Here is a 55,717-nt window from a genome sequence, read left to right as displayed (position 1 = left end):
CCGTCGCAGAGGCAGGCCGGAAACCCACCGTCCGCCGCCGTCGTCGCCCCGAGGAGGTAAGCGTGCTTTTCCTGGTGGTCGCGCTGCTCCTGCTGGGCATCGTCGTGGGGTCGGCAGCCTATCTCCCCTGGCCCGTCACGCTGGTGCTCGGATCGCTCATCGCCGTCTGGCTCGTCGTCTTCGCGGGACGTGAGCGGCGGCGCCGCAACCGGACGAGGAGGGCATGACGATGCGCCTGACCGCACCACCCTCGCGCCGGACGGGCCGGCAGGACACCGAAGGCATGGCCGTGGCCTCCTTCGTCCTCGGACTCGTCGGGCTGCTCGTCCTCAACCTCGTCCTCGGCCCCATCGCGATCGTGCTGGCGATCATCGCCCTGCGCCGCGACACACCACGCCGGTTCCGCGCGCTCCTCGGACTCGGACTGGGCGTCGCGGACCTGGTGGTGCTCGCCGTTCTGATGTCCGCTCACGGTACGACGTCCTGGTCGGTCTGGGGCGGCTGACCCGACTCACCGGCACCATCCCGCATCCGACCCGCACCATCCCGCATCCGACGTCCGCGGGCCCCGCCCGGCGCGGGACCGGTGGCGGTCCCGGCAGGCACAGCGAACGAAGCGCGAGTCTCCCTCCCGGTCATGACACACCGTCAGGAGGGCGGTCCGGCCGAGCACGCTCGATTTCCATGAACGTGCAAAGGCCCATCCGCACACCTTGACCGACACATGGTCCAGACCAATCATGGCCTAGACCAATAGCCCCGGCCGGGCTTGCACAGCGCGACACCCGTTCTCTCGCCTGTCGTTCGCTAACCGGGAGTACCCGATGAGACGTCCGAGATCCGTACGCGCCCTGCTCACCGGCGTGGCCACACTGGCCGCGTCCGCCGGGCTCGCCCTGGGGTTCGGGGGCGCCGCGCACGCGGCGACCCCGCTGCCCGCCCACGTGTTCGCCCCCTACTTCGAGGCGTACAACGGCGACAGCCCCGCCGCGCTCGCCCAGAACTCCGGCGCCAAGTACCTGACCATGGCCTTCCTCCAGACCGAGAAGAAGGGCTCCTGCACCCCGTACTGGAACGGCGACACCGGCACCCCCGTCGCCGGCTCGGTCTTCGGCTCCGACTTCACCACCATCCGCTCACGCGGCGGCGACGTCATCCTCTCCCTCGGCGGATACGCCGCCGACAACGGCGGCACCGAGATCGCCGACAGCTGCACGAACGTGGACTCCATCGCCGCCGCCTACGAGAAGATCATCACCACCTACGACGTCTCGCGGCTCGACATGGACGTGGAGGACAACTCCCTCACCGACACGGCCGGCGTGAACCGCCGCAACCAGGCCATCAAGAAGGTCCAGGACTGGGCCGCCGCCAACGGCCGCTCGGTCCAGTTCTCCTACACCCTGCCGACCACGACGACGGGGCTCGCCGACAGCGGACTCGCCGTGCTCCGCAGCGCCCAGAGCGCGGGCGCCAAGGTGGACGTCGTCAACCTGATGACGTTCGACTACTACGACGGCGCCACCCACCACATGGCCACCGACACCCAGACGGCGGCGAGCGGGCTGCACGGCCAGCTCGCCGACCTGTACCCGAACCTGTCGGACACCCAGCTGTGGAACATGATCGGCGTCACCGAGATGCCGGGCGTGGACGACTACGGCCCGGCGGAGACCTTCACCACCGCCGACGCCACCACCGTGTACGACTGGGCGGTCGCCAAGGGCATCAGCACCCTGTCCTTCTGGGCGCTCCAGCGCGACAACGGCGGCTGCCCCGGCGGTACCGCCTCCGACACCTGCTCCGGCATCGCCCAGGACACCTGGTACTTCACGCACACGTTCGCGCCCTTCACCGGCGGCACGACGACACCGCCGGCCAACGACTTCTCGGTCTCCCTCTCCCCCGCCACCGCCTCGGTGGACCCCGGCGGCTCGGCGACGGCGACCGTGCGGACGTCGGTGACATCGGGCAGCGCCCAGAGCGTCGACCTGGCGGTGAGTGGCGCGCCCAGCGGGGTGACCGCCACCCTGAGCCCCACCTCGGTCACCACGGGCGGCACCGCCACACTGACGGTGAAGGCCGGCGCCTCCACGACGCCCGGCACCTACCCCCTGACCGTCACCGGCACGGCGGGCACGACCAGGCACAGCGCCACGTTCACCCTGACCGTGAACGGATCGGGCGGCGCCGCCACCCTCGCCAACGGTGACTTCGAGACCGGCTCCCTGGCACCGTGGACCTGCGACAACGGTGCGACGGTGGTGTCCACGCCGGCGCACGGTGGCAGCCACGCGCTGAAGACCGCACCGTCCGCGGCGCAGACCGGGCAGTGCGCCCAGACCCTCACGCTCAAGCCCCACACGTCGTACGCCCTCAGCGGCTGGGTGCAGGGGCAGTACGCGTACCTCGGAGTCAGCGGCGGCGCGACGGCGAGTACCTGGGCCTCCCCGTCGTCATGGTCGAAGCTGACGGTGCCGTTCACCACCGGTGACTCGGGCACGGTCACCGTGTACGTCCACGGCTGGTACGGCCAGGGTGCCGTCTCCGCGGACGATCTGTCCGTCTCCTGATCCGGTTCCATCTCCTGATCCGGTTGCTCCCGCCGGCCCCGCCCGGGTTCACCGGGCGGGCCGGTCGCGCGGCACGGTGGCGTCGCCTTTCGTAGGCTGAGAGTGCCCGATGGCTGAGAGTGCCCGATCCTCCCTCCGGGGAGGTCTGCCGCAGGCAGGAGATGATCGTGATCGGACTCGCCGCGGTGTTCGCCGTCGCGGGAGCGGCGAGCAACGCCGTCGGCACCGCGTTCCAGCGCAAGGCGGCCTCGACGAGCAGCCGCACCGGGCTCCGGCTGCTCGCGGAGCTGGTGCACCGGCCGTTCTGGATGATCGGCATGGCCGGCGTCATCTGCGCCGCCCTGTTCCAGAGCCTTGCCCTGGTCAACGGTCCGCTCGCACTCGTCCAGCCGCTGTTCATCCTGGAACTTCCCTTCGCGCTGCTCGTCGCCGCCCCCCTGATGCACCGGCGGCTGCCGCGCTCGGGCTGGTGGGGCGTCGGCGCCTGCGTGGCGGGCCTCGCCGTCCTGTTGATCGCGGCCGCCCCGCACGGCGCGACCGATCAGGCGCCCCTCGTCCGGTGGATCCCGGCCGTCTGCCTGTGTGTCGGCGCGATGGCCGCAGCGGTACTGCTGGCCGGCCGGGGACGCGCTCCGGCGCGCCGCGCCGCGTTGCTGGCAGCCGCCTCCGCGACCGGCAACGCCCTGACCGCCGCGCTGCTGAAGTCGGCCAGCGGCACGTTCGCCGATCACGGCTTCACGGCGTTCCTGCGGTCCTGGCAGACGTACGGCTTCGCGCTCGCCGGCGCCGCCGCCGTGCTCCTGCTGGAGAGCGCGCTGCAAGCCGGTCCTCTTGCCGCCGCACAGCCCGCGCTGACCATCGGTGACGCGGTGGTGAGCCTGATCCTGGGCATCACCCTCTTCGACGAGCGGATCCGCACCGGCTGGTGGCTCGTGCCCGAGGCGTGCGGTGCCCTGCTGATCGTCCTGGGCGTGGCGGCCCTCAGCCGGGCCGTCGGGCGGATCATCGTGCTGCCGGTCCCGGCCGAGGAGCAGCGCCAGCCGACGTGAGGCCGCTCAGGGAGCGGCGACCAGGGGCGGTGCGCCCCAGTCGGACGTGAGCGCGTCGCGCAGGGCGCGGGCCGGGGCCGGCCCGATGCGCTCCACCAGAACCGACTCGATCACCTTGATGGTGGCCTGCGCCCGCTCGTGGACGCGCTGCCCCTCGGCGGTCGTACGGATCAGCCGCCGACGTGCGGAGTCGGGGTCCGGCTCCTGTTCCAGCAACCCCATGCCGATCAGCCCGTGCACCGCCTGATGAGCGGTCTGCCGGGTGACGCCGATCCGCCGGGCGAGTTCGGAGACGGTGGTGCCCTCGGGGTCGAGCATGGCGAAGACGGACGCCTGCGCCGTCGTCACCGGCTGCTCGCCCACCGCCTCCATGCTGGCGAACAGGGCGTCCTCGAACCAGCGGCGGGCCTCGGACAGAAGCTGGGGCAGGTTGGCGGCGCGATGACTCATGGCTCCTCGGAAGATCGGCTACCCGGCGGATTATCCTCCGCCGCGGTGGCGCGTGACCGGCACCGGGCCCGAAGGCCGCTCGGGCAGCCAGAGGTCGGTCTCCCACGGCCGGCTGCCCTCTGGCACGGCGTGGACGGCGCCCCGCAGCAGCCGCACAGCGGGTGCGGGGCGCCCGGGACGGGCAGCGGGTGCGGTCGTCGTCGGGGCCCTCACGACGGTCGACTTCCCGTGTGCCACTGGTGGTGCGGGAGGAAGCGGACGTCGTGCCGCTCGGACACGGTGCCGAACTTGTCCGGTTCGGGGACGAAGGGCCGGGACGGCAGGCCCAGTTCGTCGGCCGGCGTGCCGAGGGACTCGAAGAACCGCTCGAAGGTGCCGCCCGGTCCGGCGGCGACGCCGACGACCTGCGAGTGGTGGCGTTCCATCCGGTAGGCGTGGGGGCAGTTCTTCGGTACGAAGCCGAAGTCACCGGGCGTGAGCAGCTTCTCGTACTGCTCGCCCCCGAGGTCTTCCACGAAGAGCCGTACGGCGCCCTGGGTGACGTAGAAGACCTCGTAGGTGTCGGCGTGGGAGTGGGCGGGGATCACCTCCCCCTTCGGGCCCTCGCAGGTGAAGAAGTTGAAGGTGTTCTCAGTCTGCTCACCGCCCGCGTAGATCGTCACGAGGTCACCGAACAGGTGCGCCCGGTCGCCCAGACCCTTCTCGATGAAGTAGGGCTTGCCCGGCTCCGGCGGGATGAAGGAGCGGGCCCGGTAGCGGGTGGCGTACTCGATGGTCATGCAGAGCCTCCGGTTCCGTGCGCTGACAATGTCAGGCTACCTGACATAAGGCAGGTGGCCAACGAACCGGAGGAGTCACTTCGGGACCTGCACGGTCAGGGCGGGCGCGCGGCGGAACCGGCCGACGGGGCTCTGCGCCGCGGCGTCGGCACACCGATCGGCCGAACACCTCCCGAACGGCATCGGCACGCCCATCGGCCGGCATTTCCCGAACGCCGTCGGCACATCCATCGGCCGGCACGCCCCGAACGCCTGTCAGCGCCTCACTGATCGGCCCGCACCGGATGCCGGCTCATGATCGAGACCCTGTTGAACGCGTTGATGGTGACGGCCACCCAGACCACCGCGGATGTCTGGTCGTCGGTGAGCACCTCCCGTGCCGCCGCGTAGGCGGCGTCCTGGGCGGCGGTGTCGGCCGCGGCCGTCGTCGCCTCGGCCAGGGCGAGGGCGGCCCGCTCGGCGGGAGTGAACAGCTCGGTGTCACGCCAGGCGGCGAGCACGCCGAGGCGCTGCGGGGTCTCGCCGGCCCGCAGCGCGGCCCGGGTGTGCACGTGCAGACAGTAGGCGCAGCCGTTCAGCTGCGAGACGCGGAGGTTGACCAGCTCCACCAGGACGCGGTCCAGGCCGGCCTCGGCGGCGACCGCGCGGACCGCCTCGGCCGTCTGCACCAGCGCGTGGTAGACCTTCGGACTCTGTTTGTCGATGAAGATCCGCCGGGCGGCGCCGGCCGGGACGGTACTGGTCAACCTGAACTCCTCGGACCCGATTTTGTTGAAGTTGAAACTATCACGGGGCCCGGGGACCCTGGCACCCGACGGCCGCCCGGTGACGGGCCCTCGGAAGGGCACCGGTGGAGTCCGGCTGCCGACGGGCCGTCACGCGGCGGGCCGGGGGCAACCGATGTCGCCGGACGGCAGGCGGCCGGTCGCGAGGTAGGCGTTGACCGTACTGTCCACGCACGCGCTGCCGAAGACGCCGTAGACGCCGTGCTGGTCCGCTCCCCGCAGGGTCACCAGGCGCGAGCTGGGCCAGTCGCGGTGCACCGTCCGGGCGCTGCGGTAGGTGGTGCGCGGGTCGCCGGTGGCATTGACGAGCAGGGCCGGCAGGTCGCCGCGGATCGTGGTCGGGCGTTCGCGCGGCGGATCCCAGAACGCGCACGGGTTGATGTCGTTCGTGACGGGGGCGAACAGCTGGTCGGGGCTTTCGGCGCGCCGCAGATCACGCCAGTACGTCTCCGGGTCGCGGGGTGCGGGCACGTCGCCGCACAGGATGGCCGTCTGCGCGCTGCCGTACACGGATTCGTGCCCGGTCAGCATGAACTCAAGTGTTGAGGCCAGCCACGGGGACGGGGTGACGGGCCGCCCTTCGGCGGCGCGCCGCAGCTCCCGTACGGCCTGGGCGAAGTCGCCGTACGCCGTGGGGTTGTCCTGCGAGAGGCCGTTGAAGACGACGACGGGCAGGGCGTGTTCGTCCACCCGGTGGCCGCCGACGCGCAGCGGCGTGCGGGCGGCCGCCGACCGGATGCCGTTCACCGTCGCCAGCACGGCGCCGCGGGTGTGCCCGAGCCCGTAAGCCGCGTCGTGCGCGGCGGTCCAGTCGGCCCAGCCGCGAAGGGCGTGCCGGTTGGCCTCCTCGGTACCCCGCAGCAGCCGGGGACCGTAGACCTCCGGAGCCTCCACGCCGTCCAGGACGACCCGGTCGGTGCGCCCGGGGAACATCGTCGCGTACACCTGGCCGAGATAACTGCCGTAGGAGTAGCCCAGGTAGGAGACCCTGCGCTCGCCCAGCGCCGCGCGGATGACGTCCATGTCGCGCGCGGTGTTCCGGGTGGTCGCGTACGGCAGCAGGTCACCGGCGTGGGTACGGCAGCGGCGGGCGAGGTCCGCGGCGAAGGCGGTCATGCGGTCGAAGCCTGCACGGCCGGTGCCGGCTCCGCGGATCATGCTGCCGGTGGGCCAGTGGCAGTCCAGAGGAGTGCTCCGGCCGACGAAGCGGGGGTCCACGCCCACCACGTCATAGCGTGCGGCGACGTCCTTCATGGCGCTTCGCACCCAGGGCGGGTCACCGATCGTCTGTCCGCCGGGACCGCCACTGTTGAGCAGCAGCGCGCCGACGCGGTGTGCGGTGTCGGTGCCGCGGATCCGGGAGATCGCGACGGTGATCGTACGGCCCTCGGGGCGGGCGTAGTCCAACGGGACGGTGACGTCGGCGCATTGGGCGCCGGCCTGTTCGAGGTCCTTGCCGGTGGTGTCGTCGGGGCCGAGCAGGCAGCTCTTCCAGTGGAGGTCCTGGTCGTGGAAGCGGGCGAGCGGGTCGGGGGCCGGGCGGGGCGCGGCGGCCACGGTCAGTGCGCCCGCCAGGGACAGGGCGACGGCCGCCGCGGCTCGCGCGGTGAACCGGCGCGGACGGCCGCGATGCGGGCGGCGTCGACCGTCGGGGGAGGTGGAGGCGGTCATGGGGATGTCCTTTCGGCGGACGTGCCCTCGCAGAGGGCCTGGTCGACGACGTCGAGGAAGTCCAGTTCGGCCTGGAGCGTGGCGGGCACCTCGTTCAGGGCGACGGCGACGCGGCGGCCGTCGGGACCGACGGCGACCAGCGCCCGGTGGCCGCCGGGCACGGTCCCGGCGTGGCCCCACCAGGTGCCGCCGCACGACAGCGGCGAGGAGATCAGGCCGAGCCCGTAGCGGGCGCCGGGCCAGAGCCGGTCGGGGTCGGCGGCCACCGTGTGCCGCATCTCGGCGAGTTGCGGTGCGGGCAGCAGCCGGCCGGTGAACAGCGCGGCGGCGAACCGGTTCAGGTCGGCCGGGGTGGAGATCAGGGCGCCGCCGACACCGCCGAAGGTCGTGTTCCAGTCGGTACCGTCCACCCGGCGGCCGTCGGCCGCGGTGAAGTAGCTGTGCGAGTGCGGGCCTCGGACGCGGGTGTCGTCACCCGGCCAGTACGTGTCGTGCAGGCCCAGCGGCGCGATGACGCGGCGGGTGATCTCCGCCTCCGGGCTGTGGCCGGTGACCTGGCGGACGATCAGCCCGGCGACGAGGTAGTTGGTGGTCGCGTAGTGCCAGGTGGCCTCCGGGCGCGGCAGCCGCAGGGCGTCGGCGATGAGCCGGCGCGGCTCGAAGTGGCGGTACCGCATCCGTTCGGGGTGCTCCCACTCGGGTGCCTCGAGGTAGTCGGGCAGCCCGCTGGTGTGCTGCAGGAGCTGCCGTACGGTGATGCGGCGGCCGTCATGACCGCCCGTGCGGATCAGGTCCGGCAGGTAGCGCTCGACGGGCGCGTCCAGGGACAGCCGCCGCTCGGCGGCGAGTTGCAGGACGACCGTCGCGGTGAAGGTCTTCGTGACGCTGCCGACGCGCAGCCGGTCGGTGGCGTTCATGGACCGGCCGGTGCGCAGATCGGCCACGCCTTCGGCCACTGTCCAGCGGTCGCAAGGGGCGTCCGGGGCGGGGTCGTCGACCATGACCGCGGCGCCGGCGATGCGGTCGTGCGTCAGGAGGTGGTGCACGGACCGGCTCACCCCCGGGTGCGGGCCGCACGCGCGGGGCGCGCCCCTGGGCGGCTGCGCGACGGCGGCCGGGGCGGCGCTGAGCAGGCAGACCATGACCAAGGCCGTGAGGCAGGTACGTCGGCGAAAGAGGCCGGTACGTCGGCGAAATACCGGGCGACGTAAAGCGATTGTCATGTGACAGCACGCTAGGCATCGCCGGGAACGTGCTCACTCCGGCAGGCAGGCGATTCGGTACGGGGGCCAGCACCAGCGCACGGGGGAGGCGAGCCCCCCGTCACCCTTTTCGTGGCATCACAAGGGGGCCGGCCCCACGGCCTTCGGGACCGGTATGACGTCCTCAGGCGTTCGGGTCCGCGCCGGTCGTGGCAATGAACCCCGCCCACGGGGGTGACGCCGGTGAGCCAGGCCGCGAACGTCGCGGAGGTGCGGTCGGGCAGCACGTCCACGACCCGGCCGGCCTCCACGTCGACCAGCACGGTGCCGTAGGTGCAGCCCCTGCGGAAGGCGAACTCGTCCACCCCCAGCACCCGCGGGGCACGGTCCGCCACCATCGGCGCCGTCAGCAGCCTGAACAGCACATCCTCGACCGTCTTGCTCGCCACGGCAGCGAACACCCTGCTGAAACGATCCCGCTTTCCGGCCCCTGACCTGGGCATTCACGGAACTGCGGCCAGAGCCTAGAAGTCACCCTTGATGCGCTGCTTGAGATCGACCAGCACATCGGCGACCTGTTCCCGGTCGAACCGGGGCAGCCCGAGGGCCTGGGTGTACGCCTCGTTGATCTGCGATCCCACCGACAGCACGACCAGGCTGCTGCAGCCCGATGCCTCCTCGGGACCGATGACGGTCTCCAGCGATGTCGCCAGCTCGCGGACGAGTCCGCGCATGAAGACATCCCGGTCCAGGCCCACGTCCACTTCTTCGGTGCGGCTCACGGCGTCCCCTCTCCCTGACGCTGAGCACCGCACGTCCGCAGGGGCGTGTCGCGCTGAGGTCGTGGGCAGTCGGCCGGACGGGGAGACCGGCGCCCCCGCTCCGACCTAGCCGTTCCGTGGGTGCGGCGTCATGACCGCCGCCGGGCTCCCCAGGGGCGGCGGCCGGGAGCACCAGGTGCCGGGGACCCGGGCCCCTCGAGCCGTGCGCGGATCGGGGTTTGCCTCGCGATCCGGCATGTGATCACGCCCTCAGACAGGAGTACCAAGGGTGAACCGCAGGCGTTGCGCCGTCTCCGGCTCCAGGGACTGACACCCTGCTGAAGACGGTCCGGCCCGTCAGCCGAGAGGGCCGTGAAGTGGCGGAGGGTCCGCTCGTCGCTGCTGGGGAGGGGCAGACGTGACGGTTGAGGAAGCCATCGACGGTTCCGCCGCGTTTCTTGAGCCGGACCGGAGCCGTCCGCCGGGCGTGGGGCGCCGGAGGGTGCCCCGGCACGTCGCCTGTGTCATGGACGGCAACGGCCGCTGGGCGGCACGGCGGTCGTTGCCCCGCACATCGGGTCACCGCGCGGCGGAGACGACGGTGATCGACGTGATCGAGGCGGCGCGGGCGGCCGGTGTGGAGTGGCTGAGCCTGTACGCGTTCTCCACGGAGAACTGGCAACGGCCGGGCGCCGAGGTGGACTTCCTGATGCGGCTGGTCCGCCGTGTGGTGCGCAAGCATGCCGCGCTGCTGCACATGCGCGGGATCCGCTGCCGGTTCCTCGGAGTGGCGGATCCGCGGATCCCCCCGGCGCTGACCCAGGACTTCGCCGACCTGATGACGCTGACGGGGGAGAACCGGGGCATGACGCTGACCGTGGCGTTCGATCACGGTGGGCGTGGCGACATCGTGGCGGCGGCACGGTCGCTGATCCGCAGCGGAGTGCCGGCCGAGGCCGTGGACGAGCGGAGTTTCGCCGCTCATCTGCCCTTCCCCGACACACCCGATGTGGACCTCGTCATCCGGACCTCCGGGGAACAGCGCATCTCCAACTTCATGCTCTGGCAGGTCGCCTACGCGGAGTGGATCTTCCCGGCCGTCCTCTGGCCCGACTTCCGCGCGGCGCACTTCCTGAAGTGCCTGCACGACTACCAGCAGCGCGATCGTCGCTTCGGCGGCGTGACGCCGAACGCGAAGGGAGAACGGCGACCGTGACCTACACAGGCGGCAACGGGCCCGCGGACACCGGCGCCGGTGCCGATCACCGCGACCGGGGATCCGGGCCGAGCGCCTTTGACGAGGCGTCCCTCTTCGGCCCGGACAGCCGGTTCCACGAGTTCTTCAGCGATCCGCGCTGGGCGCTGGCCATGGTCCGGGCGACCGTACTGGAGGCCGCCCACCCGCAGGTCGGCGCGGCCCTGATCGACAACTCGACGTTCGTGGCCCACCCTTGGCGCCGGCTGCGCAACACGCTCGTGAGCCTGCAGCGCATGTTCGGCCCGGACGAGGATGTGCGGCGCCGGGAGGCGGCACGGCTCAACCGGCTGCACGCGCGGCTGAAGGGCGCCGACGCGCACGAGCGGCCGTACGACGCCATGGATCCCGAGGTGCGGGCCTGGGTGGTCGCGACCCTCTTCGAGAGCAGCGTCACGATGTGCCGTCTCAGCGGGCAGCCGCTGGAACAGGACGTGATGGAGCAGCTGTACGCCGAATTCCGGGCCTATCTGGCCGCCCTGGACGGCGACGCCCGCCACCTGCCGCGCACGCTCCCGGAGTTCTGGTCGTACTACGACCGTGTGGTCGAGGAGCGGCTGGAGAACACGGAGGCGATGCGCGTCATCCTCTACCGGCTCTTCGACCATCTCCCCGCGCCGCCGCTGCTGAACGGTCTGCCCACCATGTGGGCGGCCGGCCGCGCGGTAGCCGGTCCCGTCATCGGTGTGATCACCGTGGCGTCCCTGCCGGAGCCCTTCCGTCGGCGGGCGGGCCTGCCCGAGATGCCCGGCGCCCAGACCCTGATGCAGAGCGCCTATCTGGCCGTGGGCCTCGCCCGGTTCCTGCCGGACGGCTGGATCCAGCCCGAGGGCATCGCCAAGCTGCTCGCCCTCTCCCCCGGCAGCGACGATCCCCGGGTCCGGACGATCGGCGCGCTGGGCGACCGGATGAAGCGGGCCGGGGCCCTGGTCCGGCTGCTCTCGCCCCTTCCGCCGGAGCCGGATCCGGGCGGGGGGACCGATACGCGCAGCGCCGAGGAGTTCTTCGCGGCGGTGCTGGACCAGACCGGGGACGGCTATGTGGACTGGCCCGATCTCGCCGCCATGGCCCGGGAGATCGCCGGTCGTCTGGACCTGGACGAGCCGGAGGAGACGCGGCTCTACGACGCCTTCGCCGACTGGTGGCGGGAACTCCAGGCGGCCCTCGACACCGACGGCGACGGCCGCGTCAGCGCCCGGGAGTACGCCGAGGCCGTGCCGTCGCTCGCCGGACCGGCCCTGATCAGGGTCGCCGAGGTCCTTTTCGACGCCACCGACACGGACGGCGACCAGCGAGTCGACGGGAACGAGTACCGGGCACTGTTCCGCCGGGGTTTCCGACGGGACATGGCCGGCACCGACGGCACGTACTCGCGCCCCGCGTTCGTGCGGGACTTCCTGTCCTTCATGACGGGCCGCGAGCGCTCGTCCCCGTACGACCCGCTGTTCGCCGACACGTGACGTGCGGCCCGGACGGGGCGACGCGGACGGGGCGGCCAGGACGGGCGGCGTGCCGTCAGCCGAGGCCGAGGACGCTCAGGGTGTGTTCGGCCATGCGCCGCTCACCCAGGGCGTTGGGGTGGACCGGGACGACGTTCTGCCCGAACAGGAGGGGCTCGATCCACCGGGTGCCGACGGCCTGACACGCGTCGTGTCCTGCGGAGACCGCCGAGAAGTCCACGTACGTCGCCCCCGTCTCCTCGGCGGCTCGCCGCACCACGGCGTTGAGGTGGGTCTGGAGGGAGCGCAGGTACGGCACGTCGCCGGTGGCGAGGGGCAGTCTGACGAAGCAGGACGGGTCGGCCGTGGCGGGCGTGATCCACGGGTAGCCGAGCACCGCGACCCGGGCGTGCGGGGCCTTGGTGCGGACGCTGCGGAGCGCGGCTTTCAGCGCCGGATAGGTGTCGGCGTCGATCTGGTCGTCGAAGGACGTCCCGTACCTGTCCTTGCAGGGGCTGCCCTTGCCCGCGCTGAGGACGCCCGCGGTACCGCAGGCGGTCACGGCGTTGATGAAGGTGCCGTTGTCATTGCCGCCGATGGTCACGGTCACCAGGTCGGTGTCGGTGGTGACCGCGTCGGTCTGGGGAGCGACGCCGGGGTACTGGGCCTCGGTGAAGTCCTTGGTCTGGGCGGCACCGCAGGTGACGTCCGTCAGCCGCGCCGCCGTCCGGGAGGCGATGACGTGGGGGTAGTTCGCCGTGGAACGCAGGCAGAGCGGGCTGCTGAGGTCGACGGGGAGGACACCCGAGGCGGCACTGTAACTGTCGCCGAGAGCCGCGTAGTTCAGGGGTGCGGTGGCCTGGGCGGGGGCCGCGGTGAGACCGAGGACCAGCGCGCCGAGGGCAGCGGACGTGGCGGTGAGAACACGACGCAGGGCCGGAATGGGCATGGCTCTCCCTTGTCAGGACGGGACACGGAACGAACGGGCATGGCGGTGCCACGGGCGCGCGGGATCGCGAGAGCGAGGCGGCTCGATCGAGCAAGGACGCGCGAGGGCGGTCCGACGTGCGTAGGCGGTACGAGGTGCGGGTGCAGGCCGAGGTGCAGGGCAGGCCAAGGTGCGGGGCAGGCCGAGGTGCGGGGCAGGCCGAGGTGCGGGGCAGGCCGAGGTGCGAGAACGGTGCGCGAAGGGCGTGCGAGTCGGCGAGGCGTGGCGGACAGCGCACGCACGACGCCGGCGAGAGACCGGCCGCGGGATTACCGCTGGGTTCTACCGATTAGTAATGTGAGGCCGCCGAAACGTGGAGTCAACATTACGGACCGAACCTCTTGAAACACGGACCGCCGCGACCCAAAAAGATTTACGTGTTCGAGATGCGCATCCGGCCGCGGCGGGGGCACTCGTAGGTGAGGAGCACCACTACCAGCTGGAGGCACGACATGATCGCCCTCGGCGTCATCTTGCTCATTATCGGCTTCCTCACAGGAATCTCGATCCTGTGGACCATCGGCATCATCCTGCTGGTGGTGGGAGCCATCCTGTGGATCATGGGATCCATGGGGCACGCGGTCGCCGGTCGTCGCCACTATTGGTGAGGCCACCAGCCGCGACAAGTGATCCCTTCCGGCCCACCCGCCTCGCGGGTGGGCCGGAAGGGGGTGCGGGCCGGCGCGGGCGCAAGGTCGACCGGTGGTAGGTGCCGCCGCCGATGGTGACCACGTTCGACGGATCCTTCAGGCTCAGGTAGGCCACCCCGGGCCGGCCGCCGTAGTGGTAGCAGGCGAAGGTCACCGCGTCACCGTCGACGCCGAGCGCCGTGCCGACGATCCCGCTCCGAGCCGGACTCGTCGGAGTTCGAGACGACCCACCAGCCGCCGCCGGCGCCGAGGTGGGAGCCGTAGGTGTCGACACGGCAGAGCAGCACGTCGGAGTCGATACCGAGGGCCTTCTCCCCGTGCGGGACGATGCCGTGCGCGGTGCATACCGTCCGCCAGGGCGGGTGTCGCCGCGCCCTCCCCCGCCGCGGTCGTCGCGACCGGTGCCGGTACGGCGGCGCGGGGTGCCGGTACGGCGGCGGGTACCGGCACGGCGGCGGCGGGTGCCGCCGGGACGACGAGTGCGGCGGCCCCCAGGAGCGCCGCCGCACCGGATAAAGCGCTTCGCCGGGCTCTCGGTCCTGCCGACGGCTGCTCGCCGCGCGTTCTGGAATGACGCACTGCCTCCCCAACCCCCCACAGCTGCAAAGCCGTTACCGGAGACGGTCCGTCGCCGGGCAGGCCCATGGGAAGCGGTGGTGCGCCGGTGCAGCAACAGGCCGGACCGGACGACCGGCGATTTCCGGCCCCCCGTTCGCCGGACGACTGTCGCGGAGGCGCCCCGGAATTGTCCGTGATCTGTAACAGACGCATCCCGTGATCGATGCCGGCCGTCCTGCCAGGTGCACGGAACCCATCAACACAGCAGGGGGCGGGACGGACATGGCGCGGCATGGCGGGCGGGGATGGTACGGCCGGGTGGTCGCTGCGGCGGTCGGAGTGACGGCGGTGGCCGCCGCGACTTCGGTATGGACGGCGCAGGCCGGCCAGAGCGGCGGCGGGGCCGCCGCACCGGGTGTCTCCGCCCGGCCCACCGCGCCGAAGGCGGCGCCCGTGTCCGAGGAGATCGCCCATGCCTCCGACCGGGGCGCGCACGCGGTCAACATCACCATCGACGACGGCCCGGACCCGTCCTGGACGCCGCAGGTGCTCCAGGTGCTGCGCGACAACGGCGTGAAGGCGACCTTCTGCATGGTCGGCACCCAGGCGGAGGCCCACCCCGACCTGGTCAAGCAGGTGGTGGCCGCGGGTCACCGGCTGTGCGATCACACGGTGTCGCACGACACCACCATGGACACCAAGTCCCAGGACTACCAGTCGCAGCAGATCGTCGACGCCGAACGGCAGATAACCAAGGCGTCGGGCGGTGTGCGGCCGATGTACTACCGGGCCCCGGGCGGCGCCTTCACCCCGTACAGCCGGAAGCTGGCGGCCTCGCACGGGATGCGGCCCCTGGGCTGGAACGTCGACTCCAAGGACTTCGAGCGGCCGGGCAGCGCCGCGATCGTCTCGACCGTCGAGAGCGAGCTGACCAACGGCCCCACGATCCTCTTCCACGACGCGGGCGGCGACCGCTCCCAGACGGTGGAGGCGCTGCGCACCGTGCTGCCCTGGCTGAAGCAGCAGGGGTACGCCTTCGGTTTCCCGGTGCGCTGACGCACCGTCCGGGGGTCTTTGTGCCGCTTGGGCGTTGCACGGTGTGCGTCCGCCGGTCACAGAGTGGTTGAGACCTCTTGTGGGCGTGTTCATGCTGCCTCTAGCCTCCGAGGCGTTGTGCACAGCGAAACCATCATTGCGCATGTTGCAACGCCTCAGCGGAGGAACACTCCATGAACCTGTCCGTCCGTCTTGTCGGGCTCACCGCGCTCGCCGCCACCCTGGCCACCGCGTGCGCGCCCCAGACCTCCGGCAGCTCCGCCTCCGACAAGGACGAGAAGACCGGCACCCTGCGCGTCTGGCTTTTCCAGGAGGTCGACAACCAGCCCAAACAGCGCGTCGTCGACGCCGTACTCGCCGGCTTCGAACGGGCGCACAAGGGCACCGACGTCACCGTCGAGTACATTCCCGTGGAGACCCGCGCCCAGCGCATCAAGGCCGCCTTCAACGACCCCGCGTCCGCACCCGACGTCATCGAGTACGGCAACACCGACACCGCCGGCTACGTACGGGACGGCGGACTCGCGGACGTCACACGCGACTTCACCATGTGGAACGAGGCCAAGGACACCGATCCGACCGCCCGGCAGTCGGTCACCGTGGACGGCAAGGTCTACGGGGCGCCGTACTTCGTCGGCATCCGGGCGCTGTACTACCGGACCGACGTACTGCGCGAACTCGGGCTGCGCGTACCGAAGTCGCAGGCCGAGCTGATCTCCACCGCGAAGAGGATCCGGGCCGCCGAGCCCGACCTGTACGGCCTCGTCGTCGGCGGCGCCTACACCTACGGCGCGATGCCGTTCATCTGGGCCAACGGTGGCGAACTGGCCGCCGGCGAGAGCGGTTCGTACGCCTCCGCCATCGACAGCCCCGCCGCCCGGAAGGGCATCAAGGCGTACACCTCCCTCTTCGGTGACGACAACTGTCCCGCGGCCAAGTGCGCGGGCATGAACGGCAACGACACGGTGACCGCCTTCGTCTCCGGCAAGGCGGCCATGGCGATCGGCGGCAACTTCAGCCACGCCGCCGTGGAGGCCGGGAAGGTCAAGGGGAAGTACGCCGTCGTTCCGCTGCCGGGCGTGCAGCCCGGCTCGATCGCGCCGGCCTTCGCGGGCGGCAACAACATCGGCGTCCTGAAGAGCACCTCGCACCGCACGCTCGCCGTGGACCTGATGAAGCGGCTCGCCTCGAAGAAGACGCAGGGCGCGCTCTTCGACGCGATGGGCTTCCTGCCGACCTTCACGGACGTACGCGAACAGGCCGCCGCCAAGGAGCCGTTCGCCAAACCGTTCGTCGAGACCCTCACCGCGGGCACCAAGTTCGTGCCGGCCTCTCCCGCCTGGGCGCAGATCGACTCCTCGCTGGTGCTGCCGACCATGTTCCAGGAGATAGCCAGCGGCAAGAAGGACGTGGCAGCCGCCTCCGAGGACGCGGCGAAGAGGATGAACGACGCGTTCGGATCCGGGGGGTGACACGGGAGGTGGCTCGGCAAGCCGCTCCGACTTCACCACGGCCCGGCCGAGGACCACGCGCGCGCGGCAGCTGGACACCCTGGCTCTACCTCGCGCCGACCCTCGTCGTCCTCGGCGGGCTGCTGGTCTACCCCGTCTACCAACTCGGACTGATCTCGTTCCTGGAGTACACCCAGGCCCAGGTCAGCGGAGGCGAACCGACCAGCTTCCGGGGCCTGGACAACTACACCGAGCTGTTCGCCGACGACCGGTTCTGGCAGGTGCTGCTGGCCACGGTCGGCTTCGCGGCGGCCTGTGTGGTCTGCACGCTGGCGGTGGGCTGTGCCCTCGCCGTCCTGCTCACCCGCGTCCGCGCCGTCCCACGGCTGGCTCTGACGCTGGCCGCGCTGGGAGCGTGGGCGACACCGGCGATCACCGGTTCGACGGTCTGGCTGTTCCTCTTCGACCCGGACTTCGGTCCGGTCGACCGCCTCCTCGGGCTCGGCGACTTCTCGTGGACGTACGGCCGTTACAGCGCCTTCCTGTTGGTCCTGCTCGAAGTGGTCTGGTGCTCCTTCCCGTTCGTGATGGTCACCGTCTACGCCGGCATCCGTGCCGTGCCGAGCGAGGTCCTGGAGGCCGCCGCCCTGGACGGCGCTTCGCAGTGGCGGATCTGGCGCTCGGTGCTGACGCCCATGCTCCGGCCCATCCTGGTCATCGTCACCGTCCAGTCGGTGATCTGGGACTTCAAGGTCTTCACCCAGATCTACGTGATGACGGGCGGCGGCGGCATCGCGGGCCAGAACCTGGTCCTGAACGTCTACGCCTACCAGAAGGCCTTCGCGTCCTCGCAGTACGGCCTCGGCTCGGCGATCGGCGTCGTGATGCTGCTGATCCTGCTGGCCGTCACGCTCGGGTATCTACGGCTGCTGCGCCGCCACGGGGAGGAACTGTGAGCTTTCCACGCGGTCCGGTTCGGCGCCCCTGGCGGCTGGCCGCGGAGGGGACAGCGCTGCTGGTCGCCCTGGTCGTCGCCTTCCCCCTCTACTGGATGGCGCTCAGCGCCTTCAAACCGGCCGGGGAGATCGAGTCCACCGACCCGAGGCCCTGGACCTCGTCCCCTTCGCTGGAGTCCTTCCGGCGCGTGTTCGAACAGCAGGCGTTCGGCCGGTACTTCGGCAACAGTCTCGTCGTCGCGGTGAGCGTCGTGATCGCCTCCGGGCTGATCGCCTTCCTGGCCGCGACGGCCGTGACGCGCTTCCGGTTCCGCTTCCGGACCACTTTGCTGATCATGTTCCTGGTGGCCCAGATGGTGCCGGCGGAGGCGCTCACCATCCCGATGTTCTTCCTCATGCGCGACTTCGGTCTGCTGAACACCCTGGGTTCGCTGATCCTGCCGCACATCGCCTTCTCGCTGCCGTTCGCGATCTGGATGCTGCGCGGGTTCGTGAAGGCCGTACCGGAGTCCCTGGAGGAGGCCGCGTACCTCGACGGGGCGAGCCGCGCGCGGTTCCTGTGGCAGATCCTTCTCCCGCTCGTCATGCCGGGCCTGTGGCCACGAGCGTGTTCTCCTTCATCTCCGCCTGGAACGACTTCCTGTTCGCCAAGTCGTTCATCATCAGCGACATCTCGCAGTCGACCCTGCCGATGGCCCTGCTGGTCTTCTACAAACCCGACGAGCCCGACTGGGGAGGGGTCATGGCCGCGTCGACGGTGATGACGGTCCCGGTCCTGCTGTTCTTCGTCCTCGTGCAACGCCGCCTGGTCTCCGGGCTGGGCGGAGCGGTGAAGGACTGACGGACGGAGCATCGCCGTGAGGGAAAACCGCTGGTCGGTGCCTCGGGCGCGATGCTGAAATGGGACGGTGCGAGACGATGAGACGACGCTCGTGGACCGGGGGCGGTACCCGGACGCGGTGACTCCGTGGGAAGAGGAGCCCTGGCGTGCCGCGGCCCTCGACTGGGTGGCCGACACGGTCGCCGGACAGGGCCTGCGCGTGGACGGCGCCCTGGAGGTGCGGTTGCGGCCGTGGTCCGTGCTGGTGCGGGTGCCCGTCGCGGGCCGGTCGGCCGTGTGGTTCAAGGCGAACCCGCCGGCCAGCGCGTTCGAGGGCCCGCTGACCGCGGCCCTGGCCCGCTGGGTGCCGGAGCATGTGCTGCGTCCGCTGGCCGTCGACGCCGCGCGTGGCTGGGCGCTCTTCCCGGACGGGGGCGACCTGTTCCGGACCGTACTCGGCAGGGAACAGGTGCAGCCGCGGGAGTGGGAGACCCTGCTGCGCCAGTACGCGAGCATGCAGTACGAGCTGGTGCCGCGCGCCGACGAGATCGAGCGGCTGGGGGTGCCCGCCGCCCGCACGCTCGGCCTGCCCGCGGTGTTCGACGAGTTGCTCGCCGGGAACACCGTGCTCGGCCCGGACGAGCGTGCCCGGCTGGACGGTCTGCGGCCCCGCCTCGCGGACTGGTGCGCGGAACTCGCCTCCCTCGGGATCCCGGACACCCTCGACCACGCGGACCTGCACGACGGCCAGCTGTTCCGGCCGGCGGCGGGCCGGTTCACCTTCTTCGACTGGGGCGACGCCGCCGTGTCCCACCCGTTCTGCAGCTTGCGCGTCACGGCCGAACGAGCATGCGAGCGCTACGGGCCGCAGGTGCTGCCCCGCCTGCTCGACGCCTATCTGGAGCCCTGGACGGGCAACGGCCGCACGGCGGCGGAGCTGCGGCGCGCGGCAGCGCTCGCCTGGCGGCTGAGCGTCCTGAGCCGGGCCGCCGCCTGGGGCCGGATGTTCCCCGGCGCGTCCGGCGCCGGAACGGGAGCCGCGCAAACCGCCGGACCGGGGGCAGCGCGAGCCACCGAGCCGGGAGCGGCACGAACCACCGAGCCGGGGCCGCCACCAACCGCCGGGCCGGGGGCCGCCCAGGCCGCCGAGCCGGGGGCGGCGCGGGCCACCGGGCCGGGGGCCGCCCAGGCCGCCGAGCCGGGAGCGGCGCAGACCGCCCGGTGGCTGCTGGCGCTCCTGACCGGGCCGCCGTTCCGGGCCGGCTGAGCGGTCCCCGCTCGCACGCGCCGGTCAGGGCAGCGGGGTGCCTCCGGTCGCGTTGAGGATCTCCGCGGTGATGAAGCTCGCCTCCGGAGAGGCGAGGTAGACGTAGGCGGGGGCCAGCTCGGCGGGCTGGGCCGGGCGGCCGAGCGGGCTCTGCTTACCGAACTCCGCCGTATCGGGCATGGTCGACGGGATGAGCGGGGTCCACACCGGACCGGGGGCGACCGCGTTGACCCGGATGCCGCGCTCGGCGACCATCTGGGCCAGCCCCTGGGTGAAGGTGACGATCGCCCCCTTCGTCATCGCGTAGTCGAGCAGGTGCGGGCTGGGCTTGTACGCCTGCACCGACGTGGAGTTGATCACGCAGCCCCCGGCCGGGATGTGCGGCAGCGCGAACTTGGTCAGCCAGAACATCCCGTACAGGTTCGTCCGCATCACCCGGTCGAACTGCTCGGTGGTGATCGCCTCGATGCCGTCCGGCTGGGACATCTGGTACGCGGCGTTGTTCACGAGGACGTCGATCCGGCCGAACTCGGCGACCGCGCGCTGGATCAGCGACCGGCAGTTGTCCTCGTCGCGGATGTCGCAGGGCACGGCGACCGCCTTGCGTCCCGCGTCCTCCACCAGCCGGGACGTCTCGCGGGCGTCGTTCTCCTCCTCGGCGAGGTGGGTGAAGAGCACGTCGGCGCCCTCGCGGGCGAAGGCGAGCGCCACCGCGCGTCCGATGCCGGAGTCCCCTCCCGTGATCACTGTCCTGCGGCCGTCGAGACGGCCGGTGCCGCGGTAGGACTCCTCCCCGTGGTCGGGCGGCGGGTCCATCGGTCCGGTCCAGCCCGGATGCGGCTGGTCCTGGGAGGGGAAGTCGGGGCGTGCGTGCTGGGTGACCGGGTTCGGCCGGTCACCGTGCCGGTCCGTCACTGTGGCCTCCTGTGGGTCGGCGAACGGGGCAGGCGACCGGGTTCCCTCCTTGCCGCGGGCGAAAAGCGTGCCGCGCCGGTCAGGCCGTCGGGGTGTTCGGCCCCATGGCGCGCATCCGGTCCCGGCGGGCGAGGTTGTAGATCCGCAGGAGATGCTTCGCCACGGCACAGGGCGCGGCGTCGGCGTGGCACTGGCGGCACGTCCGCATGTGCTGCTCGTAGGTGAGGCGCGCGTTTTCCAACGCGTCGTTGACAGAAGACATGGACTTCTCCGGGCAGGGCGCGTCCGGGGACGGCGCCAAGTTGACTGACTGGTACACCCAGAGAAGGTGATCATGTTACTGGCGGTACTGGGAAACCCGTACGGTCGCCGGTCCGCCGCACCCCCTTTCACCCGGCAGAGCCGAAGCCGATGTGCCGCCTCTTCGTTGTCCCGGGTGATCCGTACCACAACGGCCGGCGACCACGCGAAGGACCCACACCATGGCCTCAACTCCCCTGTGCATCGGTGTAGTCGCTCCGCTGACGGGACGGCTGGCCCCGCTCGGGGGCGCCGCTCACTCATGTACTGCGCGCGCCGGCGCCTCACCTCACGCACGTCCGCAACGGCGGCCTGCGGTACGAGGCGGCCGTCACCGTGCGCGACAGCCGCTCCGAGCCGGAGGCCGCCGCCGGGCGGTGCGCGGCCTGCGGGACGAGGAGGGCGCCCACATCGGGCCGACCGCGGTCAGCGACGCCGGCCGGCCGGAGGTGCCGCTGTCCGGGGAGCTGTCCCCGGCGCGGTGAGCACGGTCACCCGCTCCGGTCCTCGCGCAGTGCCCGCGCGTGGTCCAGGAAGGCGGTCAGCCCCACCTCGAAGGCGCGGTCGGCCCGGCCCTCGCCCACCGCGGCGAGCGCTTCGGCCAGGCGCGGGGTCGGAGTGCCGTCCGTCAGCTCCCACATGGCCTCGGGGGCGGCCAGGTCGAGGGCCGAGCCCAGCACCAGGTTCTCCAGGGCCATGACCAGCGGCATGATCCCGGCCGGGTCGAAGCCCGCGTCGAGGAGTACGCCGACCGCGCGCTCGTACTGCGCCAGGACCCGGGGCGCGCGGACCGGCGAGGTCATGAGCAGCGGGATCACGCGGGGATGGGCGGCGAACGCGGCCCGGTAGGACCGCGCCCACGCCCCGACCGCCGCGTCCCACGGAGTGAGGTCCCCGGCGATGAACTCGTCGACGCCCCGGTGGTGTTGACGGTGACCGGCGGCAGGTCACACACCGGGGGCCGGTGCGGCCGGGACGGTAGGGTGGTCGTACGGCATCGCGTGTCGGTCACCGGCCGGGTGAGGCATGGAGGTGCCCGTGAGATTGCCCTCGGAGGCATTTCACTCATGTCAGTCGAGTTGAACCACACCATCGTCCACGCCCGGGACAACCGGGAGTCCGCCGCGTTCCTGGCGCACATCCTGGGTCTGCGGGTCGGGCCCGAGTGGGGCCCGTTCGTCCCCGTCGCCACGAGCAACGGGGTGACCCTGGACTTCGCCACGATCCCGGCGGAGTCGATCGTCATGCAGCACTACGCCTTCCTCGTCTCCGAGGAGGAGTTCGACGCGGCGTTCGCCCGCATCCGGCAGGCCGGGGTCACCTACTACGCCGATCCGCACCGGAAGCAGCCGGGCGAGATCAACCACCACCACGGCGGCCGCGGCCTGTACTTCATGGATCCGGCCGGGCACGGCATGGAGATCATCACCCGCCCCTACGGCAGCCACGAGCAGCCGACGGAGTCCTGAGGACAAGGGGCGGGCCGGGACGAGGGTCCCGGCCCGCCCCGGTCGGCCGGGCCCGGCCGCCGCGGGGCACACTGTGGGGGTGAGCGACTTCCGCCTGGTCGACCAGGACCCCGCCCCGGAGTGGTACGGACGCCTGCGGGCGCAGGGCGAGGACCTCTCCCCCGCCGACTGGCTCGGCCGACCCGGGTCGGGACAGGGTGCCTTCGGCACGGTGGCGGGCATCGCGGCGCCGGGCTTCGCCGCCTACGCACGGATCCTGCACCCGGCCGAGCTCGACCGGGGGCCGGTGCGCTGGTCGACGGTGGCCGCCGCCCATGGGACGCGGGTGGGCCCGACCTCACGCTGGCACGAGGTCATCGGGACGGACCAGGACTACGTCAACCGCTCCGACCACGGTCTGGCCGGCGTGTGGGACGAGCATCCCGCCGAGGGCCCGACCCCGCCGGAGGTCGCCCGGACACTGCTGCCCGTGCTGGCCCGGCACACCAGGACTCCGGAGCAGTGCTGGTTCGGGCTGTGGCACGGCTACGGACGCTGGAACTGGAACCGGTTCCCGACGTTCGAGACGCCGGGCCGGGACGAGGTCCTGTTGTCCGGCCGACTGGCCGACGTCGTCTCCCCGGTGACCCTGGACGAGTTCGCCGAACTTCCCGACCTGTGGTGGCCGCGGGACCGCGCCTGGTGTCTGGGCGGGGACGTGGATCTGGTCAGCACCTACGTCGGCGGGTCACCGGAGCTGATCGCCGACCTGCTGGCCGCGACGGACCTGGAGGCACATCCGGTGAACCCGAACGACCTCGTCGGCTGACCCGCACCACCGCACGCGAGTCGAACAGACCGCCGATCGCGGGGGGACAGGGAGCGCCGCTACCCCGCCGCGAGCATCGTGACGGGCACACCCGTCCGGTTCGACGTGTCGCCCTCCACCGTGCCCTCGCCGATCCGCCGACCGCCCCCGTCGGCGGCCACGAGGACCGACTCGAAGATCCGGAATCCGGTCCGGCTGCGGTGCGGGAAGGCGGTAGACGTTCCGCCCGGCGTTCCAGGCGGGGTGCGTCGTCGCAGGTCAAGCGGCGTTCCAGCGTTCCAGCGTCCCAGAACCGCCGGTCGGGCTGGCGGCTGGGACGACCGGCGCCGCAGGGTTGGTCCGTCCGAGCAGGCCACCGCCACCGCGGTGACGCGGCGCTCGGACGTCCGTCCGTGGAACCGGCGCCGTGCGCCTCCGGACGATCCCTTTCAGGCACCACTCCACAGAAGGCAGTCCTTCCATGCGCCTCTCCAACCGCCTCACCACCCGTGCCGCGGTCCCGTCCGTCTTCGTCGCCGCGCTGGCGCTGGTCGGCGTGCAGGCGGCCGCCCAGTCGGCCGCCGCCGCCCCCGCGAAGACCTCGACGATCGCCGCCTGTTCCACCGCCCACACGCAGCTGACGGTCAGCCCGGTGACCCGGCCCATCAACCACCTGCTGCTGAAGGCGACCAACACCGGCACCCAGCCGTGCAACGCCTACGGCGCCCCCTACCTCAGGGCCGGCGCCGACGCCCAGGCGGCCGTGACGTGGAACGACGACACTGTCCCGCAGGCGGTGATCACGCTCGCTCCGGGCGAGTCCGCCTACGCGGGCATCGCCACCTCCACGCCCGACGGCGTCGAGGGCTACACGGCGAAGACACTCGGCGTGCTCTTCTCCAACCGGCCGATGAACGGCTCGGTCGGCGCCGAGAAGACGCTGAAACTGCCCGGCGGCGGGGTCTACTTCAACAGCGCCGCCAGCGTCACCTACTGGCAGGACAACATCGACGACGCGCTCTTCGGCTGAGCCCCGGCGCGACCGGGAGCGGGCCGCGGACCTGACGGACCGTAAGCCGCCTGCGACGGGCGGGCGCCACCGGGGAGACCTGGTGGCGCCCGCCCCGCTCCCGACCCGCCCCGCTCCCGACCCGCTCCGCTCTCGACCCGCTCCCCGCGAGTGGGACGCCCGGGCCGGCCCTTCGCCTCCCGGTGCGGCTACTCGCCGGGGGCTACGGTACGAGCCATGATGCGCGCCGCCTCTTCGATCAGCTTCTCCTCCACCGGAGCATCCTGCGCCGGCTTGGTGGACAGGACGGCCAGCACGACCGGCGTCCCCCGGGTCGTCCAGGCCACGCCGATGTCGTTCGCCGTCGCGTACGAGCCCGTGCCGGTCTTGTCGGCAAGGACCCAGCCCCGCGGCAGACCGGCCCGGAACCGTGCCGCGCTGGTCGTGTTGCCCTTCAGCCAGGTGACGAACCGCTCCCGGTCGGCGGGGGCCAGGGCCCGGCCGAGGGCGACGCGCTCCAGGCTCGCGGCGACGGCCTCCGGGGTCGTGGTGTCGCGCCGGTCGCCGGGGATCGCGGTGTTCAGCTCCGGCTCCCACCGGTCCAGCCGGCTCACCTGGTCGCCGAGCGACCGGTAGAAACGGGTGAGGCCGGGCGGGCCGCCGATCTCACGGAGCAGCAGGTTGCCGGCCGCGTTGTCGCTGTACTGGATCGCGGCCGCGCACAGGTCGGCCACGGTCATGCCGCCGGCCTGGTTCTCCGCCGTGCGCGGCGAGTTGGGCAGGAGGTCCAGCGGCGGATAGTGGATCACCCGGTTCAGCGGCGCGCAGCCGGCGTGGTCGCGCAGGACCGCCGCCGCGGCGAACGCCTTGAACGTCGAGCACATCGCGAACCGCTCCCCCGCCCGGTGGGTCAGGGTCCGCCCGGTGCGGACGTTGCGGGCGTAGACGCCGAGCCGGGCGCCGTAGCGCTGCTCCAGCCCGGCCAGCTCGGCCTGTCCGGCGCGCGATCCGGCGCCCGGGGCCGCGGACGCGGCGGGCGCGGAGAGGACCGTCGCCGTCACGGCGGTGCCGGTGAACGCGAGACCGGCCTTGAGCAGGCCGCGGCGGGGCAGCGGGGCGGGGCGGTCGGGGCTGGTCATGGGCGAGGTCCTCCCGGATCGTCCGTGGTCTACGTCGATCTTCGACGAGCACAGCGAAACAGCCGGAGCCCCTTCATGTCCAAGAGGGAACTTTGAAGAACCCATGCCTCATTGATATGAGTGCGGGGTGGATCTGCTGGCACACCTAGAGGCGTATGTGGCGACGGCCGACGAGGCGGGCTTCTCCCGGGCGGCCGACCGGCTCGGCATCGCCCAGCCACTGCTCAGCCGCCGTATCAAGACGCTGGAAGAGCACTGGGGTGGCGCGCTGTTCGACCGTTCCCGGCGCCGGATCGCGACCACCGAGCTGGGGGTGCTGCTGCTCCCGTACGCACGGGACGTGCTCGACCGTGCCCAGCGGCTGCGGCAGGTCGCCCGCTCGGCCGGGCGGTCACGGGTGCGTGCCGTCGGAGTGCCCGCGGACTGCGCTCCGGCCGGCCTCGCCCGGGCCCTCCGCGCCGGCACCGAGCACGGGATCACGCTCGGCATGCGGGAACTGCCGCCTTCGGAACGGGAGTCCGGACTGACCGAAGGATCGCTCGAGTACGCTCTGGTGCGGACCGCGCCGGAACAGGCCGCGTATCTGGCGCCGTTGGGGCTGGCGTCCGCCCCGGAGCCGGACGCGACGGGGAGCGGGCTCACCCGGCGTGCGGTCCACCTCGAAGAGCTCCGGCCGCGTCGCGGTCGCGCCGTCGAACGTACCGGCCCGCCTCCCCTGCTGCTCCTGACCGAGGATCAAGTGCGTTACTTCGAAGACAGGCTGGCGCGTGCCGCCGCGCGCTCCGGGCTGCCCGAGGGGCGCGTCCGGCCGGCCGGACCGGCGGCCACCGCGCTCGCCGAGACGCTGGCGGGCCGGGCACTGTTGCTGTGCACCGAACCGTTCGCCCGGCAGCACGGGGCGCACTGGAGGCCCCTCGCCGACCGTGCGTTGCACCGGGGGTACGACGTGAGCGCCGCCCTCGGCCGCAACGGCACGGAAGACGTGCCGGAGTGGCTGGCCGGGCCGCTCGCGTCGGCCGTGGGCGCCGTGCCCCGCCGGCGCCGCGGGCCGGAACCCGGGGCCGCGGGCGAGGACGTTCCCGCGCGGCTGGCGGCGCGCGGATGAGCGCGGCGGCGGCGCACCACCCGGTGTGCACCGGCGACCACGGTGTCCTCATGGACGTCGCCGAGGCCGTCGCCGCGGACTGGGCGGCACTCGGCGTCCGTGGCTCCTTCCTGGCCCGCAATCTCGACACCGGAGAGCAACTGGGCTTCGACGTCGACGAGTCGACGCCGCTCGCGTCGGTGGCGAAGGTTCCGCTCGCCCTGGTCGTGCTGGACCGGATCGCGAGCGGGGAGCTCGATGCGGCGCACCCGGTGACGGTGGACCCGGGGACGAGCAGCGTCGGCCCCACCGGTCTCGCCGCCTTCCGGCATCCGGCCACCGTGGCCGTCGGCGATCTGCTGCTGCTGATGCTGTCGGTGAGCGACAACGCCGCCGCCGACGCGCTGTTCGGCCTGGTGCCGGTGGCGGAGGTCGACGCGCGGCTGCGGGCGTGGGGGTGCGACGGGGTCCGGGTGCGGCACCGGATGAATCACCTCTACGAGTGCGCGGCCGGTGCCGCCGGCAACGACTTCTCCCTCGCGCTGGCACTGGCCCTCCGGGACGAGGGGGCGGGCCGGCACACCATCGAGACCCTGGATCCGGCGCACGCCAACGCAGGATCGGCCGCGGCGCTCGTGGACCTGCTGCAACGCGTGTGGTGCGACGAGATCGCCGTCCCCCCGGCGACGGCGGAGCTGCGCCGGCTGATGGGACACCAGGTCTTCACCCAGCGGCTGGCGAGCGAGCTGCGCGCGGACACGCTGCGGTGGAGTGGGAAGACCGGTACGTTCTTGCACCTGCGGCACGAGATCGGCGTGGTCGAGGCGGACTCCGGGGATCGCGTGGCGATGGCCGCGCTGACCCGTGCGAACCGCCGCGCCGGGCTGGCACCGGACATCGACCTCGCGATCGGGGTCGCGGGGCGGGAGGCGTTCGAGGCGTTGCGCTGCCGCTGAGCGGCGCCGCCCGGATCCGCGCCGTCGGATCGGCACCGCTCGGATGGCGCCGTCGGATCAGCGCCTCCCGGGGGGAGGCCGCCGGGTGGATGCGGGCCCATGTGCGGTGTCGCGCCCACGTGACGGAGCCACGTGACGAACACAGCCCGGCGAGGAGCCGCACGCCCAACACAGCCCCGCCACGGAGCCGCACGTCGCACGCAGCCCGGCCACGGAGCCACATGTCGAACGGAGCAGCCCCGCCACGGAGCCGCACGCCGGAACACAGCCCCCGTCCCCTTCGGGTGCCGTGCCGGGCGGCGTGGCAGGGCGGCTCAAGGGAGCAGCCGCTGTTCCTTCGCCACCGCGACCGCGCCCGCCCGGGTGTCGACGCCGAGCTTGTCGTAGATGCGGCGCAGATGCGTCTTCACCGTGGCCTCGCTGATGAAGAGGGCCCGGGCGATGGCGTGGTTGGCCAGGCCGCGGGAGAGGTGCGCGAGGATGTCCCGTTCGCGGGGGGTGAGGGCGGGGCGCGGGTTCCGCAGGCGGGACATGACCCGGCCGGCGACCGGCGGTGAGAGTGCCGGCCGGCCCTGGGCGGCTGCCTGGATGGCGGTGAAGAGGTCCTCGGCGCCCTCGGCCTTCAGCAGATAGCCCGTGGCGCCCGCCTCGATGGCTCGGGTGACGTCGGCATCGGTGTCGTACGTGGTCAGGACCAGGACGTGCGGGGCGGGCGACGTGGCGCGCAGCCGGCGGGTGGTCTCGACGCCGTCGATGCCCTCGCCCAGTTGCAGATCCATCAGGACGACGTCCGGGGCGGTCTTGCGGGCCAGGGCGAGTGCCTCCTCGCCGGTGCCGGCCTCGCCGACGACCTCGATGTCCGGCGCGCTGTGCAGGAGCGCCAGCAGGCCGGCTCGTACGACGGCGTGGTCGTCGCAGACGAGGATCCGCACCGGTGTCCGCGGGGTCGTCTCGCGGAGGTGGGTCATCGCGGCTCCAAAGGGATGGCGGCCGACAGGGCCGTGCCCTCGCCCGGCGCCGACTCGATGGTGAGGGTGCCACCCAGCTGACGCAGCCGGGCGCGGATGGCGGGCAGACCGTGACCGCGCGGCTCGGCCGCGTCGGCCGCGGGATCGGAGCCCGCGGCACCGGCGGTGCCGGGGCCGGCCGGGGTGCGTGGGTCGAAGCCGTGGCCGTCGTCCGTGACGTCCAGGACGATCTGGTCGTCCAGGCAGGTCAGGGTGAGGGTGGCGGTCGTGGCCGCCGCGTGTTCGCGGACGTTGGCGAGGGCGCCCTGGGCGATGCGCAGCAGGGCCGATTCGACGGGAGCGGGCAACGGTCGGGGCGGGCTGCCCTCGGCGTGGACCCGGACGGTGAGCGCGGGTGTCGTCTCCCGTTCGGCGACGGTGTGCAGGGCCTGGAGCAGGCCCCCTCCCTCGGCCAGGTCGGCCGGGGTCAGGTCGTGGACGAAGCGGCGGGCCTCGGCGAGGCTGCGCTCGGCGATCGCCGCCGCGGTACGGACGTGGTGCCGGGCGGTCTCCGGCGCGGTGTCCCACAGGCGGTCGGCCGCCTGGAGAAGCATGCGCTGGCTGGACAGGCCCTGGGCGAGGGTGTCGTGGATCTCCCGGGCCAGACGCTCCCGTTCGGCGAGGGTGCCCTCGCGGCGCTCGGTGGCGGCGAGCTCGCGCCGGGTGTGGACCAGATCGTCGATCAGGGCGTCCTGGCGGGCGGCCTGGCGCTGCATGACGACGAACACGGTGGTGGCCACGGCGGCCACGGCCGGCGGTGCCAGCAGCACGTTCGGGTCCGGCCAGCCCGCCAGGCCGAGCTGAGTGGCCACCGTGAGCGCCGTCAGCAGCGCCACCAGCGGGATCGCGGCGCGGGGCGGGAGCGTGCGTAGGCCGGTGTAGAAGAGGGGGACCGCGCACCAGGCGAAGCTCGGGGCCAGCACGACGAGCAGCGCCCAGGCCGCCACGACCAGCCCGAGCCAGATCAGCCGGCGCGGTGCGGGGCGGGTGCCGACGGCGGGGCCGAGGACGTAGAGCACGGCCAGCAGCACGGACAGGGCGATCACCCAGGGCGTGTGCGGTCCGTCGGCGTGCCGGGCCAGATAGCGGGCGACGGACGCGGACAGCAGCACGAAGAACGCCGTGTGCATGACGACAGTGAGGGCGCGGGCGTCGTCGCGTTCGGGTACGGCCACCTCCGGCACCTCCCTCGACTCCGCGCTGAACTGGGCAAACACCCTCCATTGTGCCCAGGTGCGGTACCCGCTGGGTCATCCGATCGGATGACCCCCCTGGCAACCGGTCCGGCGACGGGACGCGGCCTCACCAGGGCCCACGATCGGTACCGGGAGCGATTCCGCCCCCAGCCCCGGCTCTACCGGAAGGTCCCCAGCATGCCCAGCCGCAAGAAGTCCGCCAGCCGTATCCGCGTCCTCATGGGCGGCGCCGCCCTGGCCGTCGTCGGTGCCGGTGTCGTCGGCACGGTCGCCGCCCGCGCCGCCGACTCCACGGACGCCACGCCCGCCGCCGCTCCCGTGGCGGCCCGGAACGGCGCGCTGACCCAGAGCACCCACCTCACCCTGGACGCCGCCACGAAGGCGGCGCGCGCGGCGGTGGAGGCGGCCGAGAAGGAGGGCCGGCAGGTGTCGGTGGCCGTCGTCGACCGCAACGGAAACACCCTGGTCATCCTGCGCGGGGACGGAGCGGGACCGCAGTCGTACGAGTCCGCCGAGCGCAAGGCGTTCACCGCGGTCTCCTGGAACGCCCCCACCTCGGAGCTGGCCAAGCGGCTGGCGCAGGCACCGAATCTGAAGGACATTCCGGGCACCCTCTTCCTGGCCGGCGGCACGCCGGTGACCGCCAAGGGTGCCCCGGTCGCGGGGATCGGCGTCGCGGGCGCACCGTCGGGCGACCTGGACGAGCGGTACGCGCAGGCGGGCGCGGCGGTGCTCGGCCGCTGACGCGACGGCCGCGCCCGGAGAACACGACGTCCGGGTCTGCCCCCGCAGGGCGGACCCGGACGCGGTGCTGCGCAGGTCAGACGAGGTCGAACCGGTCCGCGTCCATGACCTTGGCCCACGCGGCGACGAAGTCCTTCACGAACTTCTCCTTCGCGTCGTCGCCGGCGTACACCTCGGCGAGGGCGCGCAGCTCGGAGTTGGAGCCGAAGACGAGGTCGGCACGGCTGCCGGCCCACTTCACCTCGCCCGTGCTCGCGTCGCGGCCCTCGAACGTGGTCTGGTCCTCGGAGGTGGACTTCCACGTCGTGCCCAGGTCGAGCAGGTTGACGAAGAAGTCGTTGGTGAGGACGCCGGGCGTCTTGGTGAGGACGCCGAGCTGCGACTGCTGGTAGGTGGCGCCGAGGACGCGCAGGCCGCCGACGAGGACGGTCGTCTCGGGGGCGCTCAGGCCCAGCAGGTTCGCCCTGTCGAGCAGCAGGAACTCGGCCGGCAGACGGTTGGCCTTGCCGAGGTAGTTGCGGAAGCCGTCCGCGGTCGGCTCCAGCGCCTCGAAGGACTCGGTGTCGGTGTGCTCCTCGGTCGCGTCGACGCGGCCCGGGTGGAAGGGCACCCGGACCTCGAAGCCGGCTTCCTTGGCGGCCTTCTCCACGGCGGCGACACCGCCGAGCACGATGAGGTCGGCCAGGGATACCTGCTTGGCACCGGCGGAGGCGTTGAAGTCCTGCTGGACGCCCTCGAGGACACGCAGCACCTGGGCCAGCGCGTCGGGCTCGTTGACCTCCCAGCCGCGCTGCGGGGCCAGGCGGATGCGGGCACCGTTGGCACCGCCGCGCTTGTCACTGCCGCGGAAGGTGGACGCGGACGCCCACGCGGTGGTGACCAGCTGGGACACGGTGAGGCCCGAGTCGAGCAGCTTGGTCTTCAGGGTCGCGATGTCCCCGTCGTCGATCAGCTCGCCCTCGCGCTCCGGCAGCGGGTCCTGCCACAGCAGCGTCTCCTGCGGGACCTCCGGGCCGAGGTAGAGCGACTTCGGGCCCATGTCGCGGTGGGTGAGCTTGTACCAGGCGCGGGCGAAGGCGTCCGCGAACTCGTCCGGGTTCTCGTAGAACCGGCGGGAGATCGGCTCGTAGATCGGGTCGAAGCGCAGCGACAGGTCGGTGGTGAGCATCGTCGGGCGGTGCTTCTTCGACGGGTCGTGCGCGTCGGGGACGATCTCGGGGGCGTCCTTGGCCACCCACTGGTGTGCGCCGGCCGGGCTCCGGGTGAGTTCGTACTCGTACTCGAAGAGGTTCTTGAAGAACCCGTTGCTCCACTGGGTCGGCGTGGTGGTCCAGGTGACCTCCAGGCCGGACGTGATGGCGTCCGCGCCCTTGCCGGTGTTGTAGGTGCTCCGCCAGCCCAGGCCCTGCTCCTCCATGGAGGCGGCCTCGGGGTCGGCGCCGACGTGGTCCGCCGGGCCGGCGCCGTGCGTCTTGCCGAAGGTGTGGCCGCCGGCGATCAGGGCGACGGTCTCCTCGTCGTTCATCGCCATGCGGCGGAACGTCTCGCGGATGTCGCGGGCCGCGGCGACCGGGTCCGGGTTGCCGTTCGGGCCCTCCGGGTTGACGTAGATCAGGCCCATCTGGACGGCGCCGAGCGGGTTCTCCAGCTCGCGGTCGCCGGTGTAGCGCCGGTCGTCGAGCCAGGTGGTCTCGGGGCCCCAGTAGACGTCCTCCTCGGGCTCCCAGACGTCCTCACGGCCGCCGCCGAAGCCGAAGGTCTTGAAGCCCATCTGCTCCAGGGCGACGTTGCCGGTGAGGATCATCAGGTCGGCCCAGGAGATGCTCTGGCCGTATTTCTTCTTGACCGGCCACAGCAGGCGGCGGGCCTTGTCGAGGTTGCCGTTGTCCGGCCAGCTGTTGAGCGGGGCGAAGCGCTGCTGCCCGGCGCCGGCGCCGCCGCGGCCGTCGCTGATGCGGTAGGTGCCCGCGCTGTGCCACGCCATACGGATCATCAGCGGGCCGTAGTTGCCGAAGTCGGCGGGCCACCAGTCCTGCGACGTGGTCAGCACCTCGGCGATGTCCCGTTTCACGGCGGCGAGGTCGAGGGCCTTGAAGGACTCCGCGTAGTCGAACTCCTCGTCGAGCGGGTTCGCCACGGCGGGGTTCTTGGCAAGGATCTTCAGGTTGAGCCGCTCCGGCCACCACTGGCGGTTGCCACCACCCTGGGTCGGGTGCAGGGCCCGGTCATGCGCGACGGGGCAGCCGCCGCTACCCCCCTCCGACTTCGCGTCTGTGACGATCGCGTCGTGGTTCTCAGTCATGGCAATCCTTCCGAACTGTGCGGAACTCGGTGCTCAGGAACTGCGGCCGGTGGAACAGTCGGGGCAGGTGCCCCAGTAGACGACCTCGGCCTCGTCGATGGCGAAGCCGTGGTTGTCGGCGGCGGTCAGACAGGGCGCGTCGCCGACGGCACAGTCGACGTCGGCGACGGCACCGCACGACCGGCACACGATGTGGTGATGGTTGTCGCCCACACGCCCCTCGTACCGGGCCGGGTGGCCGGCCGGCTCGATACGGCGCACCAGACCCGCGGCCGTCAGCGCGTGAAGGGCCTCGTAGACGGCTTGCAGGGAGATGTGGCCTACGCGATCGCGGACTCCGGAGGCGATCGCCTCGACGCCGAGGTGGTCGCCGTCCCGGACGGTCTGCAGCAGCGCGACGCGGGCCGCCGTCACGCGCAGGCCGGCACCGCGGAGCTCCTCGGCGGTGGTCGGTGTCGGGGAGGCGGTCATGGAGGCGAACCTACCCCCATAAACACGAAGGGTTCAAGAAAACGAACGATGCAATTCTGGCCGTGTTCCGTCACCCGCCGTCCATCTCGGCGCCGGCCACCGGGTCCGTCCGGGCGTTTGCGGTCGCGCTCGTCTTCGCGCGGCTGGGTCCGGAGCGGGCACGGCCCCGGGGGCCGGTCGGGAGCGATGGGAGGCATGCCCGCATCATGTGGCCCCCGGATCGGCGCCGGCGGGGTGGCGAGCCGGAGGGTCCTCCGAACGGGTGCGCGCGGCCCCGCGAACCGACCGCGTTTCCTGCCGGGAGATCATCGCCGTCGCCTGCGGACGGTGACCGGGAAGGCCGAGACCGGGATCTCCGGGACCGGGAAGACCGGGACCGGGAGCTGCGGGACCGGGAAGACCGGGACCGGGAACTGCGGGACCGGGAACTTTGGGATCGGCAAGGCCGGTATCGGGAAGGCCGGGACCGGGTCACCGGGTGTGCCGGGGGCCGGTTCGGGCGGCGTGGTAGCGGCGGGCCAGGGCGTGGAACGCCTCCTTCGGTTCCCAGTGCCAGCCGGAGGCGGGGTCGTCCGGACGGTCCTTGATGGTCTTGGTGATGGAGTAGCTCGCCATGTCGAGGTCGTGGCGCGGGTCGTCCGGGCGGTGCGGGGCGTCGGCGGTCACGAACTCGAAGGCCATCGCCGCGTACAGGTCCATCGAGGAGAAGGCGTCGAGGAGCTGCGTGAGGTAGGCCGCCTGGGTGCGCTCGCTGCGGACCAGGTCGCCCTTGATCTCCTCGGGCTCCTTGTCGTGGTCGACGACGTCCCAGCCCATGCCGCCGGCCCGGGGCGCCCCGCGGTAGGCGCAGGTGCCGAACTCGGTGACGGCCAACGGCTTGCCCCACCGCAGATGGCGGCTCAGCTCCCGCACGTAGTCGGCCCTGCGGGGGAAGTACGAGTAGTAGTCGATGCCCACGATGTCGAAGAGGTGCCAGTCGACCCGGTCGTCCTGGGCGGCGGCATAGCCGAGCCGGCCGTGGAAGACGGACCGGCCGACCGCGGCGGCCTTCGCCGTGAAGCGGTCCAGACGGCGCTGCATCGCGACGGGGTCCACCGTGCCGTCGAGCAGGTTCCGGATGCGTTCGAGGACGGTGTCACCGGGGACGATCCCGGGCACGAACAGCCAGAACTCGCAGCCCACGCTGAAGTCGACGGCCGCGCCGTGCCGGCGCAGCCGCTCCGCGAACCGGCCGGTCTCGGCCATGTGTTCCAGGATGTCCCGCTCCGGGGCGTCGCCGAGGGTGGGCTGGAGCCAGATGCGCAGCCCCTGCTCGGCCGCCTCGGCGGCGGTGGCCGTGAGCCGTTCCACGCCGTCCCCCGTCACGTCGACGGTGTCGGCGTGCAGTGCGTCGCGGATGGCGCGTACGTCCGTCCGCATCCGGGCCGCGCTGAAGGCCGTACCCGGCGTCTCCCCTTCGCCCACGGTGTACACGACCCCGTGGTGACGCAGCCCGCCCCCGCCGGAGCCGCCCTGCGCCGCGGGCCCCCGTCCGGAGCCGTCCGGCGCGACGGGGCCCGGCCCGGACCCGGCCTGCGCGGCGTCCGCCCGGCCCGCCGGCAGCACGGTCGCGGCAAGGCCCGCGGAGGCCAGGCCGGTCAGGAACTGTGCACGCTTGATCCCCTTGGTCTTCTGCATACGATCACCCTGCCGGGCCCACCCGTACGGCGCCGTCCGCCGACGGTCTACGGAGCGGGGCCGAAGGGCGGGAATCCGGTGCCGAAAGGCGAGGCGCCCACGCCGAAAGTCGCGGCCCACACCCCTCCATGAATCGGCACATGAGGCACATAAGACCCACAGAGTGAGAAACTCGGACTCTCACCTCGTGATGGCCGTCGAGAGGGACGCTGGTGGACCTGGACGCCGTCGCCGACGAGCTCTACGGGCTGCGGCCGGAGGAGTTCGTAGCAGCCCGCGACCGCCACGCCCTGGACGCCCGCAAGGCGGGTGACCAGTCCCTCGCCAAGGAGGTCCGCGCGCTGCGGCGGCCGAGTCTGGCCGCCTGGGTCAGCAATCTGCTCGTACGCCGGCAGCCGGAGGAGGTGCAGCCGCTGCTCGGTCTCGGCGAACAACTGCGCCGCGCGCACCGCGAACTGGACGGGACGCGGCTGCGCGAACTGGCCCGGCGGCAGAACGAGGTGATCGGTGCGCTGGGCCGGCAGGCCCGGAAGCTGGCGGCGCAGGCAGGGCATCCGGTGGGCGAGGGCGTCCAGCGCGAGGTGGAGGAGACCCTGCACGCCGTGCTCGCCGATCCACAGGCCGCGCGGGAGTGGGCGGCGGGCCGCCTGGTGAAGCCGCTGACCTCGATGGCCGGCTTCCCGGCGGCCGACGATGCCCTGCTCGACAGCCGCCCCGCTCCCGCGGCGCAGCCGAGGACACCGGCCCGGGGCAAGCTGCGCGAAGAGGACACCGCGCGTCGTCGGCGCCTCACCGAGGCCCGGGAGAAGGCCCGCGAGGCCGAGCGGGAGCTGCGCGCCCGCGAGGGGGAGGCCGACGCCGCCGCGCGGGCGGTGGACGAGGCCGCCGCCCGGTCGGCCGAGGCGGACGAGCGGGCCGGGGAGCTGCGGGAGCGGCTGCGGCACGCAGAGGAGGAGCAGCGGCAGGCGCGGGCCGGCGCGCAGGAGGCGCGGGAACGGGCGCGGCAGGCCGACCGGGCCGCCCGGGAGGCCCGGCGCCGGGCCGGAACGGCCGCCGCACAGGTGGAACGGCTGGCCGCGGGCTAGCCACGGGACGGGAGGCGAGCAGTCATGGCGAGACCGATCTGGACCGGCGTCCTGACCTTCGGGCTGGTCACCCTGCCCGTGGGGCTGTACACGGCCACCGAGGACCACACCGTGCACTTCCATCAGTTGCAGCGCGGTACCTCGGACCGGATCCGCAACAAGCGGGTCAACGAGCGCACCGGCAAGGAGGTCGACACCGGCAAGATCGTCAAGGGTTACGAACTGGACGAGGGCGAGTACGTCGTCGTGGAGCCGGAGGAGCTGGAGGAGGTCGCCCCCGGCCGCTCCAAGGTGATCGACCTGGCCGGCTTCGTCGACCTCCACCGGGTCGAGCCCGTGTACTTCGCCCGTACGTACTACGTCGGCCCGCGCGGCAAGGAGTACGGGAAGGTGTACGAGCTGATGCGGGCGGCCCTCGACCGCTCGGACAAGGCCGGGATCGCCACGCTGACCATGCGCGGCAAGGAGTACCTGACCGCGTTGCGCGCGCAGCCGGGCGTCCTCGTCCTGCACACCCTGCACTGGGCCGACGAGGTCCGCGACCCCGCCGACGTGGTGCCCGAACTGCCGCAACCCGTCAAAGCCGACAGCCGGGAGCTGCGGACGGCCGAGCAGTTGATCGACGCCCTGACCATCGACTGGGACCCCCGCGACTACCACGACGCCTACGAGGAGCGGGTCAAGCGGCTCGTCGCGGCGAAGCTCAAGGGCGAGGACGTCGTCGGCGAACCGGAGCCGCCGGAGGCGACCAACGTCGTCGACCTCATGGAGGTGCTCAGCCGCAGCGTCGAACAGAGCCGGTCGCGGGGCGGCAAGGACGGCGACGGAATGCGTGCCGCCGACCGGACGGAGGCCGCCCCGCGCCGGAAAGAGGCGGGACGGAAAGAGGCCCCGCGCCGGAAGGAAGCCCCGGGAGGGAAAGAGGCCCCCGGCCGGAAGAAGCCTCCGCGCCGTCGGCGGACCGAGGACCTGGCCTCCCTGACGAAGGCGGAGCTGTACGAGAGGGCGACCGCCGCCGACGTCCCGGGCCGGTCGAAGATGACCCGGGACCAACTCATCGATGCCCTGAGCCGGTCCGGCGCGGCGGCGTGACCCGACCTTGGGCCCGGGGGCACGGCGGCGTGCCAGCTGCCCCGGGTCGGCAGGGCGGGGGCGGGGGCGGGGGCGGCGTGACACGGCCGGGGCCGGCAGGCAGGAGCACGGCGGCGTGACAACTGGCCTGGGTCGGCAGGGGCACCGCGGCGTGACAACTGGCCTGGGTCGGCAGGGCGGAGGCGGCGTGACACGGCCCAGGGCCGGGAGGGGCGCGGCGGCCTGATCCGCATCAGCCGCCGACGGCCTCGAACCACCGGCCCCCAGACCACCGAACCCCCCATTCGTGGCATACCCGGCGGTCCGCGTTCGGCAGCAGTGTGATGTTCGCCATCCGACGTGATGAACCAGGGGTGAACGGGCAACATTCCCCTTCATGCCCCACGCTAATCTTCCGCAGCAGGTGATGTGATGACCACGGCGACGACCCGGGCCCTCCGGACGCCTGCCGCCCGGACCGGCTCGACGACCGCCGGGTCCTCCTTTCCGCCGGACGCCCTTCCCTCCCTGCCGTCGCTCACCGGGCTGCGCTGGATGGCGGCACTGCTGGTGTTCGGACTGCACGTGAACAACTTCGGCTATTTCGGCGGCAAGGCCGGTCGCCTGGTCGCCTGGGGGTTCGGCGCCGGCGCCACCGGAGTGTCGTTCTTCTTCGTGCTGTCCGGATTCGTGCTGACCTGGTCGGCGCGGCCCCGCGACCGGGCGTTCGCCTTCTGGCGGCGACGCATCGCCCGGGTCTACCCCGTGCACCTGGTCACCCTCGCCGTCGCCTTCGTCCTGGCGTGCACGCTCACGCCCCAGGCGGGGCCGACGCCCAAGCAGGCCCTGGCGAACGCGCTGCTGCTGCACCCCTGGTGGCACCCGTGGTGGCAGACGCTGAACCCGGTCAGCTGGTCCCTGGCCTGCGAGGCGTTCTTCTACGCCGCCTTCCCGCTGCTGATCCTGCTGCTGCGCCGGCTCGGTGCGCGCGGCGCGGTCGCCCTGGGCGGGGCGGCGGTCGCGGCCATCCTGGTGCTGGCCTGGACGGACCTCCACCACTGGTGGTACCAGTCGATCTACTCGTACCCGGCTGCGCGGCTGCCCGAGTTCGTGCTCGGCGCGGTCACCGCTCGACTGGTTCTGCTCGGCCGTTGGCGCGGACCCGGCCTGGAGGCGTCACTGGCCCTGGCCGTCATCGGCTTCTTCCTCGTCCCGCAGGCCACGCACGGCGGCTATCCCGCCACCGTGTGCACCATCACCGGGTTCGCCCTGCTCATCCCCGCGGCGGCGGTGGCGGACCTGCGCGGGCTGCCGTCCCTGTGGCGGCGCAGGCGGATGGTGCGGCTCGGGGAGCTGTCATTCGCCTTCTACATGATCCATCTGCTGGTGCTGCGCGCCGCGACCTCCCTGCTGGGTACCAAGCCGCACTTCGGCGTTCTGCTGGGGGTCGCCGTCACCACGGCCGCGTTCACCGTGTCGCTCGCTTTGTCCTGGGTGCTGTACGAGGCCGTGGAGCGCCCGGCGCGGCGACTTCTGCTGCGCCGCCGCCGGCCGATCGTGCCGCCGGAGCCGGCACCGGGCCACCGTGAGGCACCGGGCCACCGTGAGGCCCCGGGCCACCGTGAGGCCCCGGCGGCGGCGCGCGAGTGACCCATGGATCACCGGCCCGCGAACCCGGGCCGGTCGCACGCGAGGGTGACGTCCGCAACAGCGAGGAGAGTCCCGCCGGTTTCGGGGTAGGCGGCTGACCGACACCGGCCCGGCGGCGTACACCGGCGGGCCGGCACCGTTCGAACGCACCCGAGGAGCCGAGTCGACGTGGGCTGGAAGCACACCCGGGGGGAGCCGACGGTTGACGGCGGGCCCGTCGCCCGTCCCCGCCCCGCCACCGGCACGAGGCCGGGTACCGGCGCCGGTGCGACCCCTTCACCGGCGGACCCGGCGGCGCGACGCCGGCCCGGGGCCCCGACCCCGCCACCGCCCCGACCGGCATCTCGGAATAACGCCAACCGGCCTTGTCAAAAAGGAAGTTGGAATCGCCGCAAGGCGGAACGAGCGGGACTGGCCAGGTCGGACGCAGGACGTTACGGTGGGCGGCCGTCGATGATCGGCGGGAGGCCGGCCGGCCGGCGCACCTGGCTGCGCGAGAGGAGAGGATGACAGTGCCCGAGCAGGACGCGACCGGATCGGCACCGCAGGTGGTGAGTTCCTTCCTGGAACAGCGCAAGGAGCAGATCGCCCAGCGCTGGGCCGACGCGCCCTTGTTCCGCTCGGTCTTCACCGTCTCCCGCGACGAAGCGGTCGAGGCGTGCAAGGCCGTGGTGGAGGCGCTGTCCGAAGTGGCCGTCAGCGGACGGCTGGAGGACACCGAGGCGCCCGGCTTCGGCTCCGTGCGCGACCAGCTGGGGCGCATGACCGCGACCCGGTCCCGCAGCGGATTCACACCGGCCCGGATCGCAAGCGAGGTGGCCGGCCTCCGGTTGCCCGCGATCGAGCTGCTGCGCCGGGAGTTCGCCGACCCCGCGGTCCCGCAGGTCCAGGAGGCCGTACTGGCCCTGACCCTGCTGATGGGCACCCTGCGCCTGGTGGTGATGGAGACCGCGCTGGACGCGAACACGGAACTGATCGAGCGGCAGCGGCAGCAGCTGCTCGAAGTGGCCACTCCCGTCATCAACCTGTGGGAGGGCACGGTCGCCGTGCCGCTGATAGGGACGCTGGACAGCGCGCGCAGCCAGATCGTCATGGAGTCGCTGCTGGAGGCCATCGTCGAGCAGCGCGCCCGGTACGCGATCCTGGACATCACGGGAGTCCCGACGGTGGACTCGCTCGTCGCGCAGCACCTGATGAAGACGGTCGCCGCGGCACGTCTGATGGGTGCCGAGTGCATCGTCTCCGGCATCCGGCCGGCCATCGCGCAGACCATCGTGCAGCTCGGCATCGACCTGGGCTCGGTGCTCACCCGGTCCTCGCTGGCCGACGCGCTCGCCTATGCGCTGAGCCGGCAGGGCATCGAGGTCTCCCGTGCGGACGCGGGTGCGAGTGCCCGGTGAACCAGCGCATTCCCGGTCAGCCGGCGTCCCAGGTCCCGGTGCTCGCCCTGGGCGACGTCCTGCTGGTCTCCCTGCAGGGCGAGCTGCACGACGGCATGGCCGAGCAGTTGCAGCACGACATCACCACCCGCATCTCCACCAGCCGGGTGAGCGGTGTGGTGCTCGACATCTCCGGGGTGGACATGGTCGACTCGTTTCTCGGCCGGGTGCTCGCGGAGATCGCCTCCACGGCCCGGCTGCTGGCGGCCCGTACGGTACTGGCCGGCATGCGGCCCGCGGTGGCGATCACCCTGGTCGAGCTGGGACTCACGTTGCCCGGCCTGGTCACCGCGCTGGACGTGGACCGCGCCATGGAACTGCTGTCCCAGAGGGGGAGCTGATGCAGTGGTCCGGCCAGGCGTCCGTGACGAGCCTGCCCATCGGCTCGGACGCGGATCTGGCCTGGGTCCGGCAGGAGGTGCGGCAGTGTGCGGCGAGCCTCGGCTTCGGTCTGGTGCAGCAGACCAAGCTGGTGACGGCGGCGAGTGAGCTGGCCCGCAACACGCTGGTGCACGGCGGCGGCGGACGGGTCGAGATCACACCGCTGGACAACGGCCGTGCCCGGGGCCTGCGGATGTGTTTCATCGACAGCGGTCCCGGCATCCGCGACCTGGAGCTGGCCATGACCGACGGGTACACCTCCGGCGGCGGCCTGGGGCTCGGGCTGAGCGGTGCCCGGCGGCTGGTGCAGGAGTTCACCGTCGACACCCAGCCCGGCCGCGGCACGACCGTCACGGCCGTCGCCTGGGTGACCCAGGTGCCCGCGTCACGTCCGGGGGTGGGATGAGCCGGGTATGGGAGATCCCCGTGCACGACTCCACGCGGGTCCGGGACGTGCGGATAGCGGCCCGTGAGGCGTGCGATGAGGCGGGACTGGCCCCGCCGCGCACGGCGATCGCGGAGCTGGTCGCCACCGAGCTGGCGACCAACCTGCTCAAGCACGCCGGCGGGGGCCGCATGGTGGCGAACCTCGTGGCGTGTCCGGGTGGCGGAGCCGGCACGTCCGTGCAGCTGTTCTCGCTGGACAACGGGCCGGGCATCGCCGACGTGGACGTCGCGCTGCGGGACGGCCACTCCACCGCCCCCGGCTCGCTCGGCGCGGGCCTGGGCAGCTGCCTGCGCAGCGCCGGCGCCTTCCACCTGTACAGCCTGCCGGGCCGGGGGACGGTGGCGTCGGCCCGGATAGACCCGGAGCCCGGCGGGCGCGGAGCACGCACGGCGCAGCTGCCCGCGGGCGGGATCACGGTCTCTCTCGGCCAGGCCGAGCAGTGCGGTGACGCCTGGGCCTGGGTGCGCTCCGGGCGGCTGCTGACACTGCTGCTCGCGGACGGTCTCGGGCACGGCCCGAAGGCCGCGCACGCCTCCACCGCGGCGGTGACGGAGCTGCACCGCACCGCTCATCTGCCGCCCGCGGAGATCCTGCGCCTGCTGCACACCGCTCTGCGGCCCACCCGGGGCGCGGCGGTCACGGTGGCCCAGGTGGACACGGAGCGGGCGGAACTCAGTTTCGCCGGAGTCGGCAACGCCGGCGCCCGGCTGCGCACCGGGGACTCCTGGACGTCCCTCGTCCCCCATCCGGGGATCGTCGGGGCGTACTTCCCGGCACACGTCCCCGTGCACCGGGTGCCGTGGCATCGGGACAGTCTGCTCGTCGTACACAGCGACGGGCTGCCCAGCCGCTGGATACCACCGGAGGATCCCCGGCTGCTCGCCCTCGACCCGTCGGTGGTGGCAGCGGCCATCCTGCGCGACGCGGGCAGCCCCGCCCGCCCTGTACGCGACGACACCAGCGTGGCCGTACTGGCCGCCCGACCGCCGGACCAGCACCCATGACAGCCGCCACCGAGAACTGGACCATCGCCCGCGCCGCCGACGCGGCCCGCGCCCGTGCGCTGCTCGCACGACTCGCCAAGGACGCCGGGGTGCCCGCCGTGGACCGCGCCCGCTTCCTGACCGCGCTCGGTCCCCGGTTGCGGGACGCCCTCGGCGCGGGCGGCGCGGAGCTGACCGTGACCGCCGACGGCGACGGCCGGCTGCGGGTCGCCCTCGGCGGGCCGGAGCCCTGGCGGCACACGCTCGACTGCCCCTTTGCCGTGCCCCGCCCGCTCCCCGCCCTGGGCGACGCCTCGCTCGCCGAAGCGCTGCTGGGCGCCGACGAGGACGCCGCCGCCCTGCTGGCGGGCCTGGCCGAGACGGAGGAGCTGCTGCGGATCCACCGCGAGGAGCTGCACCAGACCAACCAGGGCGTACTGGCGCTGCACGCCGAGCTGGAGGCGGCGGCGCTGGCGCAGCGCGAACTCCTCGACGCCGAACGGGCGGCACGTGCGGAGGCGGAGAAGGCCCGCCGGCTGCTGACCTTCCTGGCCAACGCGAGCGCCCTCCTGAGCGCCTCCCTCGACCACGAGGACATCCTGCGCCGACTGCCCGAGCTGCTGGTCCCGGAGTACGCCCGGCACGTCGACGTGTGGCTCATGGACGACGAGCGGACCCCGCCGGGCCGGCGGGCGGCGGCCACGGTGACGGCGGCACGCACCGGCCGTCCCCAGCACGCGGGCCCCCACCTCGGTGAACTCCCGGGCGTGGACGACCTGCCGGCCTCGGCGCTCTTCCCGGACCGGCCGCTGCTGTGCCTGCCGCTGGGCGCGCGCACGGTGCAGGGTGTGCTGACACTGGTCGCGCCCGGTGACCGCTTCGACCCGGACACCACCGTGATGCTGCTGGAACTGGCCCGGCGAGCGGGCACCGCCCTGGACAACGCCCGCCAGTACGAGCAGCACCGGGACGTCGCCGAGGCCCTGCAACGCGCCCAGCTGACCGAGCTGCCCGCCACCCCGGGCCTGGCGCTGGCCGCCCGCTATCTGCCGGCGACGCACGGCCTGAACATCGGCGGCGACTGGTACGACGCCTTTCCGCAACCGGACGGCAGTGTGCTGACGGTGATAGGGGACGTGACGGGGCACGGGCTGCGCGCGGCGGTCATCATGGGCCAGCTGCGTACCGCGTTGCGCGCCTACGCCGTCGAGGGCAACGGCCCCGCGCGGATTCTCACCCTGCTGCACCGGATGCTCCGCCATCAGGAGCCGGAGCTGTACGCGACCTGCGCGATCGCACGGGTGACGCCCGGTGTGTCCGGGGTGGTGTGGGCCGCCGCCGGGCATCCGCCCGCCGTGGCCCGCGATCCCGGGGGCGAGGTGCGGGTGCTGGAGGTGAAGCCGGGGATCATGCTCGGGGTCCCGCTGCCGTACGAGTACGAGGAGCACACCGTCGAGTTGCCGACGGGCTCCACCCTCGCGCTGTACACGGACGGTCTGGTGGAGCGGCGGTCCGCCGGGATCGACGCGGGCATCGACCGGCTCGCCCAGGCGATGGAGACGCTCGGCGCGGCGGACCTGGCGGACCTGGACGCGGCGGCCGACTCGCTGCTGAAGCCGATGCTGCACGACTCCGAGCACGACGACGACATCTGTCTGCTGCTCTGCCGCACCACCCTGTCGTGAACGGCTGTGCGCCGGCCCCCGGTCGCGGGGGCCGGCGCACGGGCCGGCGTCAGCCGGAGTGGCAGGCGTTGCCGGTGGCGGGGTTCAGCAGCCCGATGACGTCGATGCTGTTGCCGCACAGGCTGAGCCCGAGGTCGACCGGCACCTCCACCACGTTGCCGGAGACGACGCCCGGGCTGTTGGCGGCGGCGCCGGTCGTCGCGCCCGGGCCGGCGGCGAAGGCGCTCGCCGCGCCGGCCAGGGCGAGGACACCGGTGAGGACGGTCGTTGCGGCGAAACCGCGAAGACGCGTGATCCGCCTCACTGGTTGGCGTTGGGACGCATTCGTCTCAACCCGGGGCACGTGCGGTTCGCCTCTCCTGGTACGCCGTCCGTGCGGTGCCGTGTCCTGGCACTTTGTCATTCGTGCGGTCAGGCGGCGGACGGGAAGCGTTCCCATACCCGGTGCGCGCCGAGCAGTTGGATGAGCTGCTGAAGCACGGCGGTGGCGGTGTCGCCGACGATGACTCCGGGAGCGTCGAGCGGGATGCCGGCCGCCTCCAGCGCGGCCTCCCCGCCCTTGGCGGCGCCGATGGCCTTGCCGTGACGGTACGCCTCCGACAGCAGCAGCCCCACGCGCGGGTCGGGGGTGGCCTGCTGGAATCCGGGCTGGCCCGCCTTGGCGTCGCGGGCGCCGTAGGCGTCGGCGCCCACGCCGGGGGTGCCTGCCACCAGCAGCGCGTCGAACTCCACGGAGCGTGCGGTGGCGTAGGTCCGCTGGACGGCCAGGGCGCCGTCGCCGAGGGTGCCGCCGGCCGGGGCGACGATCAGCGGGACCATACCGCCGTCGAGCACCTCCTGGCGTACGGCCCGGACGCCGTCCAGGTCGCCGTCGGGTCCGGTGACGATGCCGATGATCCGGCCGTCGGCGGGCCAGGTGTGACCGACCTGAGAGAGGGCGGGGCTGGGCTCGACGTCGGCCAGGGGCACGGTGGGCTCGGGGGCGGGCAGGCCCAGACCGGCGGCGACACCCGCGCACAGCTCCGGGTCGATGTTCGCCAGGACCTGCAACGCCCGTTCCCGGATGGCCTGCTCGTAGCACTTGGCGAGTTCGAAGCTGTAGGCGCCGATGATGTGCTCGCGTTCCACCGGGCTCATGCTGAGCCAGAACCGGCGCGGCTGGCTGAAGTGGTCGTCGAACGACTCCGGTGCCTCGCGGACCTTGGTGGCCTCGGGGACGCGTACGGGAGTCTCGACGTAGGCGCCCATGTCGGCGCCCGCGGTGAACGGGCAGCCGCCGTCCAGCGAGTTGGGGCGGTAGGGGGCCACGCCCCGGTGCACGGCCGTCTGGTGGAAGCCGTCGCGCAGCATGTCGTTGACCGGCGCGTGCGGCCGGTTGATGGGGATCTGCGGGAAGTTGGGACCGGCCAGACGGGTGATCTGGGTGTCCAGGTAGGAGAAGAGCCGGCCGGCCAGCAGCGGGTCGTCGGTGATGTCGATGCCGGGGACGAGGTGGCCGACGTGGAAGGCGACCTGCTCGGTCTCGGCGAAGAAGTTCGACGGGTTGCGGTTGAGGGTGAGCAGCCCGATCGGCTGCACGGGGGCCAGTTCCTCGGGGACGATGTTCGTCGGGTCCAGCAGGTCGATGCCCTCGAAGGTCTGGTCCGGGGTGTCGGGGAAGGTCTGGATGCCGAACTCCCACTGCGGGTAGGCGCCCGCCTCGATGGCGTCGGCGAGGTCCCGGCGGTGGAAGTCGGGGTCGACGCCGTTGATGATCTGCGCCTCCTCCCACACCAGCGAGTGCACACCGAGCTTCGGCTTCCAGTGGAACTTCACCAGGGTCGTCTCGCCCGCTGCGTTGACCAGGCGGAAGGTGTGGACGCCGAAGCCCTCCATCGTGCGGTACGAGCGCGGGATGCCCCGGTCGGACATGTTCCACAGTGTGTGGTGGGTGGCCTCGGTGTGCAGGGTGACGAAGTCCCAGAAGGTGTCGTGGGCGCTCTGTGCCTGCGGGATCTCCCGGTCCGGGTGGGGCTTGCCGGCGTGGATGACGTCCGGGAACTTGATCGCGTCCTGGATGAAGAACACGGGGATGTTGTTGCCGACCAGGTCGAAGACGCCCTCGCTGGTGTAGAACTTCGTCGCGAAGCCCCGGGTGTCGCGGACGGTGTCGGCCGAGCCCCGGGAGCCGAGCACGGTGGAGAAGCGGACGAACACCGGTGTCTCGACGTCCTCGGAGAGGAACGCCGCCTTGGTCACGTTCGCCGCGGTGCCGTAGCTGCGGAACACGCCGTGCGCCCCGGCGCCGCGGGCGTGGACCACGCGCTCGGGGATGCGCTCGTGGTCGAAGTGCATGACCTTCTCCCGCAGGTGGTGGTCCTGCAGGAGCACGGGGCCGCGGGGCCCGGCCTTGAGCGAGTGGTCGGTGTCGTACAGCCGGGTGCCCTGGGCGTTGGTCAGGTAGCTGCCGCTCTGGGCCATCCGCGCCTGGTCGGCGCCGGTGGGCTGCCCCGTCGGGGAGACGGTGTCGGGGCCGGTCTGGTCGGGCTTGGGCGGGTACGGCTCATGGGGCTCGGTGGGCTCGGCGACCTGCGGCGACTCGGGCCCCGGCTTGCCGGGGATGCCGTCCTCCGGGCCCGCCGGTTCTCCCAGGAAAGCGTCCGACACCTTCTCCGCCGCTCGCTTCAGGGGGTTCGTCTCGCTCATCTGTGGCAATTCCTTCGCTGGTCACAGGGCGGCCCCGGCGCGGGCCAGGTCGGTGTCCCGAGGCGCGGTGGCCACCCGGGGGCTGCGGCCGAGGTCGTGGTCGATTCGGGTGAAACCTGGGTGAAGGGGGCCGACGACGGCCTTCTACCGAGGTCCCCGGGCCGGGGCGTCCGAAACCGGGGAACGCGATGGTTTCCCGGTCGGGGTGAAGTCGGGCCGTCTCATGTCGAGTTGCCGGGATGGCTGGCCCGCCGGACGCTGGTCCGGACCCGGGGACCGCCGGCAGGGCCAAGTGCCCCCTGCCGAGGACGTCTTCGTCAGCAGGGCCGGCTTCTTGACCCGGGGCAGGCGCACACCCGGCCGCCCGCACAGGTCACCCTAGGCGCTGGTGCCGGTCGGCGCAGTTCGAAAGGGGCCGGCGGGCCGAACGTCGCTCAGCCCGGGCGACCGCAGCGGACCTCCCGCTCGTCCTCCCGCTCGTCGGCGCCGGTGCGGGTGCGTGCGTGCTCCACGGCGGCGGGCAACGCCCGGCGGATCGCCTCGGGGAGCGTGCCGTGGGCCGGCCAGTGCACGAGGCAGCGTGCCACCTCCCGCAGTTTGGTGTTGGTGTGCTGCGACATGTGCTTCAGGGCGTCCCAGCCCTGCTCCGGACGCAGCCCGGAGACGGTGATGACCACACCGATCGCCTGGTCGATCAGAGCGTGCGAGATCAGCGCCTGGCGCAGCTGGCCGACCTCCTCCTGGAGCGCCTTCAGCTGGTCCACCGTCTGCTCGTCACGTCCGATCATGAGATCACCCTGCGCAGCCCGGCGATTGAGCGACAGCCACCAGGCGAACTACTGGGCAAGGCGCAGTACAGAAAACGAAAAAGCGCTGGTCAACGCGGTCATGGAGGCACCAAAAGGGGGCATTGGGGGTCCATGGAATCGCTCACCTTCGACAGCGACGACCTGGATGTGACGGAGGATTTCCTCAGCCACGCCTATGCCAGGATGCGGATCGCCAGCGGTGGCCCCGGCTCGACCCGGGCCCGGTTCCGCCGCACGGGCGTGCCCTCGGTGAGCGTCGACGAGCTGACGCTCGACTTCGAGATGGACTACTCGGTGACGCCGCTCGGCCGCGTCTGCCTGTGCGTGGTCCACGAGGGCACCGTGCGGGACCACCGCTTCCAGGGCGTCGAGGATTCCTTCGGCCCGGGTGACGTGGTGCTGCTCGCCCCGCCGGACCTGCCGTACACGGGACGGATCTGCAACGCCCGGTACAACATCACCATGCTCGACCCGGCCCTGCTCTCCCAGGTGGCCACGGACCCCGACGGCTCGCAGCCGGTGCGGCTGACCGGCCACCGGCCGCGCTCCGCCGCGGCGGCGCGCCAGCTGAACCGGACGATCACCCATCTGCGCGATGCGGTGCTCTCCGATCCGGAGATCGCCGACCAGCCGCTGATCGCCGCCACGGCCGCCCAGCACCTGGCGGCGAGCGTCCTGGCCGCGTTCCCCAACACGGCGCTGGACGAGCCCGCCGGCGCCGGCCGCGAGGACGTGCACCCGGCGGTGCTGCGCCGCGCGCTCGCCTATATCGACGACCACGCGGACCAGCCCGTCTCGGTCGCGGACATCGCCGCCGCGGCACATGTGACGGTACGCGCGCTGCAGTACGCCTTCCGCCGTCATCTGGACACCACCCCGCTCGCCCAGCTGCGCCGGGTACGGCTCGCGCACGCCCATCACGACCTGGTGACGGGTGACCCCGGCAGCGGGGTCACGGTCACGAAGGTCGCGGCCCGCTGGGGCTTCCACCACCCGGGCCGCTTCGCCTCCCTGTACCGGGACACCTACCGCCGGGCCCCGCACCGGACGCTGTCCGACGGCTGAACCGGCGTCCCGTACGGAAGCGGGCCTCCGTACGGGACGCCGGACGCCCTACGGGAAGGACGTCACCTTGGACGGGACCGTGCTGGTTCCCGAGGTGGGGGCACCGGTGCTGTTCACGACGTGGGCGTACTGGCCCTGGCCGCCGAGGGAGATCACCAGCAGGTCGTGCATCTTGATCCCCGAGGTCGCGGGGACCTGGAAGCCGTGCGCCTGGACGATCGACGGATCCGCCGTGTAGTTGCAGTAGCTGCCCAGGCCCCATGCCTCATGGGTGGTGACGGAGTCGGCGACCTTGTAGGCCGCGTAGCCGGTGATGCCGTCGTGGGTGACGGCCGCGGCGTTCGGGGCGTCGTACGCCTTCTCGTTCTGGAAGAAGATCGTCCGGCCGCGTTCTCCGTTCCAGTAGACGTCGTACTTGTTGAAGTGCTCGACGAACAGGCCGGTGGCCAGGACGTCGTCACCGTTCACGCGCAGGCCCAAGTCCGCGCGGTTGGTGTCCCAGCCGACGCCGCTGCCGTGGTCGGCGCGCCAGAGCCAGGTGTGGTCGATGATGACGTCGTCGCTGTTGACGACGACGGAGTTGGTGGCGAGGCCGGGTCCGGCGCCGCCGACGCGGATGAACACGTCCTGCATGGTGGTGGGGTTGGCGGAGTGGTCGGCGGTGGAGCCGGGCTCGCCGATCCGCAGCAGGGTGTCGGAGTTGACCGGGCCGGCGTCGATGAGAAATCCGGCGAGCTTCACCCCGTCGACGTCGGCGACGTGCAGGGCGTCGATGCCGTTGTCCGGGACCAGGGTGGCGAGGCCGAGGCCGAGGACCACGGTGTCGGCGCGGGTGACGTCGATCGTCTGGTCGAGGTGGTAGACACCGGGCGTGAAGAGGAGGTTGAGGCCCTGGGCGAGGGCGGCGTTGATGGTGGCGGCCGTCGCGCCCGGCTTGACGACGTAGAACTGGTCGAGCGGGAGGGACGTACCCGCGTTCGCGGGCCAGGAGACGCCTCGGGCGTTGGTGCGCTTGGCGGGGACGAACACCTTGTAGGCGGAGCCGTCCAGGTAGAGGAACGGCTTCTCACGCGAGACGGGGGTGGTGTCCAGCGTGGTGTACGGGCCGCTGTCGAAGTTGGTCGCGGGTGCGCCCTGGACTCCGGAGAAGGTCATGTTCCACACGCCGTTGGACCAGCCGCCGACCGAGCTGTCCCGGGTGTACCACTGCTGCTGGGAGTACGGGCCGACCGTGCCGTCGACCTTCGAGTCGGCGATGTAGCCGCCGGACGCCCAGCCGTAGCCGTTGGGGGCGAGGTTGAGGCCGCCCTTGACGTGGATACGGCGGAAGGGTGCCGCCTGTGCGACCGCCCAGCGGTCGGTGCCGTTGGACGGTGTGAGGGCGAGGTTCTCGGCCGAGCGCCAGAAGTTCTGGGTGGCGTTGCCGTTGAACCAGCCGGCGTCGACGGTCACGTCGCCGTTGATCTGGGTGTCGTCGGGATTCAGACCGAGGCCCGAGATCGAGGTGTAGAAGCCGATCTGGGCGTTGATGCCGTTGTAGGTGCCGGGCTTGAGCAGGAACTGGTAGCGGCCGGTGCCGAACTGGGCCGACTCCTGCTTGGCGAAGACGTCGTCGAACTTCTGCTGGAGGTTGGGCGTGGAGGGGTCGACGACGATGACGTTCGGGCCGAGGTCGCCGCCGCCCTCGACCGGCGGGACGCCGGTGGTGCCGGTGTGCACGGCGAACTCCCACAGGGAGTAGCCGTAGCCGGTGCCGCGGGCGGTGCCGTACATCCGCACGTACCGGCCGGAGCCGCTGACGTCGTAGGACGCCGTGCCGCCGGTCGCCCCGGTGACGCTCTTGAGCGTGTTCCAGTTCTGCCCGTCGGAGGATGCCTGGATCTGGAAGTCCTTGCCGTAGGCGGCCTCCCAGGTGAGGTCGACCTTGCACAGGCCCTGGACGGAGCCGAGGTCTATCTGGAGCCACTGCGGGTCGGCGGCCTGGCTGGACCAGCGGGTGGTGGTGCTGCCGTCGACGGCGGCGGACGCCGGGGTGCCGGCGTTCTCGGTGGAGGAGGACGTGGCGGTTCTGCCCTGGGCGGCGTTGGCGGTGCCGCAGTTCGCCTGGCCGCCGCCGGTGCTGCCGAACACCTGGAACTCCCACAGCGAGTAGCCCCATTGGGTGGCCCGGTGCACGCCGAGCATCCGGACGTAGCGGCCCTGGCCGGACACGTCGAGGGTGTCGACGCCGCCGTCGGAGCCGGTGACGGACTTCAGGTCGTTCCAGGTGGTGCCGTCGGCGGATATCTGGACCTTGTAGTCCTTGCCGTAGGCGGCCTCCCAGTTCAGGACCACCCGGGTGACGGTGGCGGTGCTGCCCAGGTCCACCCTGAGCCACTGGTCGTCGCCCGCGGCGGAGGACCAGCGGGTGCCCGTGTCGCCGTCGACTGCCTGGGGAGCGGTGGTGTCGTTGCTCTCCTGGGACGATGCGGTGGCCGTCTTCCCTTGGGACAACGGGATTTCGGCCGCGGTGGCCGAGGGGTGCGTGGCGGGCAGGGCGATCAGCGCGGCCGTGGCGGACAGCGCGATGCCCAGGGATCTCCATCTCATGTTGCGGCTCCAGAAAGGGTGGGGGATCGAACGGGCTGACCCCATGGCTTAGTTCATGTTTTGATTTAAGAGATGAACCAAGCGGGCCACAAGCCTTCGGAAGCCATCTCCTTCAACTGGTCGCGCCGGACGGGCGCTTCGGGCTCACGCTGTGGACTCAGAGCCGTAGACCGTGGCCGCGCCCCAGGACGAGATGCGGATCGTGGCGCCGTTTCGCGTCCACGAAGGACCGCCACCCGGCAGGTGTCGTGGGGCACTGCAGATTGAGCCAAAGCTCGGGGTCCCGGCCGGGCGAGCAGACACGGTGCTCCCCCGCTCCGGTCACCACCTCCAGCTCCAGCACTTGGTCCGCGACCAGACCGTGCCGGTGGGTGGCGCCGCCGCCCAGGCCGCCCGCGGACAGGACACCGCCGACTCCGGCACCCAGGTAGTCGGTGAGGACCGGGGGCGTTCGGCCGTACGGCAGGGTGGCGGACAGCACCTCTCGCCACAACACGCCTGCCTGTATGGAGACCTGATCACCTGTCACCGGGCCGCCGCGGTTCATCGCACCCAGGTCCACGACGACCCCGCCGCCCGCCTGGCTCTGCCCGTACAGCGAGGGCCCGCCGCCGCGGACCCCGACCGGGATGTCACGCGGCCCGGCGAATATCACATCAGACGTCGGCGCGTTCCGTCGAGACGGCCCGCGTCCCACTCAACGCGGCGCGGGAAGCCGGTTGTTGACCGGTTGCGGGGCACTGGTTCGTGACCAGCTCCAGCAGAGCGGCGTGGGTCCGGGCGTCGGCCGCGGCGATCAGCCCGCCCGCGCCGGTGTGCAGCGGCTCGCCGTACAGGCCGGTCACCGTGCAGCCCGCCGCGCGGCACAGCGCGATGCCCGCGGCGAAGTGCACGCTGTCGGCCAGGTGGCCGTCGGTGACATAGGCGGCCCGGCGTCCGGCGGCGACCCAGGCCACCGCGAGGGTGCTGGAGATCACCCGGGGCCGGAACCGCTCCGTGAAACCGGGGTCGGTGAGCAGGCGGGCCGCCCGGAAACCGGGCGCGTTCGGGAAGGGCGGGTCGAGGTTGACGTCCACCAGCGCGGAACCGGCCATGGGCGTCAGTTCCGCGTCGGCTCCGTCCCGGCGGACCCGGGCCCGCTCGCCGTCGGTCCAGAACACCTCGCCGCTGAACGGGTCGGCCGTCGCCGCCGTGCTGACCTTTCCGCCCACCCGCAGGGCGACGTTCACGCCGACCAGCATGGTCCGCACGGCGTAGTTGAGCGTGCCGCACAACGGGTCGACCAGCCAGCGGCGGTCGGCGTCGGCGGCGCCGGTACGACCACTTTCCTCGGCCGTGACCGCGTCCCTTGGGCGGGCGGCGCGCAGGACGTCCAGGATGGCCCGCTCGGCGGCGAGGTCCGCCGCAGTCGCGAAGTCACCGCCGGACTTCGCGAACCGGTCCAGCCGCCGGCCGTACAGCTCCCGCACCATCGCCGCTCCGGCCTGGGCCGCGGTCACGGCCAGCTGGGCGTCGGACTCCCCGTTGGTGATCGACATGGGCGGCAGCATACGGCGGAGCCGGCCGGGCGCCACAGGGCGGCGCGGGAGTCGAGTCCGCAGCGCCGCGGCGATCGCGGCCTGCCTGGCCCGGAGGCTGTCCTGTGGATCAGGCCGTCTCCGGGCGACCGCGCCTCCGGGCCGACCCGTCCGCGCGATGCGGGCAAGCGCCGCACGGCAGGCCCTAGACCCCGGTGGGGACGAAGGACAGGGTCTGTTCGGCCGCGGTGCGGCCGTCGCCGAGGCAATCGGTGGCGGTGTCCGTCCAAGTGCGCGGTGGAGTGGTCTCAGCGAGACGGCCGGAGGTGGCGGAGAGGCCGAGGACGAGGCCGCTGTAGCGGTTGACCAGGCGGTAGCCGCCGTCGGTGGAGGAGGCGGGGATCACGAACCACTGCTGTCCGACGGTCGGACCGCCGGCCCGGCCCGCGGTCACCGTGGGCTTGGCCCCCCAGGCCCGCCCGGCAGTGCTCCCGGAGTCGACGCCCAGCAGCCGGCCGGTCGCCGCGTTGGTGAGCGTGAAGGCGCCGTCGCCCGTCGGGGTGAACGACCACGCCGCGCGAGCGGAACCGGTGGAGCGCGCCACCGAGGTGACGGCGGAACCACCGGACGTCTGCGCGAGGATCCGGCCCGTGCCGCCGGCGATACGGTACCTGCGGGCGGTGTCCACGGGCGGGGCGGCGGGCGTTGCGGAGGTCACGGTGAGGTCGACGTACTCGCCGGAGGAGCCGTGGGAACAGCCGAAGGAGCAGTAGGCCCGGAAGGACCTCCCGACGACGGTCGAGCCGGTGCGGTTGGCGCTGTCCAGGAACCAGCGGTACCAGGAGGCGGTGGTGTAGTCACCGGTGTCGCCGATGAGTTGCCACTTCTGGGTGGCCAGGTCGTCGGTGGCGTACAGGTACTGCGGTGCGCCGCCGCTCTGGTCGACGGCCTGCGGGGTACCGATGTAGCGGCCCAGGTAGGCGTCGTAGGCGATGTTCATCACGAACAGCGGTGAGGTCGCGGGCATCTTGCCCGTGGCGATCTGCTCGGCCGCGGTACCGGTGTTGGCGGGGTCGTACTCTGCGGAGGCGGGAGTGTAGCCGGTGGGGTGGCTCGCGTCGACGGGGACGATGTTGCTCTCCCGGCCGCCCGTGCCAGGCTGGGACCAGGCGCCGTCGTACCACTTGCGCCAGGAGCCGGGGGCCATCTTCGCGGCGATGGGGGCGCGGGCCACGTGCTCGTGGAACGCCTTCCAGCCGCCGCTCTTGTCGACGATCCGGGAGCCGTAATAGACGTAGTAGAAGCCGGAGGCGGTGTCGACGAACAGGCGCTGGTCGCCGTCGCCGTAGGAGTACGTCTGGTGCGGGAAGGCCGCGGTGTCCCCGCGCTTCGTGCTGTACGGCGAGGTGATCACGTGGTTCTTGATCGTCCAGGTGCGGCCGCGGTCGGTGGAGACGGCGTAGTCGATGGCGTCGTAGTGCAGTCCGTCGCCGAACGGCCGCGGTGTGAACTCGTTGTGCACCAGGCCGTACCAGTCGCCGGTGTCGGGGTCGACCCACACGCCGGACAGGTCGCAGTAGTTCTTCTGCGCGTAGCCCGAGCCGCTCGGGGCGTAGGTCGACTCGCGGCCGGTCGGGCTGTTGTTGCAGCGCCAGGTGGTGTCGTCGTTGCGGTCGGCGGAGTTGGCCGGGTTCACCGCCTCGCTGAGCTTCCTGTCGTACGTCGCGGAGTCGAAGTCCTTGCCGGTGTAGAAGTCCCAGACCCGTGGGTCGTCGGCACCGTAGAGCGCGGCGGACTGCTGGTAGTGGAAGGTGCCGTCCCGGTCGAGGTACGGGGTGGCGGGCGTGTCCGTGGGGTGCGTGAACGGCACCGGGGTCCCCACGGTCACAGTGTAGGGGGCGTCGGCCGGGGACGCGGCCTGCGCGGGGAACGCGGTGCCGCCGCCCAGGACGAGGGCGAGGGCCGCGGCCATGGTGCCGCCTGCTCTGCTCAACAGTCGCACGGGAGCTCCTAGTTGCCGAAGGACCGGTTGCACGGAACGATCCGGCCCCGGCGTCGCCCCGGCAATGGACTCCCGCACTCCGCCTCTTGCACTTTCGTGCGCGGATTCCGGCCCGCACGACCATGTTCGCGCACGGGTCCGAGCGTCCGGTTTCCCCGCGTCCCCTCCGGGTCAGCGCGGCTCCGAGGGCACGGCGGACAGCGGGCTGTCCCAGGCCAGTTGGCGGATGAGCCGCTCGTCCGGCTCGGCGGGACGGGCCGTGGCGGGGCCGGGGCCGGACGGGGCGCGGGTGCCGCGGGAGAGGCCGCCGCTGACGGTGATGTTGTGCTCCGCCCGCGGACGGCGGTGCCGCTCGTACTCGGCGAACGCGGTCACCGGGTCGGGCAGGTCACGCAGCGCCTTGGCCAGGACGACGGCGTCCTCCAGGGCCATCGAGGCGCCCTGGCCGGTGGCCGGCGACGCCGCGTGGGCCGAGTCGCCGACGAGCAGGACGCGTCCGGTGTGCCAGGTGGTACCGAGCGGCAGTTCCGTGGCGTTGATGACCATGATCGCGTCGGCGGAGGCGGCGACCAGGCCGGCGGCGGGTGTGGTGTCCTCGCGCAGCAGCGGCAGCAGTTGCCCGCGCAGCACGGCGGACGGCGCGGCGGGCGCCCCCGCGGGCAGCGGCTCGCCGCCGGCGCGGGCGAACCAGTACGTCTCCCCCGCCGGGGACGCCGCGTACCCGAAGGCGGTCCCGCTGCCCCGCACCATGGTGATGGCGCCGTCCGGGCCGGACTCGGCCGCGGCTCCAGTGTAGCCGTAGTAGACCCGCTGGCCGGCGTACACGGGCCGCACCTGGGGCATGACCAGCCGGCGTACGGTCGAGTTCAGTCCGTCGGCGCCGACGAGCACGTCTCCGGTGGCCGTGGTGCCGTCGGCGAAGCGGGCGGTGACGTGGTCCGGGCCGTCCGTCACGGACACCAGCCGGGCGCCGTGGCACAGCCGGACACCGCGACGGACCGCCTCGCCCTGGAGGGCCGCGTTCAGCTCGCCGCGACGCAGACAGCGATAGCGCAGGGCCGGGTCCGCCGCCTCGCCCAGCGGTGCGTGCGCCACCTCGGTGCCCTGGCTGTCGAGCAGCCGCAGCGAAGTCAGCGGAAAACCGACGGCCGTGACGGCGTCCGTGGCGTCCAGTTGCGCCAGCGCGCGCATGCCGTTGCTCGCCAGGGTCAGGAAGGCTCCGATGTCCTCGGCCGTGTCCGGGTGGGCCTCGAACACGGTGACGTCGAAGCCGGCCTTGTGCAGCCCCAGGGCGGTCGCGGTCCCCGCGATGCCACCGCCGATCACCAGTACCCTCATCGCATCCGCTCCGGTCGCCTGCCGCCTCCGCGCGCCGGCAGTGGTCCTGACCATCTAAGGGCAGCGGTGACCACGCCGGGGCGCGGGGGCCGAGATCCGGACACGGCCGACGGGAAACCACGGACGCGGAAAGGCCCGGCCCCGAGCAGCTGTCAGTGGATCGCCGGCAGGACCTGGACGGTGGCCACGCCGGGGCGTGCGGGG

The 55,717-nt window shown here is 72.4% G+C and carries 50 protein-coding genes and 3 pseudogenes; 27 read left to right on the top strand and 26 right to left on the bottom strand.

All coding sequences use genetic code 11. The features are described 5' to 3' along the window. Positions 1-62 precede the first annotated feature (62 nt). The 4 genes from ACIGYR_RS06015 to ACIGYR_RS06000 all read left to right on the top strand — a co-directional run bounded on the left by ACIGYR_RS06015 (position 63) and on the right by ACIGYR_RS06000 (position 3,622). On the top strand, positions 63-227 hold the full coding sequence (locus tag ACIGYR_RS06015) for a hypothetical protein (RefSeq protein WP_391837346.1): 165 nt from the start codon (positions 63-65) through the stop codon (positions 225-227). Between the two features lie 2 nt (positions 228-229). Further along, positions 230-505 (top strand): DUF4190 domain-containing protein, encoded by a 276-nt coding sequence (locus tag ACIGYR_RS06010; RefSeq protein WP_391838243.1) that lies wholly within the window; start codon positions 230-232, stop codon positions 503-505. A gap of 319 nt (positions 506-824) precedes the next feature. Next, positions 825-2,573 (top strand): carbohydrate binding domain-containing protein, encoded by a 1,749-nt coding sequence (locus ACIGYR_RS06005; RefSeq protein WP_399601691.1) that lies wholly within the window; start codon positions 825-827, stop codon positions 2,571-2,573. Positions 2,574-2,740: 167 nt separating this feature from the next. Next, entirely contained in the window at positions 2,741-3,622 is an 882-nt protein-coding gene (locus ACIGYR_RS06000; RefSeq protein WP_399601688.1) for a DMT family transporter, read from the top strand. A gap of 6 nt (positions 3,623-3,628) precedes the next feature. Here ACIGYR_RS06000 and ACIGYR_RS05995 read toward each other — a convergent pair whose 3' ends face one another. The 7 genes from ACIGYR_RS05995 to ACIGYR_RS05965 all read right to left on the bottom strand — a co-directional run bounded on the left by ACIGYR_RS05995 (position 3,629) and on the right by ACIGYR_RS05965 (position 9,291). Further along, complete coding sequence (locus ACIGYR_RS05995) at positions 3,629-4,072, bottom strand: MarR family winged helix-turn-helix transcriptional regulator (protein WP_391837352.1); 444 nt, start codon at positions 4,070-4,072, stop codon at positions 3,629-3,631. A 209-nt stretch (positions 4,073-4,281) separates the two neighbouring features. Then, positions 4,282-4,851, bottom strand: a complete 570-nt coding sequence (locus ACIGYR_RS05990; protein WP_399601686.1) for a quercetin 2,3-dioxygenase — start codon at positions 4,849-4,851, stop codon at positions 4,282-4,284. 263 nt (positions 4,852-5,114) lie between these two features. Further along, the gene (locus tag ACIGYR_RS05985; protein WP_399601683.1) at positions 5,115-5,597 is read right to left on the bottom strand and encodes a carboxymuconolactone decarboxylase family protein; all 483 of its coding nucleotides are present in this window, start codon (positions 5,595-5,597) and stop codon (positions 5,115-5,117) included. A gap of 129 nt (positions 5,598-5,726) precedes the next feature. Continuing rightward, on the bottom strand, positions 5,727-7,307 hold the full coding sequence (locus ACIGYR_RS05980; RefSeq protein WP_399601680.1) for an alpha/beta hydrolase: 1,581 nt from the start codon (positions 7,305-7,307) through the stop codon (positions 5,727-5,729). After that, a complete protein-coding gene (locus ACIGYR_RS05975) occupies positions 7,304-8,449 on the bottom strand; it encodes a serine hydrolase domain-containing protein (RefSeq protein ID WP_399601678.1) in 1,146 nt (381 codons plus the stop codon). Before ACIGYR_RS05975 ends, ACIGYR_RS05980 begins: the two co-directional genes overlap by 4 nt. Positions 8,450-8,541: 92 nt before the next feature. Then, positions 8,542-8,907: a transposase gene (locus ACIGYR_RS05970; RefSeq protein ID WP_399602339.1), complete on the bottom strand. Its 366-nt coding sequence runs from the start codon at positions 8,905-8,907 to the stop codon at positions 8,542-8,544. A gap of 126 nt (positions 8,908-9,033) precedes the next feature. Then, positions 9,034-9,291 (bottom strand): hypothetical protein, encoded by a 258-nt coding sequence (locus tag ACIGYR_RS05965; RefSeq protein WP_399601675.1) that lies wholly within the window; start codon positions 9,289-9,291, stop codon positions 9,034-9,036. A 415-nt stretch (positions 9,292-9,706) separates the two neighbouring features. Here ACIGYR_RS05965 and uppS point away from each other — a divergent pair, with 415 nt between their 5' ends. Together uppS and ACIGYR_RS05955 are read left to right on the top strand one after the other, a co-directional pair. Continuing rightward, on the top strand, positions 9,707-10,486 hold the full coding sequence (uppS, locus tag ACIGYR_RS05960) for a polyprenyl diphosphate synthase (protein ID WP_399602336.1): 780 nt from the start codon (positions 9,707-9,709) through the stop codon (positions 10,484-10,486). Further along, on the top strand, positions 10,483-11,985 hold the full coding sequence (locus ACIGYR_RS05955; RefSeq protein WP_399601672.1) for an oxygenase MpaB family protein: 1,503 nt from the start codon (positions 10,483-10,485) through the stop codon (positions 11,983-11,985). The genes uppS and ACIGYR_RS05955 overlap by 4 nt, the downstream gene beginning before the upstream one ends. A 55-nt stretch (positions 11,986-12,040) precedes the next feature. Here ACIGYR_RS05955 and ACIGYR_RS05950 read toward each other — a convergent pair whose 3' ends face one another. Next, positions 12,041-12,913 carry an SGNH/GDSL hydrolase family protein gene (locus tag ACIGYR_RS05950; RefSeq protein ID WP_399601669.1) on the bottom strand — a complete coding sequence of 291 codons (873 nt, stop codon included), beginning with the start codon at positions 12,911-12,913 and terminating at the stop codon, positions 12,041-12,043. Between the two features lie 491 nt (positions 12,914-13,404). Here ACIGYR_RS05950 and ACIGYR_RS05945 point away from each other — a divergent pair, with 491 nt between their 5' ends. Beyond that, entirely contained in the window at positions 13,405-13,560 is a 156-nt protein-coding gene (locus tag ACIGYR_RS05945) for a DUF6131 family protein (RefSeq protein WP_391837367.1), read from the top strand. A gap of 200 nt (positions 13,561-13,760) precedes the next feature. Here the strand turns inward: ACIGYR_RS05945 and ACIGYR_RS05940 are convergent, their stop codons facing one another. Further along, positions 13,761-13,889 (bottom strand): hypothetical protein, encoded by a 129-nt coding sequence (locus ACIGYR_RS05940; RefSeq protein ID WP_399601666.1) that lies wholly within the window; start codon positions 13,887-13,889, stop codon positions 13,761-13,763. Between the two features lie 553 nt (positions 13,890-14,442). Here ACIGYR_RS05940 and ACIGYR_RS05935 point away from each other — a divergent pair. The 5 genes and pseudogenes from ACIGYR_RS05935 to ACIGYR_RS05915 all read left to right on the top strand — a co-directional run. Continuing rightward, positions 14,443-15,216, top strand: coding sequence for a polysaccharide deacetylase family protein (locus ACIGYR_RS05935; protein WP_391837369.1), 774 nt, complete (start codon positions 14,443-14,445; stop codon positions 15,214-15,216). Between the two features lie 173 nt (positions 15,217-15,389). Continuing rightward, a complete protein-coding gene (locus tag ACIGYR_RS05930; RefSeq protein WP_399601662.1) occupies positions 15,390-16,688 on the top strand; it encodes an extracellular solute-binding protein in 1,299 nt (432 codons plus the stop codon). Positions 16,689-16,696: 8 nt separating this feature from the next. After that, positions 16,697-17,623, top strand: coding sequence for a carbohydrate ABC transporter permease (locus tag ACIGYR_RS05925; protein ID WP_399601659.1), 927 nt, complete (start codon positions 16,697-16,699; stop codon positions 17,621-17,623). Continuing rightward, positions 17,620-18,464, top strand: a pseudogene (locus ACIGYR_RS05920) (carbohydrate ABC transporter permease). Before ACIGYR_RS05925 ends, ACIGYR_RS05920 begins: the two are co-directional and overlap by 4 nt. A gap of 67 nt (positions 18,465-18,531) precedes the next feature. Then, positions 18,532-19,491 (top strand): annotated as a pseudogene (locus ACIGYR_RS05915) (aminoglycoside phosphotransferase family protein); the annotation flags it as partial. A gap of 243 nt (positions 19,492-19,734) precedes the next feature. On the opposite strand, the gene ACIGYR_RS05910 reads toward ACIGYR_RS05915, so the two are convergent. From ACIGYR_RS05910 to ACIGYR_RS05900, 3 genes and pseudogenes are all read right to left on the bottom strand, one after another. Beyond that, positions 19,735-20,625 (bottom strand): SDR family oxidoreductase, encoded by an 891-nt coding sequence (locus tag ACIGYR_RS05910; RefSeq protein WP_399601657.1) that lies wholly within the window; start codon positions 20,623-20,625, stop codon positions 19,735-19,737. A gap of 79 nt (positions 20,626-20,704) precedes the next feature. Next, positions 20,705-20,887 (bottom strand): hypothetical protein, encoded by a 183-nt coding sequence (locus ACIGYR_RS05905; RefSeq protein ID WP_399601655.1) that lies wholly within the window; start codon positions 20,885-20,887, stop codon positions 20,705-20,707. A gap of 529 nt (positions 20,888-21,416) precedes the next feature. Beyond that, positions 21,417-21,818: pseudogene (locus ACIGYR_RS05900) on the bottom strand (TetR/AcrR family transcriptional regulator C-terminal domain-containing protein); the annotation flags it as partial. 174 nt (positions 21,819-21,992) lie between these two features. On the opposite strand from ACIGYR_RS05900, the gene ACIGYR_RS05895 reads away from it, so the two are divergent. The 3 genes from ACIGYR_RS05895 (at position 21,993) to ACIGYR_RS05885 (ending at position 24,211) form a co-directional block, all read left to right on the top strand. Beyond that, positions 21,993-22,394, top strand: a complete 402-nt coding sequence (locus tag ACIGYR_RS05895) for a VOC family protein (RefSeq protein ID WP_399601652.1) — start codon at positions 21,993-21,995, stop codon at positions 22,392-22,394. Positions 22,395-22,473: 79 nt separating this feature from the next. Further along, positions 22,474-23,202 (top strand): hypothetical protein, encoded by a 729-nt coding sequence (locus ACIGYR_RS05890; protein ID WP_399601649.1) that lies wholly within the window; start codon positions 22,474-22,476, stop codon positions 23,200-23,202. 460 nt (positions 23,203-23,662) lie between these two features. Next, the gene (locus ACIGYR_RS05885; RefSeq protein ID WP_399601646.1) at positions 23,663-24,211 is read left to right on the top strand and encodes a DUF4232 domain-containing protein; all 549 of its coding nucleotides are present in this window, start codon (positions 23,663-23,665) and stop codon (positions 24,209-24,211) included. Positions 24,212-24,399: 188 nt separating this feature from the next. On the opposite strand, the gene bla is transcribed toward ACIGYR_RS05885, so the two are convergent. Further along, positions 24,400-25,329, bottom strand: coding sequence for a class A beta-lactamase (gene bla / locus ACIGYR_RS05880; protein WP_399601643.1), 930 nt, complete (start codon positions 25,327-25,329; stop codon positions 24,400-24,402). Between the two features lie 127 nt (positions 25,330-25,456). On the opposite strand from bla, the gene ACIGYR_RS05875 reads away from it, so the two are divergent. Both ACIGYR_RS05875 and ACIGYR_RS05870 read left to right on the top strand, forming a co-directional pair. Then, the gene (locus ACIGYR_RS05875) at positions 25,457-26,434 is read left to right on the top strand and encodes a LysR family transcriptional regulator (RefSeq protein ID WP_399601640.1); all 978 of its coding nucleotides are present in this window, start codon (positions 25,457-25,459) and stop codon (positions 26,432-26,434) included. Then, positions 26,431-27,369, top strand: coding sequence for a serine hydrolase (locus ACIGYR_RS05870; protein ID WP_399601637.1), 939 nt, complete (start codon positions 26,431-26,433; stop codon positions 27,367-27,369). The genes ACIGYR_RS05875 and ACIGYR_RS05870 overlap by 4 nt, the downstream gene beginning before the upstream one ends. A gap of 314 nt (positions 27,370-27,683) precedes the next feature. Here ACIGYR_RS05870 and ACIGYR_RS05865 read toward each other — a convergent pair whose 3' ends face one another. Both ACIGYR_RS05865 and ACIGYR_RS05860 read right to left on the bottom strand, forming a co-directional pair. Continuing rightward, positions 27,684-28,337 (bottom strand): response regulator, encoded by a 654-nt coding sequence (locus ACIGYR_RS05865; RefSeq protein WP_391837393.1) that lies wholly within the window; start codon positions 28,335-28,337, stop codon positions 27,684-27,686. After that, positions 28,334-29,560 (bottom strand): sensor histidine kinase, encoded by a 1,227-nt coding sequence (locus ACIGYR_RS05860; protein WP_399602333.1) that lies wholly within the window; start codon positions 29,558-29,560, stop codon positions 28,334-28,336. The genes ACIGYR_RS05865 and ACIGYR_RS05860 overlap by 4 nt, the downstream gene beginning before the upstream one ends. Positions 29,561-29,749: 189 nt before the next feature. Between ACIGYR_RS05860 and ACIGYR_RS05855 the strand changes: the two genes are divergently transcribed. Beyond that, complete coding sequence (locus ACIGYR_RS05855; protein ID WP_399601633.1) at positions 29,750-30,316, top strand: heme-binding protein; 567 nt, start codon at positions 29,750-29,752, stop codon at positions 30,314-30,316. 76 nt (positions 30,317-30,392) lie between these two features. Here the strand turns inward: ACIGYR_RS05855 and katG are convergent, their stop codons facing one another. The 3 genes from katG to ACIGYR_RS05840 all read right to left on the bottom strand — a co-directional run bounded on the left by katG (position 30,393) and on the right by ACIGYR_RS05840 (position 34,766). After that, complete coding sequence (gene katG / locus ACIGYR_RS05850; protein WP_399601631.1) at positions 30,393-32,618, bottom strand: catalase/peroxidase HPI; 2,226 nt, start codon at positions 32,616-32,618, stop codon at positions 30,393-30,395. Positions 32,619-32,651: 33 nt separating this feature from the next. Then, on the bottom strand, positions 32,652-33,089 hold the full coding sequence (locus ACIGYR_RS05845; RefSeq protein WP_391837398.1) for a Fur family transcriptional regulator: 438 nt from the start codon (positions 33,087-33,089) through the stop codon (positions 32,652-32,654). 471 nt (positions 33,090-33,560) lie between these two features. Continuing rightward, on the bottom strand, positions 33,561-34,766 hold the full coding sequence (locus tag ACIGYR_RS05840; RefSeq protein WP_399601628.1) for an abortive phage infection protein: 1,206 nt from the start codon (positions 34,764-34,766) through the stop codon (positions 33,561-33,563). 212 nt (positions 34,767-34,978) lie between these two features. On the opposite strand from ACIGYR_RS05840, the gene ACIGYR_RS05835 reads away from it, so the two are divergent. The 8 genes from ACIGYR_RS05835 to ACIGYR_RS05800 all read left to right on the top strand — a co-directional run bounded on the left by ACIGYR_RS05835 (position 34,979) and on the right by ACIGYR_RS05800 (position 43,508). Continuing rightward, the gene (locus ACIGYR_RS05835) at positions 34,979-35,851 is read left to right on the top strand and encodes a hypothetical protein (RefSeq protein ID WP_399601626.1); all 873 of its coding nucleotides are present in this window, start codon (positions 34,979-34,981) and stop codon (positions 35,849-35,851) included. A 24-nt stretch (positions 35,852-35,875) separates the two neighbouring features. After that, the gene (locus ACIGYR_RS05830; RefSeq protein ID WP_399601624.1) at positions 35,876-36,943 is read left to right on the top strand and encodes a Ku protein; all 1,068 of its coding nucleotides are present in this window, start codon (positions 35,876-35,878) and stop codon (positions 36,941-36,943) included. Positions 36,944-37,354: 411 nt separating this feature from the next. Next, on the top strand, positions 37,355-38,572 hold the full coding sequence (locus ACIGYR_RS05825; protein WP_399601621.1) for an acyltransferase family protein: 1,218 nt from the start codon (positions 37,355-37,357) through the stop codon (positions 38,570-38,572). Between the two features lie 506 nt (positions 38,573-39,078). After that, positions 39,079-39,972, top strand: coding sequence for an STAS domain-containing protein (locus ACIGYR_RS05820; protein WP_399601619.1), 894 nt, complete (start codon positions 39,079-39,081; stop codon positions 39,970-39,972). Next, complete coding sequence (locus ACIGYR_RS05815) at positions 39,969-40,352, top strand: STAS domain-containing protein (protein WP_391837407.1); 384 nt, start codon at positions 39,969-39,971, stop codon at positions 40,350-40,352. Before ACIGYR_RS05820 ends, ACIGYR_RS05815 begins: the two co-directional genes overlap by 4 nt. Further along, positions 40,352-40,798 (top strand): anti-sigma regulatory factor, encoded by a 447-nt coding sequence (locus tag ACIGYR_RS05810; protein WP_399601615.1) that lies wholly within the window; start codon positions 40,352-40,354, stop codon positions 40,796-40,798. Before ACIGYR_RS05815 ends, ACIGYR_RS05810 begins: the two co-directional genes overlap by 1 nt. Continuing rightward, a complete protein-coding gene (locus tag ACIGYR_RS05805) occupies positions 40,795-41,844 on the top strand; it encodes a SpoIIE family protein phosphatase (RefSeq protein WP_399601612.1) in 1,050 nt (349 codons plus the stop codon). Before ACIGYR_RS05810 ends, ACIGYR_RS05805 begins: the two co-directional genes overlap by 4 nt. After that, positions 41,841-43,508: a PP2C family protein-serine/threonine phosphatase gene (locus ACIGYR_RS05800; RefSeq protein ID WP_399601610.1), complete on the top strand. Its 1,668-nt coding sequence runs from the start codon at positions 41,841-41,843 to the stop codon at positions 43,506-43,508. The genes ACIGYR_RS05805 and ACIGYR_RS05800 overlap by 4 nt, the downstream gene beginning before the upstream one ends. A 49-nt stretch (positions 43,509-43,557) precedes the next feature. Here the strand turns inward: ACIGYR_RS05800 and ACIGYR_RS05795 are convergent, their stop codons facing one another. The 3 genes from ACIGYR_RS05795 to ACIGYR_RS05785 form a co-directional block, all read right to left on the bottom strand. Continuing rightward, positions 43,558-43,812: a chaplin gene (locus ACIGYR_RS05795; RefSeq protein ID WP_399601607.1), complete on the bottom strand. Its 255-nt coding sequence runs from the start codon at positions 43,810-43,812 to the stop codon at positions 43,558-43,560. Between the two features lie 107 nt (positions 43,813-43,919). Further along, positions 43,920-46,193, bottom strand: coding sequence for a catalase (locus ACIGYR_RS05790; protein ID WP_399601604.1), 2,274 nt, complete (start codon positions 46,191-46,193; stop codon positions 43,920-43,922). A 434-nt stretch (positions 46,194-46,627) separates the two neighbouring features. Continuing rightward, positions 46,628-46,981, bottom strand: coding sequence for an ANTAR domain-containing protein (locus tag ACIGYR_RS05785; protein ID WP_399601603.1), 354 nt, complete (start codon positions 46,979-46,981; stop codon positions 46,628-46,630). 132 nt (positions 46,982-47,113) lie between these two features. Here ACIGYR_RS05785 and ACIGYR_RS05780 point away from each other — a divergent pair, with 132 nt between their 5' ends. Then, on the top strand, positions 47,114-48,067 hold the full coding sequence (locus tag ACIGYR_RS05780) for a helix-turn-helix transcriptional regulator (RefSeq protein WP_399601601.1): 954 nt from the start codon (positions 47,114-47,116) through the stop codon (positions 48,065-48,067). Between the two features lie 48 nt (positions 48,068-48,115). Here ACIGYR_RS05780 and ACIGYR_RS05775 read toward each other — a convergent pair whose 3' ends face one another. The 5 genes from ACIGYR_RS05775 to ACIGYR_RS05755 form a co-directional block, all read right to left on the bottom strand. After that, positions 48,116-50,656, bottom strand: coding sequence for a discoidin domain-containing protein (locus tag ACIGYR_RS05775; RefSeq protein ID WP_399601600.1), 2,541 nt, complete (start codon positions 50,654-50,656; stop codon positions 48,116-48,118). Between the two features lie 157 nt (positions 50,657-50,813). Then, positions 50,814-51,311 carry an FAD-binding protein gene (locus tag ACIGYR_RS05770; RefSeq protein WP_399601597.1) on the bottom strand — a complete coding sequence of 166 codons (498 nt, stop codon included), beginning with the start codon at positions 51,309-51,311 and terminating at the stop codon, positions 50,814-50,816. Between the two features lies 1 nt (position 51,312). Next, positions 51,313-52,194 (bottom strand): inositol monophosphatase family protein, encoded by an 882-nt coding sequence (locus ACIGYR_RS05765; protein ID WP_399601594.1) that lies wholly within the window; start codon positions 52,192-52,194, stop codon positions 51,313-51,315. 184 nt (positions 52,195-52,378) lie between these two features. Then, positions 52,379-54,175, bottom strand: a complete 1,797-nt coding sequence (locus ACIGYR_RS05760; RefSeq protein WP_399601592.1) for an RICIN domain-containing protein — start codon at positions 54,173-54,175, stop codon at positions 52,379-52,381. Positions 54,176-54,346: 171 nt separating this feature from the next. Then, on the bottom strand, positions 54,347-55,513 hold the full coding sequence (locus ACIGYR_RS05755) for an FAD-dependent oxidoreductase (protein WP_399601590.1): 1,167 nt from the start codon (positions 55,511-55,513) through the stop codon (positions 54,347-54,349). Between the last annotated feature and the right edge of the window lie 204 nt (positions 55,514-55,717).

It is taken from the genome of Streptomyces sp. NPDC053076 (assembly GCF_044546845.1).
GTDB lineage: Bacteria > Actinomycetota > Actinomycetes > Streptomycetales > Streptomycetaceae > Streptomyces.
The sequence above is the reverse complement of the archived record's forward strand: the minus strand, read 5'-3'. Positions and strand labels throughout refer to the sequence as shown.

Excerpts from the sequence above, each read along its gene's own strand:
- ACIGYR_RS06010 (WP_391838243.1), top strand. The coding sequence starts at position 230 with ATGCGCCTGACCGCACCACCCTCGCGCCGGACGGGCCGGCAGGACACC.
- ACIGYR_RS06005 (WP_399601691.1), top strand. The coding sequence starts at position 825 with ATGAGACGTCCGAGATCCGTACGCGCCCTGCTCACCGGCGTGGCCACA.
- ACIGYR_RS05995 (WP_391837352.1), bottom strand. The coding sequence starts at position 4,072 with ATGAGTCATCGCGCCGCCAACCTGCCCCAGCTTCTGTCCGAGGCCCGC.
- ACIGYR_RS05990 (WP_399601686.1), bottom strand. The coding sequence starts at position 4,851 with ATGACCATCGAGTACGCCACCCGCTACCGGGCCCGCTCCTTCATCCCG.
- ACIGYR_RS05980 (WP_399601680.1), bottom strand. The coding sequence starts at position 7,307 with ATGACCGCCTCCACCTCCCCCGACGGTCGACGCCGCCCGCATCGCGGC.
- ACIGYR_RS05975 (WP_399601678.1), bottom strand. The coding sequence starts at position 8,449 with ATGGTCTGCCTGCTCAGCGCCGCCCCGGCCGCCGTCGCGCAGCCGCCC.
- ACIGYR_RS05970 (WP_399602339.1), bottom strand. The coding sequence starts at position 8,907 with ATGGTGGCGGACCGTGCCCCGCGGGTGCTGGGGGTGGACGAGTTCGCC.
- ACIGYR_RS05950 (WP_399601669.1), bottom strand. The coding sequence starts at position 12,913 with ATGCCCATTCCGGCCCTGCGTCGTGTTCTCACCGCCACGTCCGCTGCC.
- ACIGYR_RS05945 (WP_391837367.1), top strand. The coding sequence starts at position 13,405 with ATGATCGCCCTCGGCGTCATCTTGCTCATTATCGGCTTCCTCACAGGA.
- ACIGYR_RS05935 (WP_391837369.1), top strand. The coding sequence starts at position 14,443 with ATGGCGCGGCATGGCGGGCGGGGATGGTACGGCCGGGTGGTCGCTGCG.
- ACIGYR_RS05930 (WP_399601662.1), top strand. The coding sequence starts at position 15,390 with ATGAACCTGTCCGTCCGTCTTGTCGGGCTCACCGCGCTCGCCGCCACC.
- ACIGYR_RS05905 (WP_399601655.1), bottom strand. The coding sequence starts at position 20,887 with ATGTCTTCTGTCAACGACGCGTTGGAAAACGCGCGCCTCACCTACGAG.
- ACIGYR_RS05895 (WP_399601652.1), top strand. The coding sequence starts at position 21,993 with ATGTCAGTCGAGTTGAACCACACCATCGTCCACGCCCGGGACAACCGG.
- ACIGYR_RS05885 (WP_399601646.1), top strand. The coding sequence starts at position 23,663 with ATGCGCCTCTCCAACCGCCTCACCACCCGTGCCGCGGTCCCGTCCGTC.
- bla (WP_399601643.1), bottom strand. The coding sequence starts at position 25,329 with ATGACCAGCCCCGACCGCCCCGCCCCGCTGCCCCGCCGCGGCCTGCTC.
- ACIGYR_RS05870 (WP_399601637.1), top strand. The coding sequence starts at position 26,431 with ATGAGCGCGGCGGCGGCGCACCACCCGGTGTGCACCGGCGACCACGGT.
- ACIGYR_RS05865 (WP_391837393.1), bottom strand. The coding sequence starts at position 28,337 with ATGACCCACCTCCGCGAGACGACCCCGCGGACACCGGTGCGGATCCTC.
- ACIGYR_RS05855 (WP_399601633.1), top strand. The coding sequence starts at position 29,750 with ATGCCCAGCCGCAAGAAGTCCGCCAGCCGTATCCGCGTCCTCATGGGC.
- katG (WP_399601631.1), bottom strand. The coding sequence starts at position 32,618 with ATGACTGAGAACCACGACGCGATCGTCACAGACGCGAAGTCGGAGGGG.
- ACIGYR_RS05845 (WP_391837398.1), bottom strand. The coding sequence starts at position 33,089 with ATGACCGCCTCCCCGACACCGACCACCGCCGAGGAGCTCCGCGGTGCC.
- ACIGYR_RS05840 (WP_399601628.1), bottom strand. The coding sequence starts at position 34,766 with ATGCAGAAGACCAAGGGGATCAAGCGTGCACAGTTCCTGACCGGCCTG.
- ACIGYR_RS05830 (WP_399601624.1), top strand. The coding sequence starts at position 35,876 with ATGGCGAGACCGATCTGGACCGGCGTCCTGACCTTCGGGCTGGTCACC.
- ACIGYR_RS05825 (WP_399601621.1), top strand. The coding sequence starts at position 37,355 with ATGACCACGGCGACGACCCGGGCCCTCCGGACGCCTGCCGCCCGGACC.
- ACIGYR_RS05820 (WP_399601619.1), top strand. The coding sequence starts at position 39,079 with ATGACAGTGCCCGAGCAGGACGCGACCGGATCGGCACCGCAGGTGGTG.
- ACIGYR_RS05810 (WP_399601615.1), top strand. The coding sequence starts at position 40,352 with ATGCAGTGGTCCGGCCAGGCGTCCGTGACGAGCCTGCCCATCGGCTCG.
- ACIGYR_RS05805 (WP_399601612.1), top strand. The coding sequence starts at position 40,795 with ATGAGCCGGGTATGGGAGATCCCCGTGCACGACTCCACGCGGGTCCGG.
- ACIGYR_RS05800 (WP_399601610.1), top strand. The coding sequence starts at position 41,841 with ATGACAGCCGCCACCGAGAACTGGACCATCGCCCGCGCCGCCGACGCG.
- ACIGYR_RS05790 (WP_399601604.1), bottom strand. The coding sequence starts at position 46,193 with ATGAGCGAGACGAACCCCCTGAAGCGAGCGGCGGAGAAGGTGTCGGAC.
- ACIGYR_RS05785 (WP_399601603.1), bottom strand. The coding sequence starts at position 46,981 with ATGATCGGACGTGACGAGCAGACGGTGGACCAGCTGAAGGCGCTCCAG.
- ACIGYR_RS05780 (WP_399601601.1), top strand. The coding sequence starts at position 47,114 with ATGGAATCGCTCACCTTCGACAGCGACGACCTGGATGTGACGGAGGAT.
- ACIGYR_RS05775 (WP_399601600.1), bottom strand. The coding sequence starts at position 50,656 with ATGAGATGGAGATCCCTGGGCATCGCGCTGTCCGCCACGGCCGCGCTG.
- ACIGYR_RS05765 (WP_399601594.1), bottom strand. The coding sequence starts at position 52,194 with ATGTCGATCACCAACGGGGAGTCCGACGCCCAGCTGGCCGTGACCGCG.
- ACIGYR_RS05755 (WP_399601590.1), bottom strand. The coding sequence starts at position 55,513 with ATGAGGGTACTGGTGATCGGCGGTGGCATCGCGGGGACCGCGACCGCC.